Source organism: Oryzisolibacter propanilivorax, assembly GCF_900103645.1.
Lineage (GTDB): Bacteria > Pseudomonadota > Gammaproteobacteria > Burkholderiales > Burkholderiaceae_C > Melaminivora > Melaminivora propanilivorax.
Genome location: NZ_FNHP01000007.1, coordinates 1 through 56,027, shown reverse-complemented (window position 1 = coordinate 56,027; position 56,027 = coordinate 1). Strand labels below are relative to the sequence as shown.

56 protein-coding genes and 1 pseudogene (1 of these 57 running past the window's edge) are annotated in these 56,027 nt (G+C 63.6%); 39 read left to right on the top strand and 18 right to left on the bottom strand.

All coding sequences use genetic code 11. The features are described 5' to 3' along the window. The 4 genes and pseudogenes from BLQ61_RS12355 to BLQ61_RS12340 form a co-directional block, all read left to right on the top strand. Positions 1-547: the 3' portion of a PD-(D/E)XK nuclease domain-containing protein gene (locus tag BLQ61_RS12355; protein WP_091570719.1), read on the top strand. 446 nt of this gene lie to the left of the window's left edge; the window shows 547 of its 993 coding nt (coding positions 447-993); the start codon falls outside the window, past its left edge; it ends in the stop codon at positions 545-547. After that, positions 535-1,644, top strand: coding sequence for a hypothetical protein (locus tag BLQ61_RS12350; RefSeq protein WP_091570716.1), 1,110 nt, complete (start codon positions 535-537; stop codon positions 1,642-1,644). Before BLQ61_RS12355 ends, BLQ61_RS12350 begins: the two co-directional genes overlap by 13 nt. Positions 1,645-1,646: 2 nt before the next feature. Next, entirely contained in the window at positions 1,647-2,321 is a 675-nt protein-coding gene (locus tag BLQ61_RS12345; protein WP_245704036.1) for a hypothetical protein, read from the top strand. A 317-nt stretch (positions 2,322-2,638) separates the two neighbouring features. Then, a pseudogene (locus BLQ61_RS12340) lies at positions 2,639-3,594 on the top strand (IS110 family RNA-guided transposase). A gap of 41 nt (positions 3,595-3,635) precedes the next feature. Here the strand turns inward: BLQ61_RS12340 and arsC are convergent. Genes arsC through BLQ61_RS12315 form a run of 5 tightly spaced genes read right to left on the bottom strand, consistent with a single transcriptional unit; the run spans position 3,636 to position 6,491 of the window. Then, on the bottom strand, positions 3,636-4,058 hold the full coding sequence (gene arsC / locus BLQ61_RS12335; protein WP_091570711.1) for an arsenate reductase (glutaredoxin): 423 nt from the start codon (positions 4,056-4,058) through the stop codon (positions 3,636-3,638). Positions 4,059-4,072: 14 nt separating this feature from the next. After that, positions 4,073-5,158, bottom strand: coding sequence for an ACR3 family arsenite efflux transporter (gene arsB, locus BLQ61_RS12330; protein WP_091570709.1), 1,086 nt, complete (start codon positions 5,156-5,158; stop codon positions 4,073-4,075). Positions 5,159-5,168: 10 nt separating this feature from the next. Continuing rightward, a complete protein-coding gene (locus BLQ61_RS12325) occupies positions 5,169-5,666 on the bottom strand; it encodes an arsenate reductase ArsC (RefSeq protein ID WP_091570963.1) in 498 nt (165 codons plus the stop codon). A 12-nt stretch (positions 5,667-5,678) separates the two neighbouring features. Next, the gene (locus BLQ61_RS12320) at positions 5,679-6,149 is read right to left on the bottom strand and encodes an ArsI/CadI family heavy metal resistance metalloenzyme (RefSeq protein WP_091570707.1); all 471 of its coding nucleotides are present in this window, start codon (positions 6,147-6,149) and stop codon (positions 5,679-5,681) included. A gap of 12 nt (positions 6,150-6,161) precedes the next feature. Next, positions 6,162-6,491, bottom strand: a complete 330-nt coding sequence (locus BLQ61_RS12315) for an ArsR/SmtB family transcription factor (protein ID WP_091570704.1) — start codon at positions 6,489-6,491, stop codon at positions 6,162-6,164. 788 nt (positions 6,492-7,279) lie between these two features. Here BLQ61_RS12315 and BLQ61_RS12310 point away from each other — a divergent pair. Continuing rightward, entirely contained in the window at positions 7,280-7,594 is a 315-nt protein-coding gene (locus BLQ61_RS12310) for a DUF736 domain-containing protein (protein WP_091570701.1), read from the top strand. A 357-nt stretch (positions 7,595-7,951) separates the two neighbouring features. Here BLQ61_RS12310 and BLQ61_RS12300 read toward each other — a convergent pair whose 3' ends face one another. Then, the gene (locus tag BLQ61_RS12300; protein WP_091570697.1) at positions 7,952-8,245 is read right to left on the bottom strand and encodes a helix-turn-helix domain-containing protein; all 294 of its coding nucleotides are present in this window, start codon (positions 8,243-8,245) and stop codon (positions 7,952-7,954) included. Between the two features lie 223 nt (positions 8,246-8,468). Between BLQ61_RS12300 and BLQ61_RS12295 the strand changes: the two genes are divergently transcribed. The 4 genes from BLQ61_RS12295 (at position 8,469) to BLQ61_RS12280 (ending at position 11,176) form a co-directional block, all read left to right on the top strand. Beyond that, positions 8,469-8,816: a DUF2958 domain-containing protein gene (locus tag BLQ61_RS12295; protein ID WP_091570695.1), complete on the top strand. Its 348-nt coding sequence runs from the start codon at positions 8,469-8,471 to the stop codon at positions 8,814-8,816. Positions 8,817-9,159: 343 nt separating this feature from the next. After that, positions 9,160-9,951, top strand: coding sequence for a DUF2285 domain-containing protein (locus BLQ61_RS12290; RefSeq protein WP_091570961.1), 792 nt, complete (start codon positions 9,160-9,162; stop codon positions 9,949-9,951). A gap of 83 nt (positions 9,952-10,034) precedes the next feature. Beyond that, complete coding sequence (locus BLQ61_RS12285) at positions 10,035-10,316, top strand: helix-turn-helix transcriptional regulator (protein ID WP_091570692.1); 282 nt, start codon at positions 10,035-10,037, stop codon at positions 10,314-10,316. Positions 10,317-10,402: 86 nt separating this feature from the next. Then, complete coding sequence (locus tag BLQ61_RS12280; RefSeq protein WP_245704051.1) at positions 10,403-11,176, top strand: replication initiator protein A; 774 nt, start codon at positions 10,403-10,405, stop codon at positions 11,174-11,176. Positions 11,177-11,317: 141 nt separating this feature from the next. Here the strand turns inward: BLQ61_RS12280 and BLQ61_RS17385 are convergent, their stop codons facing one another. Continuing rightward, entirely contained in the window at positions 11,318-11,467 is a 150-nt protein-coding gene (locus BLQ61_RS17385; RefSeq protein ID WP_175488286.1) for a hypothetical protein, read from the bottom strand. Here BLQ61_RS17385 and parA point away from each other — a divergent pair. The 6 genes from parA to BLQ61_RS12240 all read left to right on the top strand — a co-directional run bounded on the left by parA (position 11,466) and on the right by BLQ61_RS12240 (position 17,129). After that, on the top strand, positions 11,466-12,104 hold the full coding sequence (gene parA / locus BLQ61_RS12270) for a ParA family partition ATPase (protein ID WP_091570955.1): 639 nt from the start codon (positions 11,466-11,468) through the stop codon (positions 12,102-12,104). The genes BLQ61_RS17385 and parA overlap by 2 nt on opposite strands. Beyond that, positions 12,101-12,373, top strand: a complete 273-nt coding sequence (locus BLQ61_RS12265; RefSeq protein WP_091570958.1) for a chromosome partitioning protein ParB — start codon at positions 12,101-12,103, stop codon at positions 12,371-12,373. Before parA ends, BLQ61_RS12265 begins: the two co-directional genes overlap by 4 nt. Then, complete coding sequence (locus BLQ61_RS12260; RefSeq protein WP_091570687.1) at positions 12,370-12,909, top strand: DUF2840 domain-containing protein; 540 nt, start codon at positions 12,370-12,372, stop codon at positions 12,907-12,909. Before BLQ61_RS12265 ends, BLQ61_RS12260 begins: the two co-directional genes overlap by 4 nt. Continuing rightward, the gene (locus BLQ61_RS12255; RefSeq protein ID WP_091570684.1) at positions 12,906-13,505 is read left to right on the top strand and encodes a S26 family signal peptidase; all 600 of its coding nucleotides are present in this window, start codon (positions 12,906-12,908) and stop codon (positions 13,503-13,505) included. Before BLQ61_RS12260 ends, BLQ61_RS12255 begins: the two co-directional genes overlap by 4 nt. Positions 13,506-13,929: 424 nt before the next feature. Continuing rightward, the gene (locus BLQ61_RS12245) at positions 13,930-15,915 is read left to right on the top strand and encodes a relaxase/mobilization nuclease domain-containing protein (RefSeq protein WP_091570680.1); all 1,986 of its coding nucleotides are present in this window, start codon (positions 13,930-13,932) and stop codon (positions 15,913-15,915) included. 167 nt (positions 15,916-16,082) lie between these two features. After that, positions 16,083-17,129, top strand: a complete 1,047-nt coding sequence (locus BLQ61_RS12240) for a DMT family transporter (RefSeq protein WP_091570678.1) — start codon at positions 16,083-16,085, stop codon at positions 17,127-17,129. 98 nt (positions 17,130-17,227) lie between these two features. Here BLQ61_RS12240 and BLQ61_RS12235 read toward each other — a convergent pair whose 3' ends face one another. Together BLQ61_RS12235 and BLQ61_RS12230 are read right to left on the bottom strand one after the other, a co-directional pair. Beyond that, a complete protein-coding gene (locus tag BLQ61_RS12235; RefSeq protein WP_091570675.1) occupies positions 17,228-18,604 on the bottom strand; it encodes a heavy metal sensor histidine kinase in 1,377 nt (458 codons plus the stop codon). Then, positions 18,601-19,287 (bottom strand): heavy metal response regulator transcription factor, encoded by a 687-nt coding sequence (locus BLQ61_RS12230; protein WP_091570673.1) that lies wholly within the window; start codon positions 19,285-19,287, stop codon positions 18,601-18,603. The genes BLQ61_RS12235 and BLQ61_RS12230 overlap by 4 nt, the downstream gene beginning before the upstream one ends. A gap of 159 nt (positions 19,288-19,446) precedes the next feature. Between BLQ61_RS12230 and BLQ61_RS12225 the strand changes: the two genes are divergently transcribed. Then, positions 19,447-19,773, top strand: coding sequence for a DUF4148 domain-containing protein (locus BLQ61_RS12225; RefSeq protein ID WP_091570670.1), 327 nt, complete (start codon positions 19,447-19,449; stop codon positions 19,771-19,773). 2 nt (positions 19,774-19,775) lie between these two features. Then, complete coding sequence (locus BLQ61_RS12220; RefSeq protein WP_091570668.1) at positions 19,776-20,036, top strand: double zinc ribbon domain-containing protein; 261 nt, start codon at positions 19,776-19,778, stop codon at positions 20,034-20,036. Positions 20,037-20,104: 68 nt separating this feature from the next. On the opposite strand, the gene BLQ61_RS12215 is transcribed toward BLQ61_RS12220, so the two are convergent. After that, positions 20,105-22,069 (bottom strand): heavy metal translocating P-type ATPase, encoded by a 1,965-nt coding sequence (locus tag BLQ61_RS12215; RefSeq protein WP_245704049.1) that lies wholly within the window; start codon positions 22,067-22,069, stop codon positions 20,105-20,107. Positions 22,070-22,489: 420 nt separating this feature from the next. On the opposite strand from BLQ61_RS12215, the gene BLQ61_RS17620 reads away from it, so the two are divergent. Next, complete coding sequence (locus BLQ61_RS17620) at positions 22,490-22,633, top strand: hypothetical protein (protein ID WP_245704034.1); 144 nt, start codon at positions 22,490-22,492, stop codon at positions 22,631-22,633. A 53-nt stretch (positions 22,634-22,686) separates the two neighbouring features. Here BLQ61_RS17620 and BLQ61_RS12210 read toward each other — a convergent pair whose 3' ends face one another. The 7 genes from BLQ61_RS12210 to BLQ61_RS12180 form a co-directional block, all read right to left on the bottom strand. Beyond that, entirely contained in the window at positions 22,687-25,869 is a 3,183-nt protein-coding gene (locus tag BLQ61_RS12210) for an efflux RND transporter permease subunit (RefSeq protein WP_091570662.1), read from the bottom strand. A 23-nt stretch (positions 25,870-25,892) separates the two neighbouring features. Next, entirely contained in the window at positions 25,893-26,234 is a 342-nt protein-coding gene (locus tag BLQ61_RS12205) for a P-II family nitrogen regulator (RefSeq protein WP_091570660.1), read from the bottom strand. Between the two features lie 10 nt (positions 26,235-26,244). Then, positions 26,245-27,846 (bottom strand): efflux RND transporter periplasmic adaptor subunit, encoded by a 1,602-nt coding sequence (locus BLQ61_RS12200; RefSeq protein ID WP_091570657.1) that lies wholly within the window; start codon positions 27,844-27,846, stop codon positions 26,245-26,247. A gap of 3 nt (positions 27,847-27,849) precedes the next feature. Next, entirely contained in the window at positions 27,850-29,154 is a 1,305-nt protein-coding gene (locus BLQ61_RS12195) for a TolC family protein (RefSeq protein ID WP_091570655.1), read from the bottom strand. A gap of 752 nt (positions 29,155-29,906) precedes the next feature. Further along, the gene (locus BLQ61_RS12190) at positions 29,907-30,260 is read right to left on the bottom strand and encodes a DUF4148 domain-containing protein (protein WP_091570652.1); all 354 of its coding nucleotides are present in this window, start codon (positions 30,258-30,260) and stop codon (positions 29,907-29,909) included. A 146-nt stretch (positions 30,261-30,406) separates the two neighbouring features. Continuing rightward, positions 30,407-31,810 carry a heavy metal sensor histidine kinase gene (locus BLQ61_RS12185; protein ID WP_091570650.1) on the bottom strand — a complete coding sequence of 468 codons (1,404 nt, stop codon included), beginning with the start codon at positions 31,808-31,810 and terminating at the stop codon, positions 30,407-30,409. After that, positions 31,811-32,494, bottom strand: a complete 684-nt coding sequence (locus BLQ61_RS12180) for a heavy metal response regulator transcription factor (RefSeq protein WP_091570647.1) — start codon at positions 32,492-32,494, stop codon at positions 31,811-31,813. A 157-nt stretch (positions 32,495-32,651) separates the two neighbouring features. On the opposite strand from BLQ61_RS12180, the gene BLQ61_RS12175 reads away from it, so the two are divergent. The 14 genes from BLQ61_RS12175 to BLQ61_RS12110 all read left to right on the top strand — a co-directional run bounded on the left by BLQ61_RS12175 (position 32,652) and on the right by BLQ61_RS12110 (position 47,694). Further along, on the top strand, positions 32,652-32,987 hold the full coding sequence (locus tag BLQ61_RS12175; protein WP_245704032.1) for a hypothetical protein: 336 nt from the start codon (positions 32,652-32,654) through the stop codon (positions 32,985-32,987). Next, the gene (locus BLQ61_RS12170; RefSeq protein ID WP_091570644.1) at positions 32,984-34,414 is read left to right on the top strand and encodes a TolC family protein; all 1,431 of its coding nucleotides are present in this window, start codon (positions 32,984-32,986) and stop codon (positions 34,412-34,414) included. Before BLQ61_RS12175 ends, BLQ61_RS12170 begins: the two co-directional genes overlap by 4 nt. A gap of 16 nt (positions 34,415-34,430) precedes the next feature. Next, on the top strand, positions 34,431-35,843 hold the full coding sequence (locus tag BLQ61_RS12165) for a multicopper oxidase family protein (RefSeq protein WP_091570643.1): 1,413 nt from the start codon (positions 34,431-34,433) through the stop codon (positions 35,841-35,843). A gap of 33 nt (positions 35,844-35,876) precedes the next feature. Further along, a complete protein-coding gene (locus BLQ61_RS12160) occupies positions 35,877-36,374 on the top strand; it encodes a cupredoxin domain-containing protein (RefSeq protein ID WP_091570640.1) in 498 nt (165 codons plus the stop codon). 55 nt (positions 36,375-36,429) lie between these two features. Then, a complete protein-coding gene (locus BLQ61_RS12155) occupies positions 36,430-36,774 on the top strand; it encodes a copper-binding protein (protein WP_091570638.1) in 345 nt (114 codons plus the stop codon). A gap of 73 nt (positions 36,775-36,847) precedes the next feature. Further along, a complete protein-coding gene (locus BLQ61_RS12150; protein ID WP_091570635.1) occupies positions 36,848-37,333 on the top strand; it encodes a hypothetical protein in 486 nt (161 codons plus the stop codon). Positions 37,334-37,343: 10 nt separating this feature from the next. Next, entirely contained in the window at positions 37,344-37,622 is a 279-nt protein-coding gene (locus tag BLQ61_RS12145; RefSeq protein WP_091570632.1) for a DUF2933 domain-containing protein, read from the top strand. Positions 37,623-37,851: 229 nt separating this feature from the next. Beyond that, positions 37,852-38,352, top strand: coding sequence for a c-type cytochrome (locus BLQ61_RS12140; protein ID WP_091570629.1), 501 nt, complete (start codon positions 37,852-37,854; stop codon positions 38,350-38,352). Between the two features lie 99 nt (positions 38,353-38,451). Next, positions 38,452-40,785, top strand: coding sequence for a copper-transporting P-type ATPase (locus tag BLQ61_RS12135; protein WP_091570949.1), 2,334 nt, complete (start codon positions 38,452-38,454; stop codon positions 40,783-40,785). A gap of 43 nt (positions 40,786-40,828) precedes the next feature. Further along, positions 40,829-41,089 (top strand): hypothetical protein, encoded by a 261-nt coding sequence (locus tag BLQ61_RS12130; protein WP_091570627.1) that lies wholly within the window; start codon positions 40,829-40,831, stop codon positions 41,087-41,089. Between the two features lie 117 nt (positions 41,090-41,206). Then, positions 41,207-41,662, top strand: coding sequence for a hypothetical protein (locus tag BLQ61_RS12125; RefSeq protein ID WP_091570624.1), 456 nt, complete (start codon positions 41,207-41,209; stop codon positions 41,660-41,662). Positions 41,663-41,839: 177 nt separating this feature from the next. After that, positions 41,840-43,042: a TolC family protein gene (locus BLQ61_RS12120; RefSeq protein WP_175488285.1), complete on the top strand. Its 1,203-nt coding sequence runs from the start codon at positions 41,840-41,842 to the stop codon at positions 43,040-43,042. Between the two features lie 15 nt (positions 43,043-43,057). Next, positions 43,058-44,578, top strand: a complete 1,521-nt coding sequence (locus BLQ61_RS12115) for an efflux RND transporter periplasmic adaptor subunit (protein WP_091570620.1) — start codon at positions 43,058-43,060, stop codon at positions 44,576-44,578. Continuing rightward, complete coding sequence (locus BLQ61_RS12110) at positions 44,575-47,694, top strand: efflux RND transporter permease subunit (protein WP_091570618.1); 3,120 nt, start codon at positions 44,575-44,577, stop codon at positions 47,692-47,694. Before BLQ61_RS12115 ends, BLQ61_RS12110 begins: the two co-directional genes overlap by 4 nt. Positions 47,695-48,176: 482 nt before the next feature. Here BLQ61_RS12110 and BLQ61_RS12105 read toward each other — a convergent pair whose 3' ends face one another. Continuing rightward, on the bottom strand, positions 48,177-48,665 hold the full coding sequence (locus BLQ61_RS12105) for a DUF305 domain-containing protein (RefSeq protein ID WP_175488284.1): 489 nt from the start codon (positions 48,663-48,665) through the stop codon (positions 48,177-48,179). A gap of 573 nt (positions 48,666-49,238) precedes the next feature. Between BLQ61_RS12105 and BLQ61_RS12100 the strand changes: the two genes are divergently transcribed. The 7 genes from BLQ61_RS12100 to BLQ61_RS12070 form a co-directional block, all read left to right on the top strand. Next, positions 49,239-50,153 (top strand): LysR family transcriptional regulator, encoded by a 915-nt coding sequence (locus BLQ61_RS12100; RefSeq protein WP_091570613.1) that lies wholly within the window; start codon positions 49,239-49,241, stop codon positions 50,151-50,153. 464 nt (positions 50,154-50,617) lie between these two features. Then, on the top strand, positions 50,618-52,633 hold the full coding sequence (locus BLQ61_RS12095) for a conjugal transfer protein TraG (protein WP_091570610.1): 2,016 nt from the start codon (positions 50,618-50,620) through the stop codon (positions 52,631-52,633). Continuing rightward, on the top strand, positions 52,630-53,094 hold the full coding sequence (locus BLQ61_RS12090) for a CopG family transcriptional regulator (protein ID WP_091570607.1): 465 nt from the start codon (positions 52,630-52,632) through the stop codon (positions 53,092-53,094). Before BLQ61_RS12095 ends, BLQ61_RS12090 begins: the two co-directional genes overlap by 4 nt. After that, complete coding sequence (gene trbB, locus BLQ61_RS12085; RefSeq protein ID WP_091570605.1) at positions 53,091-54,152, top strand: P-type conjugative transfer ATPase TrbB; 1,062 nt, start codon at positions 53,091-53,093, stop codon at positions 54,150-54,152. The genes BLQ61_RS12090 and trbB overlap by 4 nt, the downstream gene beginning before the upstream one ends. Beyond that, the gene (locus BLQ61_RS12080) at positions 54,149-54,541 is read left to right on the top strand and encodes a TrbC/VirB2 family type IV secretion system protein (protein WP_091570602.1); all 393 of its coding nucleotides are present in this window, start codon (positions 54,149-54,151) and stop codon (positions 54,539-54,541) included. The genes trbB and BLQ61_RS12080 overlap by 4 nt, the downstream gene beginning before the upstream one ends. Further along, positions 54,538-54,810, top strand: a complete 273-nt coding sequence (locus BLQ61_RS12075) for a VirB3 family type IV secretion system protein (RefSeq protein WP_016452334.1) — start codon at positions 54,538-54,540, stop codon at positions 54,808-54,810. The genes BLQ61_RS12080 and BLQ61_RS12075 overlap by 4 nt, the downstream gene beginning before the upstream one ends. A 12-nt stretch (positions 54,811-54,822) precedes the next feature. Continuing rightward, positions 54,823-56,027: VirB4 family type IV secretion/conjugal transfer ATPase (locus BLQ61_RS12070; protein ID WP_483823609.1), on the top strand; the 1,205-nt coding region annotated here is incomplete at its 3' end.

Genomic DNA, 56,027 nt, shown 5'->3' with positions numbered 1-56,027 from the left:
AGCACTTCCTGTGGCACCTGGAACTCAGCTTCATTACCTTGGACCAAAAGATATTCAACGGCTGTACAGCATAGCGAACGACGTTCTCCGCCTGAAAGGCGAAGGTGAACTACCGCAAACGTACACGTTTTATTACCCTGATTTGGTGATGTCTCGGCGACAGGGGGATGTTTGGGCGCAGCCGGCGACTGTAGAGACCTTGACTGCGCCGTACATCATCATCAAGCATACTGCGACGGATAATCAGAGTGCGGGCTACGTCATCTACTACAACGCGCCTGCATCCAGTCCAGAAGAGTTTGAGTATTTTCTCGACAGCTTGTCGAGGTTTCAGATGCTGGAGTCCGGTGAGCGAATTTTGCTGCGTGTCACTGACCCGGACGCACCCAATGATCTCAAATCTATCTTTCTCACTGCGCAAAAAAAATACGTAAAGGCTTGGGGGTTCGATCCTGCACGCGAGGAAATTCTAGCGAAGATCCAGATTGAAAGAATCACCAGCGTTACCAGTACGTACAATCCGGGAGATATGGGATGGCGGGAATAAAAAAGAGAGCTTATGGCCCATCGCTTTACTATGCGAGTGATAAAAATGTCTTCGATGCGCTGAATCAACATAAAGTTGATACACCGACTGTCATTCGGCTTTTTCAACGCCGCAATATCGTGGTCAGCAAGAAGACACCGCGAGAAGACCTTGCCAAATACTTCTCCACGTTGACGCACGACTATTATGACCACAAGGAGATTGCGGCTAGACTCGGGGTCGTCGCGAGACGTGAGCGCACGACGTCAATGGATGTATCAGGGGTCAGTGATACCGATGAACTGCAAGGCGTCGTTGAGCAGTTGAAGAAAGAAATGGAGGCGAGCGGCGACACAGTGCAAGTGACGCGAGAGGGTGATAATCTCGGCATTCGAGTTCAATATTCCCAGATCGATTACAAGCGCAGCGAATTTTCGCAAGTTCAAGTTCGCGACGGAACCATTGAGTTCGTCAAATCCCCGACAGGGTATGTTGTGCGAAATACGCAGAACGACTACCTTAACGGAGTCAGAGAAACGTTGTTGGCAAAGGTTGAGAAATCGACATCTGAGCCATTGACTAAAGTTGTTGTTGCGTTGTTTGACATCCCATCGGCAAAGCTTCGATCCAAGTTTTTTCACGAGTTGGCGAGTTCATTGCCTGGCTTTGTCCGGCGTGACGTGACTGACGTGTACGTGTTCAAGGCGAAGCCAGAGCAGGATGACGAGAGCGGAGAGGATGAGGATGTCGAGGGTTCTGAGACCCATGTGGAGCGAGTTTTTCTTCGTGGCAACGGCGTAAGTCGCTCGGAAATATTGAATGATCTCCTTGATGTAGATAATTACTACATCATCAAGATGGGGTGGACCGCAACCGAGACCATGGGTGCAGGTAATGTCTACGACATTGAGGCAGGTTTCTCCGACTTCAAGGATTGCACGGGCTTCTCATTCATTTTGAGTGGTATATTTCCCGTCGAAGAAGGGAAAATATCGACCCGACGACGACAGCCATACAGGCATGAAATTGATGCCTTCTCGCGTGTCATCGAGTCGAAAGCTCGTGACCTTGTTGCGGCGTTCCGGGTTGAATTCCTGGGCGCTGACACCGGGAGCTAATGATGCAGATCAGGTATCGGTGGTTTCGTATTCAATTGCCAGCCCGCTCTCGGGATTTTGCAGCGATTGTTGCCAATTGTCCTTTCGAGCCTGGATCCACTTATGGGTTTGCGCGAGCACCGAGTGGCGGTGCCTTCTATCGGTATCTTTGGCGATCACGAGTCGTCGTAACCAAACTGAATTCCGAAGGGGCGCCGACCTACGAGCAGATAGACAGTGTAAGTTTTATCGATTTTGCGGTTGTAGAGTTAGGCAATCTAATTTTCCTGAGGATTGAAAATGCAGGGAGAAATATACGCGATCTCCTCAATGCGCTCGAAACATTGGTCGGTATTGGGTTCACTGCGAAACCGGTGACATTCGACAAAGAGCGCCCCTCTTCCGTTTTCAATTCTGTCGATTCTTCTAGGCTTATAGGCCTGAAAGTCGTCGGTGCAGTTCTTGCTGATGACCTTGTAGCTCGAATGGAGTTCGTGTCCAAAGAGGGGATGGTGGTTGAGAAAATGGATGTTCTCTCTGGTCTAAAGTACAAGGTTGATCTTGCTGTTTTTGAACTCGTATTGAGTGGGCTGCGAGGGCAAATTGCGTTTGCCGCAAATGGTAGCGTCAAGATCAGTGGCCAGATCGCCCCAAAATTGATAAGTCTCGTAGAGCAAGATCTTCCACTGTTAATTTAAATCCAGCTGTCGTTGGTATGGAAATTTGGGCGTGCCGGCACATTGCGCCGTCGGGCTTTACAGGCTGGCGCCCCGTGCCGACTTCGCCGTCACGGCCATTCGGCTTCAATCCCTTGTATCTTTGAAGTGCGTGTCCGGCAGTGCCGCCACGCCCGGACCTGTCAGGGTTCGGGGTTGGCCGCAGCATGTAGCCCGTCATCCCTCGGTGCCTCTTGAGCCCGTGCGTGAGTCCTGGGCGCATGCTTGCGCCCGATCTCTGAAAGCCCGAACAGCTGCGTGAACGCCATTCGCATTTGCAAGGAAGGGACGCGGGGATCATGGCCAATCAAATTGCAGTCGGTATCGACATATCAAAGAAGACCATGGATGTAGCCATCGGGCACGAGCAGTCCACGGCCATATTCAGCAACGATGGTGCCGGGCATCAAGCGTTGATCGAAGTGTTGAAGAGCCATCAGGTCTCGCTGATCGTGATGGAAGCGACCGGGCAGTATCAACTGGCCTGTGCCTACGCTCTCCAGGCTGCGGGATTCGCTGTCGTCGTCATCCACCCTCGGCAGGCTCGGGACTTCGCCAAGGCAATGGGGCGATTGGTCAAGACCGACAGCGTGGATGCCAGGATGCTGGCGGAACTGGCACAGGTGCTGAATCAGCGCCCTGATCGGGATCGCTTCATCAAACCGATGCCAGACCAGGCACAACAACACCTGCATGCGTTGGTTCTTCGGCGTCGGCAGTTGGTGCGCTTGCTGGTCAGCGAGCGCCAACGCAAACACATGGCGCATGCGGAGGTCGTGCAGGATATTGCGGAACTGACGGATGTGCTGGTGAAGCAACTGGAGATGCTGGATCGAAGGATTGCGCAGCATCTGATTCAATACCAGTCCGACCTGGCCGCATTGCTCAAGAGCGTCAAGGGCGTTGGCCCGACTACGGCTGCGACGCCGATCTCCGAGCTGCCGGAACTTGGCCAGCTCAAGGCCAAGCAGATCTGCGCGCTGGTGGGTGTTGCGCCGATGAACCGGGGCTCGGGCCAGGCTCGCAGCAAACGCATCATTTGCGGCGACAGGCCACGGTCAGGAGTGCGTTGTACATGGCCGCCATCGTCGCCATGCGCTTTAACGCCGTGATACGGCAGTGCTATAAGCGCCTGCTGGCGGCTGGCAAGCCGAAGAAAGTAGCCATCGTGGCTTGCATGCGCAAGCTGCTGGTCAGCATGGATGCCATGGTCAGAACCGGGCGGCCATGGAATGACCAACTGGCGCCGGCCTGAAATGGGGATTGCAGACGGCCTCGACTGCTGCGCGGAAGGTATTAGACCCTGTGGCCCTGCGCGTCCACCACGGCTTCGCCGTCTTCCTTGCTGAAGGCGCCGCGCTGCGGTTGCGGCAGGATGTCCAGCACGGCCTCCGACGGGCGGCACAGGCGTGTGCCCAGCGGCGTGACCACGATGGGCCGGTTGATGAGGATGGGGTGTTGAAGCATGAAGTCGATCAACTGGTCATCGCTCCACTTGGGGTCATCCAGGCCCAGCTCCGCGTAGGGCGTGCCCTTCTCGCGCAGCACGGCCCGCGCCGGCTCGCCCATGGCGGCGATCAGCGCTGTGAGCGTGGCACGGTCGGGCGGGGTCTTCAGGTACTCGATGACCGTGGGATCCTCACCACTGTTGCGGATCAGGGCCAGCACGTTGCGCGAGGTGCCGCAGGCCGGGTTGTGATAGATCGTGATATCGCTCATGGGAAATGTCCTGGTTATCTGCGGGCTGGGTTCTGGCCACACTCGTACCAGCCCTTGCTTTGGTTGACGATCCGAACCACCAGCAGCATCACCGGCACCTCGATCAGCACGCCGACCACCGTGGCCAACGCCGCTCCGGACTGAAAACCGAACAGGCTGATGGCGGCGGCCACGGCCAGCTCGAAGAAGTTGCTGGCGCCGATCAGCGCCGAAGGACAGGCGATGCTGTGCTGCTCGCCCGCCTTGCGGTTGAGCCAGTAGGCCAGGCCGGAATTGAAGAACACCTGGATCAGGATCGGCACCGCCAGCATGGCGATCACCAACGGCTGGCGGATGATGGCCTCGCCCTGGAAGGCGAACAGCAGCACTAGCGTCAGCAGCAGCGCCGCGATCGACAGCGGCCCGATGTGCTCCAGCGTTGCATCGAAGGCGGCTTGGCCTCGGCGCAGCAACGCGCGTCGCCAGAGCTGCGCGAGGATCACCGGAATGACGATGTACAGGGCCACCGACACCAGTAGCGTGTCCCATGGCACGGTGATGGACGACAGGCCCAGCAGCAGGCCGACGATGGGCGCGAAAGCGAAGACCATGATGGTGTCGTTCAGCGCCACCTGCGACAGCGTGAACACCGGATCGCCGCCGGTCAGCCGGCTCCAGACGAACACCATGGCCGTGCAGGGGGCGGCGGCCAGCAGAATCAGGCCGGCGACGTAGCTGTCGAGTTGGTCGGCGGGCAACCACTGCGCGAAGACTTGGCGGATGAATATCCACGCCAGCAGCGCCATCGAGAACGGCTTGACGGCCCAGTTGATGAACAGCGTCACACCGATACCGCGCCAATGCTGCTTGACCTGGCCGAGCGCGCCGAAGTCCACCTTGAGCAGCATGGGGATGATCATCACCCAAATCAGCAGACCCACGGGCAAGTTGACCTGGGCGACCTCCATGCGGCCGATGGCCTGGAACACGCCCGGCGCGAGCTGGCCCAGCGCGATACCGGCGACGATGCACAGCAGCACCCAGACACTCAGGTAACGCTCGAAGACGCTCATGGTGGAGGTGGCCGGCGTGTGGCCGGCCGCTTGGGTTCCAACACTCATCGCGCAGGCCTCACTTCGTACCGATGCTGCGCAGCTCGTGCTGCAGCGACATGGCATCCAGACGCTGCAATGGCAGCGACAGGAACAGCTCGATGCGCCGACGTAGCGTCAGCGCCGCATCCGTGAACGCCTTGCGCTTCTGTTCGTCGGTGCCTTCGACGGCTGCGGGATCGGACACCCCCCAATGCGCAGACATCGGGCGTCCCGGCCACACGGGGCAGACCTCGCCGGCGGCGTTGTCGCAGACCGTGAAGATGAAATCCAGTTCCGGTGCACCGGGCGCCGCGAATTCATCCCAGTTCTTGCTACGGTAGCCAGCGGTCGGCATGTGCAGCCGCTCCAGCGTGGCGAGCGCCAGCGGATGCACCTCGCCCTTGGGGTGGCTGCCCGCCGAGTAGGCGCGGAATCGCCCCTGGCCCAGTTCGTTGAGGATGCCTTCGGCCAGGATGGAGCGGGCCGAATTACCCGTGCAGATGAACAGAGCGTTGTAGGTTTTTTCTGTGGACATGGGCATCTCACATCAGCAGCAGGAGGAAGCCGGCTTTACCGCGACGCCCACCGGCTTGCCGCGCGCCGGGGTGCAGCAGGCAGAGGCGGAATCCGCTGCAGGCACCGCTTCGTTGAAGACCGGGATGTTGCCCAGCGTGTGGAAATGCTCCCAGGCCACGCCCTGCGGATCGGTGATCCAGTGCTTCTCGCTGCGCGCGTAGCAGCAGGTGGTGGAGCCCTCGTCCAGCAATGCCATGTCGGCTGCCTCGGCACGAGCCTTCAGCGCCGCCAACTCCTCGGCATCGTCGGTCTGGATGCCCAGGTGGTCGATGCCCGGCTTGGCGCCGCGCGTGGAGATGGCGAAGTTCACCGGCGGGTGTTCGAGCATCCACTTCGCGTAGTCGCCTTCGACGCGCGCGGGCTGCGCGGCGAACAATTGGGAATAGAAGTCGATGCTGCGGTTCAGGTCATCGACGTGCAGGTGGACGTGGAAGCGCTTCATGGGGTGATCCTTTCAGCAGGAGATACAGGCGGAGGAGGAATCGGTGACTTCGCACGCGTTGCCCTGGCAGCAGTGCTCGGTCAGGTAGCCGAGCAGCCCGTTCATTTGGGTGAAGTCGGCGCGGTAGATCAGGTTGCGGCCCTGCTGTTCGATGGTGACGAGGCCGGCGTGGGCCAGCTCCTTCAGGTGGAAGGAGAGCGCGTTGCGGGCCACGTCAAGTTGCTCGGCCAGCACGCTGGGCGTGAGCCCTTCGGGGCCGGCGATGACCAGGGCGCGGAACACGCGTAGGCGCTGGGTGTGGGCCAGTGCACCGAGGGCGGAAACAGCTTGGGCCTCGTTCATTATTCAATGATACAACAATCATTGAATAAAAGAAAGAATGGCCTACGTTGGATCAAGCCAGCACGCTTGAGAGGCTTGACTTCCAAGACAGTTGCTCACGCCTTCGCGTCTGCGGCGCTGCGCGCTTAGCTTGCCTCCAGGGGAAAGCCCTGCGGGCTATCCCCGCCGCGCACAGCTTGGCGCCCCTCGACACCGCCGAACCGGCATGCGCCGGATCGACCCGGCCAGCGCCCCGCTGCGGTGAGCGGGACGCTGGCGAACACGCCAGAGCTTGCTGCGGCAGGTTGTGCAAATGCGTGCCGTCCTCAACGCTGGCGGTTCCTGCCCATCACGTCCACGAAGGACGGTTCACGGACAACCCGCCCGGCATCGCTATGGAGCTTCCACGCTACGCCTCAAGACCAGCGCCGCAAGATGCGGCGGGGGCGTTCTCGTTTGTCGTCGGGTGGTTGACCTGGCCCGCGTCAGCGGACGAGCCGGAGCCGCCTTCATGCGGGGATGCCGAGTTGGCCCTATCTCCTTGCGGTGCGGTTCGGCCCAAGGCGTCCTTGTGTTGTTGTGAATCCTGGCGGTGGCGCGGCTGCGCCTCGGGCTTCATGGCTGCAACCGTCCGGCGAAAACAATTTCCCCTGCGCTGCGCGCATTCCTCGCGGGACAAATTCTTTTCGCCTCCCGGCTCTCCACTGCGTTGCGACCGCAAGCGGTGCAGCCAGCCCGTCCCCCGCCGGCCGGATCACAACAAGGACGCGATGGGCGCGAACCTTGTTCCACCGAAAGGAGAAATCATCATGGCCACCATCGGCACCTTCACCGCAGACAAAGACGGCTTCACCGGCACGCTTCGCACCCTGACGCTCAACGTCAAGGTCAAGCTGGTTCCCAACGACAAGGGCGACAACGAGAAGGCCCCCGATTTCCGCCTGCAGGCGGCGAGCCACGACATCGGCGCGGCGTGGAAGAAGACCAGCGAGGCCGGGCGGGAGTACATCTCCGTGACCCTCGACGATCCTTCGTTCCCGGCCACGGTCTACGCTCGCCTGATCGAAGGCGAGGACGGCACGCACGACCTGATCTGGTCGCGCAGCAAGCCCCAGGCGGCGTGACCGCCGCCCGCAGCGCCCCGCCACACGGCGGGGCGCTGCGCTGTTCGTTCGTCCCGAACGCGGCAGCAGCAGGCAGTGCCCTATAGCGGGCTGCGTTTCCCTGTCTCAGATTTGTGTCTGTGGCTGCTGTCAGGGCATGGCGTGTCGGCGCGGTGCGCCGCCGGGCTTTACGGGCTGCGCCCCGTGCCATCTTTGCCGTCACGGCCATCCGGCTCCAATTCCTCACGCCTTCGCGCCTGCGGCGCTGCGCGCTTCGCTTGCCTCCAGGGGAAAGCCCTGTGGGCTATCCCCGCCGCGCACAGCTTGGCGCCCCTCGATACCGCCGAACCGGCTGCGCCGGATCGGCACGGCCAGCGCCTACGGGTGGGCCGCTGCCGCGAGCTGGCTTTCGGCCTCGCTCATCAGCACGGCGGTGCTGCATTCGAGCGCGCCGGCGATCTTGAAGATGATCGCCAGCGTGGGCATGTGCTCGCCGCGCTCGACCTTGCCCATGTGCGAGCGCTCGATGCCGGCCAGGTGCGCCAGCGATTCCTGCGCTATGCCGCGTTCCGTCCGCAACGCGCGCACCGCCGCGCCGAAGGCTTGCGCCAACTCGGCATCGTAGGTGGTGGCGCCGGCCGGTCGGCCGCGCTGAATGGGTCGCTTCTGCATAGACAGAAGCGTCAAGTCGCAGCACAATTAAAACCACTTTATCTTTAACTCTTTCACCGACATCTCACTGTTTTGCGTTTTTACGGAAATCCGCATCCGTGCTTCCGCGGATTTGCACAAAGGCGCAAAGCCACGGAATCACAATCGTGCTTTTTCCGAAATCCTTCGATGCGGCTTTGCGTTTTCACGCTTGGGCGGATTTGTGAATTGGGGATAGGACACCATGAAGCCACTTATCACCGAGGACGAGCGCCAGCGTCTGCTGGCCCACGGCCAAGCCCGTGCCGACGGTCAGGCCGGCGACCCGCTGCCGGTGGTGCGCCTGTTTACCCCGGACGCACACCTCACTTGGCTGCTCGCTTCGCTCGATCCGGCCGACGGCGATACGGCCTACGGCCTGATCGACCTGGGCCTGGGGATGCCCGAGCTGGGCACCGTGAAGCTGTCCGACCTGGCATCCATCGTCGGGCCGCGCCAACAGCCCGTGATGCGGGATCGGTATTTCCAGGCGGCGCGGCCCCTGTCGGAATATGTCCGGCTGGCCCAGGAGAACGGCGGCATTGTCGATTAAGCCAATCGCGTTCCGGCGCAGCCGGGCGTATTGAGACTATTTCCGTCGGAATTCGGATTTGCCCGGTCTCAATTCGCACTCTTGCACCGAAACAGGGCATTTGAGACAAAAATGGCCACGATCTTTGGCGCGGGTTGCGGCACCTTGATTTGTGCCGCGTGACGTTTTTGGACTGCGCGGCCGTCGTATTCGGACGCATTGCGCAATACCCCGGAGCCAATCAGTCTTGACACTTGATGTTACAGTTTAAACAGATTCGGATGATGTTTTGATGTGGACGCGGTAGCTCCGTTCTTGAACGCCCGTGACGACGTTCCTGCTGTTCGACGGGAGCTTGGCAGTCATGGGCAATCCGCACCATCTTGCGCATTGGTATCCAACCGCCGCGTACCTCTACATCTTGTGCCTGGACACGCTCGCACTGGCCTGGGAGTATCTGCGCCGCCATCCCGACTACCGGCTCGACTGGCTGCGCCGCCAGCGCCGGCCGCAAGCGGCGCAACAGGCGGCGCTTCGCTGGGGCTTGCGTCTGCTGGAAGACCCGGCCCTGGATGCGCGCGACGCGCATCCGGCCTGGCTACCCGGCCACGATGCCGTGGTGCAGCTCCACCCCGACGCCGATCCGCCGCCCGATGCGGCGGCCTTCGCGTTCTGGCACATCCCTGGTTACAAACAACTGCTGCATGACGGCAAAGGGCTGGCGCTGATCGCGCGCAGCCCTGGCCATTGCGTGCGCTTCGCGCTGGCGCCCGGCCTGGAGGACGGCATGGCGGTCGCCTATGCCAATCGCGGAAATGGTGGTAGCGGCGCTGCCACGCCCGCACATGGACATGGGCTACCCAGTTCAGAGCTGGCCGCAGCCAAGCCCCGCCCGCCGCCCGCTGCGCTGCTGGAACTACACACCTTGCAGGCGCTCGACGCGACCCAGGCGGGCGCGTCCTTGCGCGAAGTCGCCGAGGGACTGTTTGGCACCGATGCCGTGGCGGCCGACTGGCATGCCGACGGCGACCTGCGCGCCCGCGTGCGTCGCCTGGTGCGGCGCGGCGATGCGCTGATGCGCGGCGGCTATCGCCGCCTAGCACAGCTCGCACCGCTTGAGAAGGGACGTTCTGCATCCACTGCAAAACGTCCCTGAGCAGGAGAGCTTTGTTTTCTGAGACTGCCTCCATCCGGTTGCGCTGTGCAGCCGGAGCTTCAAAACCGATGGAGGTTCACCCCATGCGCCCCGCTCCCTTGCAGCCTGCCGCCACTGCTTCGCCCGCTGCCGCACAGCCACAGCGTTATCTCACCAACGACGAAGCCGCCGAGTACCTGCGCCTGTCGCCGCGCACGCTGGAAAAGCAGCGCGTGATCGGCGGCGGCCCGCGCTTTCGCAAGTTCGGCCGGCGCGTCATGTACGCCGTGGCCGACCTCGATGCCTGGGCTGCGGATCGCAGCTTCGAGAGCACTTCTGATCCTGAATACGCCGAGCAACACGCGGCGGACAGTCGTGCGCGCTGATCGGCGGTGCGCGGGTGGCCTTCGCCCTGTCCAAACCTTCGCAAGAGCGCGAACAGCTCGATCTGTTCCGCGCCTTGCCGGGCGACATGGCGCCGCGCGACAGCCAGGACCTGATGGCCTTTCCGTTCTTCTCGCTGGCGAAGTCGCGGCGCACGGCACCGATCGACTTCCAGGCATCGAACGTCACGATCCGCGTGGAGGGCACGGCCGAGCACGGCATCGCAACGATCTGGGATGCGGACGTGCTGATCTGGGCGGCCTCGCAGATCGTGGAAGCACGCGACGCGGGCCTGCGCCCGTCGCGGCTGATGCAGGCCACGCCTTACGAAATCCTGCGCTTCATTGGGCGCGGTACGTCGCTGCGCGACTACCGGCGCCTCAAGGCGGCCCTGGATCGCCTGCAATCGACCACGGTGGCGACGTCGATCCGCGAGATGACTGGGCGGCGTCTGCATCGCTTCTCGTGGATCAACGAGTGGAAGGAGCTGGCCGATACCAAGGGCACGCCCTTGGGGTTGGAGATGATCTTGCCGGACTGGTTCTATGCCGGCGTAGTGGATGCCGCCCTGGTGTTGACCATCGACCCGGCGTATTTCCGCCTGACGGGCGGCATCGAGCGGTGGCTGTACCGGCTGGTGCGCAAGCACGGCGGCCGGCAGGAAGGCGGCTGGCAGTTCGATTTTCAACACCTGTACCGCAAATCGGGCAGTGTGGCGCGTTACTACGACTTTGCCGCCGACCTGCGGGCACTGGTGGCGCGGCAAGCTTTGCCGGGCTATCTGCTGGGCATCGACTCCGTGTCCGGTCTTTCCTCGCCGCTGCTCACGTTCAGGCCCGTGCCGTCGACGGCACGGGGATAACCGCGCCAAATCCTGTGGACGGGCTCGTGCTATCAGGCAACAGAGGTATCGTGCTATCAGGCAACGAATCCTCGTGCTATCAGGCAACAAAATCGGCCGCTAAGCCAATAACGGCGCGGGTTTCGGCCTCCCTTAACTTACCTAACTTAGATTCTCTAACTTGTAGTAGAGAAACGCCGTCGCGGTGGGCAACCGCCACGCGGCCACAAACGGCGGGCAAAACCCGCCACCAGAAAACCGTTTTTGCCAGTGCATCAAGGCAAGGCTTTCCAGCATGGAGAGCAAGGCCATGATCGTCGCGCTGCTCAACCAGAAAGGCGGCGTGGGCAAGACCACGCTCGCCACCCACATCGCCGGCGAGCTGGCGATGCGCGGCCAGCACGTCGTGCTGCTGGACGCCGATCCACAGGGTTCATCGCTGGACTGGACACAGCGCCGAAGCCAGCAAGGCTTGCCACGGCTATTCAGCGCCGTGGGCCTCGCACGCGAAACGCTGCATCAGGAAGCGCCAGAGCTCGCCAGGCGGGCCGATCACGTCGTGATCGATGGGCCGCCGCGCATCGCTGCCCTCGCGCGCTCCGCGCTGCTGGCGGCCGATCGCGTGCTGATCCCGGTGCAGCCCAGCCCCTACGACTTGTGGGCCAGTGCCGAGATGGTGGCGCTGATCCGCGAGGCGCAAGTCTTTCGGCCTGCGCTGCGCGCGGCCTTCGTCATCAACCGGCGCGTCAGTACCACCGTGATCGGGCGCGAAGCACGCCAGGCGCTCGCCGACCAGCCGCTTCCTGCGCTGCGCGCGGAAGTGCATCAGCGCATCGTGTTCGCCGACAGCGTGGCCGCTGGACGGCTCGCACGCGAGACGGCACCGGACAGCGCCGCCGCACGGGAAATCACCGCGCTCGTGGACGAACTGCTGCGGTGGACGACATGACCGCGAAGCTGCCACTTCGCGCAAAGCGCGTCGGCATCGGTGCGCGTCCGCCCGCGAATCCGCACGCCGAGGCGTGGATTCGCCAGGGCGATGCCGATGCGCTGGGCAAGGGCGACCTCTACACGGCCCGCCTCACCCTCGACATCACGCCCGCGCTGCGGGCGCGCATCAAGATCGCCGCCTTCGGCCAGGGCGTGACCGTGGCCGACCTGCTGCGCGGCCTGCTCGAACGGGAGTTTCCCGAGAACCACAGGGAGAACACACCATGACCGCATCCGCTTCGCCTGCCGCTGCCGCTGTCGCGGCCACGGCTGCACTGGCTGCGCCTATCGGCCAGCCTGCCAGCGCGCCGATGACGCGCGTGGCGCTGGCCTACATAGACCAGCGTTTCGACCTCTATCTGCGCTTCGGCGAGCCGGCGCGCATCGTGCGGCTCGACCGCTGGCGGCGCTGCGCCGTGTTCCTGCCGAACGCGGTCTTGTGCCGCATCCGCTGGCAGGCCAATGACTACGGCACGATCCGCTGGCAGCTCATGGTGATGCAAGCCTGCACACCGCTGGACGCGGCGCAGCGCATCCCCGGCGTGCAGCCGGGCGCACGCCTGCTGCTGCACGCCGAGGGCGACGGGCAAGTGCGCGCCGTGCTGGAACGCATCGACGCCATCGAGGCGCGCGGCATCGCACCGACCGATGCCTCGCCCGCGTACTGGCGCACGCTCGCCAACCGGCTCGCTGCACGCCTGCCGCTGCCCGACTACACCACCGAACGGCACGCCGCCTGGCTGGCCGGGAGGGTGCTGCCATGACCGCCGTTTCCACTGGCGGCACCGCGCCGCGTCCTCGCTCGCGCCTGCGCGCTCGCATCGTGCTTGCGGGCCTCGCCGCCTGCGGCCTCGCTGCGCTGGCCTGGGCGTCCTTCGTGCATCCATTCCCGCGCCTGATCTACAACCCGTCCGACAGCGTTCCCGTGGGCTGGTATCGCGTCGATCCGCTGCGCCATCGGCCCGGCTCGCCGCCACGTTCGCTGCCACCGTCATTGCGCGTGGGCAGCATCGTCCTGGCCTCGCTGCCGCCAGATGCCGCCGCGTTGGCCGCGCGACGCGGCTACCTGCCGACGGGCGTTCCGCTGCTCAAGCGCGTGGGGGCCGTCGCGCCGCAGGAGGTGTGCATCGCTGGTGGCATCGTCCGCATCGACGGCGTGCCTTCGGCCGCCGTGCTGCGCGCCGACCGCTGGGGCCGGCCGCTGCCATCCTGGCAGCAGTGCCGCCGCCTCGAACCGGGTGAGCTGTTCCTGTTGAGCGTGACCAACCCGGCATCGTTCGATGGCCGGTACTTCGGGCCGGTGCGCGCGTCCGCCGTGATTGGCATCGCGCACCCGGTCTGGCTGGAGAAGCGCCCATGAGCGTCGCCGATTCGCTGCGCATCATCGTGCTATCGGGCGTGCCGATCCGGTGGCTTTCCGCATGTCGTTGCGCGTGCAGTGCGAGCGCATCCGCGCTGCACTTCGCGCTGCCTTTCCATGTGCAGGCGTCTTGCCTCGAACGCTGCCGGCCTATGGCCGTCGCCGCGTTCGCCGGCGCGCTGGCTGCTCACGCAGCAGCGCCGCCGGGCCGCCGCTGCCCGGAGCGACAGCGAGGGGCAAAGGCGGAAGGCAAGACAAAAGGACGCGGCACCGGGCCGCGTCGAAAGCCAGTCTGCACGTGGGGTTGGCGCAGCACGGAGCGGCTTCGCCGCTGTGCCGCGTGTGGCGCGAGGCCCGCGCTAGTACGGGCATATCCGCGTGCTTCGCACGACAGGACACGCCAGAGCTTGCAGGGAGCGCGGCCATGACCGACCGCCGCGACGACGATTTCCGCGTGCGCCCCAGCGCCCCGAAGAACCGGGGCAAGGGCCAGGGGCAGAGCTTCGTTTCCAAGGTGCTCAAGCAGGCGGGCAAGGCCAGCAGCGGTAAGTCCGCGGTACGCCGTCCGGCATCGGCGCGCGGCACCGGCCAGCGGCCCGGCTCGCGCCTCGGGCGCGGCCACACGGCAGCGCGCTTCGCGGGTGCGAAGCTGGCGCCCATGTCGCGGCGCGCGACCATCAAGACCTTGCTGGTGAATCACCAGCGGGCCAGCCCGCAGTCGCTCACCAAGCACCTGCGCTACATCGAGCGCGATGGCGTGGGCCGTGACGGCGAGCCGGGCCAAGCCTACGGGCCGCAGACCGACACCGCCGACCTCAATGCCTTCAAGGAACGCTGCGCCGACGACCGGCACCATTTCCGCTTCATCCTCTCGCCCGAGGATGGCGCGGAGCTGGAAGACCTGCGCACCTACACGCGGCACCTCATGGGCCGCATGGAGGCCGACCTGGGCACGGGCCTCGATTGGGTGGCGGTCAACCACTGGAACACCGACAACCCGCACACGCACATCGTCGTGCGCGGGTGCGACGACACCGGCAAAGACCTCATCATCGCGGGCGACTACATCGCCGATGGCTTCCGCCACCGTGCCGCCGAGCTGGCGACCGAGTGGCTGGGGCCGCGCACCGAGCTAGAGATCCAGCAGACGTTGCAGCGCGAGGTGGAGCAAGAGCGGTGGACGAGCCTGGATCGCACCTTGAAGCGCGAGGCCGGCGACGATGGCCTGGTGCATGTCGAACGGCTCAACGAACCCCGGCTGCAACGCCAGCGCCTGCTGCTGATCGGCCGCCTGCAACGCTTGCAGCGCCTGGGCCTGGCCGATGAGACGCAGCCCGGCACCTGGGCCGTCCATGCCGATGCGGAAAAGACCCTGCGCGCCTTGGGTGAGCGTGGCGACATCATCCGCACCATGCAGCGGGCCATGCGCGGCGAGCCGCGCGAGCTGGCGGTGTTCGAGCCGGGCGACGATGGCCGAACCATTCTCGGCCGCGTGGCCGCGAAGGGGCTGGCCGACGAGCTGCGCGACCGGGGCTATCTGGTCATCGACGGCGTGGACGGCAAGGCGCACTACATCGCGCTCAACGCCCGCGACGAGCTGGCGAACTATCCCACCGGCGCCGTGGTGGAGGTGACGGGGTCGGCCGACGTGCGCGCCGCCGACAGGAACATCGCTGCGCTGGCGAGCGGTGGCCTGTACCGCACCGACCATCACCTGGCCGTCGCGCAGGGTCAGGCCGTACCGGGCCGTGATCCGCAGGAAGTCGTTGCAGCCCACGTCCGCCGGCTGGAAGCCCTGCGCCGGGCCGGCATCGTGGAGCGCGTGGCGGAGGGGCTATGGAAGGTGCCGGGCGACCTGCCCGAGCAGGGCCGCCGCTACGAAGCGCAGCGCCTGGGCGGCGTGGCCGTGGAGCTGAAATCGCACCTGCCCCTCGAGCGACAGGCCCGCGTGATCGGGGCCACCTGGCTCGACCAGCAGTTGATTGGCGGCGGTTCCGGTTTGGGCGACCTGGGCTTTGGCGCAGAGGCCAAGCAGGCGATGCAGCAGCGTGCCGACTTCCTGGCCGAACAGGGGCTGGCCGAGCGGCGCGGGCAGCGCGTGATCCTGGCGCGCAACCTGCTCGGCACGCTGCGCAATCGGGAACTGGTGCAGGCCGCCAAGGACATCGCTGCGGAAACGGGGCTGGAGCATCGTCCGGGAACCGACGGCCAACGCGTGGCCGGCATCTACCGGCGCAGCGTCATGCTCGCCAGCGGGCGCTACGCCATGCTCGATGACGGCATGGGGTTTACTCTGGTGCCGTGGAAGCCGGTGATTGAGCAGAGGCTAGGGCAGCCACTTGCAGCCACGATCCGCAGCGGTGGAGTGTCCTGGGAGATTGGGCGCAGTCCAAAGCTATCCTTGAGCTAGCAGCGCAATCGTCCGCAATACAGTACCTATGGCAGGGTTCCGAAATGGGTACTGGAGCGATCGAGTAGATGGACGGACACCCTTCAACTTATCGGCGCCATCCAGAAAATCACTTTGCAATCAGTGGCCGTGGCATATCGCCATGAGGCACACAATATGGTTCATCCATGAACATCAGTGTTTTCCATGCCCTGCTGGCAGCGGCCCTGTTTGGCGCCAGCACGCCGCTGGCCAAGCTGCTGGTGGGCTCGGTTTCACCTGTGCTGCTCGGCGGCCTGCTTTATCTGGGCAGTGGCATCGGTCTGACTGCCATCCGGCTTGTGCGGGATCGGGGTTGGGTGGGTTCGGGCCTTGGGCGCGGCGAGTGGCCGTGGCTGCTGGGGGCAATTTTCTTCGGAGGCATCCTGGGTCCGGTCGCGCTGATGTTCGGACTGGTGCACACCAAAGCGTCCGACGCTTCGCTTCTGCTCAACCTTGAGTCCGTCCTGACCGCCGTGCTGGCCTGGACGGTGTTCAAGGAGAACGCCGATCGCCGCATCATTGTCGGCATGGCCGTCATCGTGCTCGGCGGGGTTCTCCTGTCCTGGCCAGATCAACGCGTGGCAGCAAGCGGGAATTGGCTTGGGCCTGGGACCATCGCGCTGGCATGCCTGTGCTGGGCCATCGACAACAACCTGACACGCAAGGTTTCGACCACGGACGCCTTGTTCGTTGCTGGGGCCAAGGGCTTGATCGCAGGGCTTATGAATTGCGCTGTGGCGCTGTGGATGGGGACGGCGCTTCCTGCCTGGGGCACCGTGGCTTCGGCCATGGTCGTCGGCTGGCTCGGCTACGGCATCAGCCTGGTGCTGTTCGTGATGGCGCTGCGCGGCCTTGGGACAGCGCGCACGGGGGCCTATTTTTCCACAGCTCCGTTCGTCGGAGCAGCGGTAGCTCTGGTCTTTTTGCGTGAAGCCCCATCGCTACTGTTCTGGCCCGCGTGCGCACTGATGGGCGCGGGTGTCTGGCTGCATCTGACCGAGCGCCACGTGCACCTGCACACGCACGAGCCGCTGGAGCACAGCCATCGCCACGTGCACGACGAGCACCATTTACACGAGCATGACCCAGATTGCGATGAGCGCGAGCCGCACACGCACTGGCACCGTCATCAGTCGATCACCCATAGCCACCCGCACTTTCCGGACATCCACCATCGGCATCCGCATGGGTAACGAGGTGGCTGCGTCGAGGGGTATCGGGGGTTTTTGTCAGCAAATTGTTTGCCAGGGTTCGCAGTTCATGCCACTCCAGATCGACCATCGCACCCACTTCATTGCCGAACTGTTTTCCGATTGATCGGGGCGTCTCGCCTGCCATCGCTCAGCATGCTGAAGCCAATCGTCGTCATACCGTCTTTCGAGTCGGCCCGTGGCTCACCGCCATGCATGCGCGCAATAGCTGCGACGATCGCCAGGCCGAGCCCATGGTTGCGCACGGCGTCGCTGCGAGAGGGGTCGGCCCGGTAGAAACGGTCAAACAGGCGTGGCAGGTGCTCTGGAGCAATGTTGTCGCCCCGATTGGTGACCAGCAGGTGCACCTGGCCATCGAGTTCCTGTATTTCCACCCGGACAGTGGTTCGTGGCTGCGCATACCGTGTTGTGTTGGACAGCAGGTTGGAGAGTGCACGCTGCAGCAATGCATCGTCAAACTCCCCTTGCGCGTCGCCAGCAATTTCCAAGCGCAGCTCTGCATCGGCCAGACCTGCCTCGTGATAGTCGGCGATTTTTTGTGCCAATGCGGCAAGGCTACCCAATGGTTTGCGGCGCGCAAGCGCACCCCGATCGGCCCGGGACAAGAACAACATGTCTTGCACGATATCGGAAATGCGGTGCAAGTCCTCCAGGTTCGAACCCAGAACATCGCGTAGCTCTTCGGTACCTCGGGCCTTGCGCAACGCCAGCTCTGTGCCACTGATCAAGGTAGCCAAAGGCGTACAAAGTTCGTGCGCGACATCTGCATTGAATCCTTCCATCTGGTCGTAGGCACGTTCAAGGCGCGCAAGCAGCGCGTTGAACTGCTCCACCAGCGGCTTCAACTCCTCGGGTTGCGCCGATCCATCGAGTCTCTTGTGCAAGGTGCCTGCAGCCAGTTGCCGTGTTTGTGCAACCAAGTCGCGCACTGGCCGCAGTCCACGCTTTACGAGGGCATATCCGCCGGCCGATATCACCGCTACTCCAACCAGGGCTGCTGCCAACAACGTCACGCTAATACGAGACAGAAGGAGGCGATCGTCACGCGTATCCAGTCTCAGTTCGGCATACAGGGGCGCACTGTCGATGGTGGGCACGGCTACGGCAAACTTCAGGGTGCGTAGATACGTGACCTCATGGTTCGGCGCTGTCGCTGCTGCGCCATAAAACGCAGTGCCGTCGGCGCGCCGCAGCGCCAGCGTCATGTCCTGGTGACCAATCAAGAAATCATCGAGCCTGTGTCTCAATGCCTTTGCATCCGACATGTCCGCTTCGTCGGCCAATAGATGGCGTACCTGCATCTCCTTGTCTGCAAGCGCCTTGCCCTGGCGCGCATCAAACGCCAGAAGAGTGGTGACATAGACAGCCACGCACACCGCAGCCAGGCCTGCCAGGCTTTGCACTGCAAGCCACAGCGACAGGCGACGGCCCAGTGAGCGTATGGGAGGGCGGGTCACTCTGCTCGCGCCTCCAGCACATAACCCATGCCGCGTACCGTATGGAGCAATGGCCGACCGAACGGCGTGTCCATTTTTGTGCGCAGGCGCCGTATTGCCACGTCAATCACGTTCGTGCCATGGTCAAAATTGACGTCCCATACCTGCTCCGCGATTTCGGCGCGTGACAGCACCTCGCCTTGCCTGCGCAGCAGCAGGGACAGCAGCTGAAATTCCTTAGCTGTTAGGTCAAGCCGTTTGCCAGCCCGCTCCACACGCCGGCGTACCAGATCCATGTGCAGATTGTCTATCGTCAGTGTCAGGGCTTCATGACTTGCCGGGAATGGGTGGGAGCGCTTGAGCAGTACCTCGATCCGCGCCACCAGTTCGGTGAATGCAAAGGGTTTGACCAGATAGTCATCCGCCCCGGCCTTCAGGCCGCGCACCCGGTCTTCGACGCGCACGCGCGCCGTCAGCATCAATACGGGTGTTTGTTTGGATTGCCGCAGTGCGGCCAGCACGCCCATGCCGTCAATGCCCGGCAGCATGCCATCCAGGACGATCAGGTCATACGCGCCTTCCATCGCCATGTGCAAACCATCCACACCGTTGTGCGCCACCTCCACAACATAACCCTCCTCGGCCAGGCCTTTGCGCAGGTATTCGGCCAGCTTGACCTCGTCTTCAACGATCAACAACTTCATGCGTCGGTTTCCACATTGAAGCGCAGTGCATGTGACAGAACTGTCATGCAAAGGACCTCGTTCTATTGGGGAGTGTTTTCTACAGTTGCCTCATGCCGATGGGCATGCATCGCGGCTTTGCAGCAAGTCCACACATTGAAGTTGATAGGAGTGTGTTCCATGACCCGTAAATTCTGTACTCTGCTCATCCTCGCCGGGCTTACGGCAGTTCCCGCCTTGTCGCAAGCCAACTCCATCTGGCATGACGGACCTGGGGAGTCGGTTCGATATGTTCCTGAGCATTGGAGCTCTACAAAAACGCGCGCCGACGTCCTTGCGGAACTGGATGCCGCCAAGGCGGACGGCACGCTGTCGCTGATCCAGCGCGGGTTGCCGGTGCCCGTGAAGAGTACGGAAGCTCCCAAGACACGCCAGCAGGTCATCGATGAGCTGCACAATGAGTCGCCGCAGGCGCGAAGCGCTCGTGCGGAACTGCTCCGCAACTGACCATGGGCATCCTCGACAGGCTCTTGGGTGGCCATCACGGTGGTGGCCACCATGGGCGCACTGAGCACCATGGCGGCAGGGTGTCCGCCACGCCGGATGCGCAGGGCGTCCCATGCGCACACTGCAAGGCCTGGAATGCCATTGAGGCGCGGTTCTGCCAGCAATGCGGTAAACCTATGGCGCCCTCGGCGTGTGCCCGGTGCGGATCTGCGTTGCAAGGCGATGCAAAATTTTGCCCCCAATGCGGGACGGGGGTTGCCTGAACCATGGCCCATGCGCGCCGCGCCTGGCGGCGGGTAAGGCCTGGCAAGGCGCGGCTGCCCTACGACCTTCATGCTGCTTCCCGGCCCTGCGGCATGCTCGCCGTGGTGTCGCGGTAGGCCAGCAGCCGTAGCGCGTTGAAGACGACCAGCAGCGTCGAGCCTTCATGCACGGCCACTGCGGCCCCGATGCCCAGGCCCATGATCGTCGCGGGCACCAATACCGCCACGATGCCCAGGCTGACAAACACGTTCTGGCGGATGACTCTCCGGGTATGCCGACTCAGGCCCACGGCGAATGGCAGGTGCCGCAGGTCGTCGGCCATCAGGGCCACGTCCGCCGTTTCCAGCGCCACGTCCGATCCGGCGGCACCCATGGCGATGCCGACCGTCGCGTTGGCCATCGCGGGGGCGTCGTTAACGCCATCACCGACCATCGCCACCTTGGTTTCCTGGCGCAATCTGCGGATCGCCTCCACCTTGTCCTCGGGCATCAGGTCGCCCCAGGCCTCGTTGAGGCCCACCTCGGCGGCCACCGCTTCTGCCACCTTTTGGTGATCACCCGAAATCATGATCATGCGTTGGATGCCCAGCTCGCGCAGTGCCTGCAGCGCCTCGCGCGCGCCGGCGCGCGGCGTGTCCAGCAGACCGATTGCGCCCAGGTCACGCGCACCCAGGCGCACCACCATGGTGGTGCGGCCGCGCTCGCGCAGGCCCTCGACGGCGGCCTGGGCGGCGGCGCCCAGTGCCGGCACATCGGCGACGTCGAACATCTCGGCCTTGCCTATCCACACCGTTTCGCCCGCCAGCCTAGCCGTGACGCCGCGGCCTATCAGGTTCTGTAAGCCATCGGCGACCGGCTCCGCCCGGCCCGCCAGGCGCTTGCGCCCGTCGCGCGCAATCGCGGCTGCCAACGGGTGATCGCTGAGCGACTCAACGGCCACCGCCACGGCCAGCAGTTCCTCATCGCTCGCACCATCAACCGCCACCACATCGGTGATGCGCGGACGCCCCTCGGTCAGGGTGCCGGTCTTGTCGAACGCCATCGCGTCGAGCGAGCCCAGTTCCTCCAGCGGCGCACCGCCCTTGATCAACACGCCGCCGCGCGCTGCCCGTGCAATGCCCGACAGCACCGCGCTGGGCGTGGCGATGGCCAGCGCGCAAGGGCTGGCCGCCACCAGCACGGCCATCGCGCGGTAGAAGCTGTCGCGAAACGGCTCGTCAATCACCACCCAGGCGAACAGCAGCACAAACGTCAGGCCCAGCACCGCGGGCACAAAGATGCGCTCGAACTTTTCGGTAAAGCGCTGGGTGGGCGACTGCCGCGTCTCGGCCTCGCTGACCATCTTGACCACCCGCGCCAGCGCGGAGTCGGTAGAGCGGCGCGTCACCTCGACTTCCAGGCCGCCCGCGCCGTTGATGGTGCCAGCGAACACGCGCGCGGCGGACTCCACACCATCGGGCCGGGCGCGCGCCAATGCCGCATCCTCCACCGGGCGCTTGTCCACCGGAATGCTCTCGCCAGTCACCGGCGCCTGGTTGATCGCCGAGCTGCCCTGCACGATGAAGCCGTCGGCCGGCAGGCGCTCGTTCGGCCGCACCAGCACGATATCGCCGACGCGCAGTTCCTCCACCGGAATTTCGTGCGTCTGGCCGTCGCGCCGCACCGTTGCGGTGTCCGGCGCCAGTTCCGCGAGGGCCTCAATGGCGCGCTTGGCGCGGCCCATTGCATAGTGCTCCAGCGCATGGCCGAGGCTGAACAGGAACAGTAGCAGCGCACCCTCGGCCCAGGAGCCCAGGGCCGCAGCGCCGGCCGCCGCCACCAGCATCAGGGCGTCAATCTCAAAACGCCTGAGCCTCAGGTTGTCTAGCGCCTCGCGCAGCGTGAAAAAACCACCGAAGCCATAGGCCAGGGCGAAGCAGGCCCATGGCAGCCAGCCGGGGGCCCCAGCCACCAGCTTCTCTATCAGCACTCCCAGGCCCAATAGCGCGCCGCAGCTCAGCGCAAAGATCATTTCGGTATTGGGGCCGAGCATGCCGCCATGTGCGTGCCCATGGCCGTCCGGCTCGCCCGGCGCATGCCAATGCCCCGGCTTGCCATGGCCTGGCGTTGCTACTTCATGCGCCGCCTCTGTCTGCGGCCACACGCTCCAATCGGCCAGGGAGGCGAGGATGGATTGCTCCGAAGTCAGTTGGCGGTCGAAGTCCACATGCACCTGCCCCGCCGCGCTGGCCTCGGCCTCCAGTACACCGGGCAGGCCGCGCAGCTGCTCTGCCACCGTGCGGGCCCGGCGTGCATGACCGATGCCGTCAACCTGCCACAGCGCGTGCCCAAAGCGCTCGGCAATACGCGCGCCGGCCGCCTCGACGATTTCGCGGATGCGTGCCAGTGGCAGCGCCTGTGGGTCGTAATGGACGCACAGTTGAGCCGAAGCCCCGACCTCGGCGGCGCACACATGCACCGCATCGATGCCCTCGCGGCCCTGCAAATCCTCGACCAGGCGCTTGACGCAGATGTCCTCGGCGGCGTCTATCTGTGGCAACACAAGGGGAATATCCAGGCGGAATTTGGTGGTCATGGTGGTGATGGCAGGTCATGAATGGAGATGGGCGGTAGGCTGCACCTGGCATGACCAAGCGCAGCCCAGTTCGCTTACTCCCCCGAGAGGGTTGGCACACCGGTGGCGGGTGATGCTCCAGTGGCGGACGAGTTCTGCGCCCGATGCCAAGCATGCGCCCACCGGTAGAGCACAGGCAGCACCAGCAGCGTCAGCGCCGTCGACGAAATGATGCCGCCGATGACGACGGTGGCCAGCGGGCGCTGCACCTCGGCGCCGGTGCCGGTCGCCAGGGCCATGGGCACAAAGCCCAGAGAAGCCACCAGGGCCGTCATCAACACCGGCCGCAGGCGCGTCAGTGCGCCTTCCCGCACTGCCTCGTCCAAGCCCAGGCCCTCCTCACGGAGCGAGCGGATGAAGGAAATCATCACTAGGCCATTCAGTACCGCCACGCCGGACAATGCAATGAAGCCCACTCCTGCCGAGATCGACAGCGGTATGTCGCGCAGCCACAGCGCCACGATGCCTCCGGTCAATGCGAAGGGCACGCCAGTGAACACCAGCAGCCCGTCCTTGACGTTGTTGAACATCGCGAATAGCAGCATGAATACTAGCAATAAGGCGATGGGCACAACGATCTGCAGGCGCTGGCTGGCGGACTGCAACTGCTCAAAGGTGCCGCCCCAGGCCGTCCAGTAGCCGGTGGGAATCTTGACCTTTTGCTGCAGTTGCTCCTGCGCCTCGGCCACAAAGGAGCCGATGTCGCGACCGCGCACATTGGCGGTGACGACGACGCGGCGCTTGCCGTTCTCGCGGCTGATCTGGTTGGGGCCGGGAGCGATCTCGAAGCTCGCCACTTCGCCCAGCCTCACATAGGTGGGCGAACCGCCAGCGCCTGGCAGGCGGATCGGCAGGCGCTTGAGTACCTCGATATCGTTGCGCTGCCCATCCGGCAGACGCACCAGAATGTCGAAGCGGCGGTCACCCTGGAACAGCGCACCCGCTTCCCGGCCGCCAATCGCGGTCGCTGCCGTAGATTGCACGTCGTCTAGACTCAGCCCCAGCCGTGCCAGCTTGGTGCGGTCGATCTGCATCGTCAGCATGGGCAAACCCGTGGTCTGCTCGACCTTCACGTCCGCAGCCCCGGGAATACCTTCGAGCACCTGCGATATCTGTTCGGCAGTGTCCTCCATCACGGCCATGTCGTCGCCAAAGACCTTGACGGCCACGTCGCTGCGCACCCCCGATATCAGCTCGTTAAAGCGCATCTGTATGGGCTGCGTGAACTCATAGTTGTTGCCCGGCACTTTGTTCACGGCCTGTTGCAGGGCGGCTACCAGCGATTCGGCGCTGCGCTTGGGGTCAGGCCACTCGGTGCGCGGCTTGAGCATCAGGAACGTGTCGGCCACGTTCGGCGGCATCGGATCGGTGGCAATCTCGGCGGTGCCCAGCTTGGCGAACACCTTGTCCACCTCCGGGAACTGCTTGATCACCCGTTCCAGCTCGAACTGCATCTCGATCGCCTGGCTCAGGCTGGTGCCGGGGATGCGCAAAGCGTGCAGTGCGACATCACCCTCGCTGAGGCTGGGGATGAACTCACTGCCCATGCGTGTGGCCAGCAGTCCACTCAACACGACGGATACTGTTGCAATCGTCACCACCAGCGGCCGATTTACGAGCGCCCAGTCCAGCATCGGCGTATAGCCTTTCTTGGCCGCCAGCATCAGACGGTTTTCCTTTTCGCCCACATGCTTGCCGATCAGCAACGCGACGGCCGCGGGGATGAAGGTGACGGAGAGGATCATCGCGCCGACCAGGGCAGCCACCACCGTGAAGGCCATCGGGTGGAACATCTTGCCCTCGACGCCGCTGAGGGCAAAGATCGGCAGGTAGACCACCATGATGATCAGTTGGCCGTAGACCAGGGGCCTGCGCGCCTCGCGGGCGGCGGCAAACACCTCGTGAAAGCGCTCCTCGCGCGTCAGGGGCCGGCCCGCCGCTGCCTGCGCATGTGCCAGGCGCCGCACGCAGTTCTCGACGATCACCACCGCGCCGTCGATAATGATGCCGAAGTCCAAAGCACCCAGGCTCATCAGATTGGCGCTGACCTTGTTGGTCACCATGCCAGTGAAGGTAAACAGCATAGCCAACGGGATTACGGCCGCCGTGATCACGGCCGCGCGGATGTTGCCCAGGAACAGGAAAAGGATCGCAATGACCAGTAGCGCGCCCTCGGTCAGGTTCTTCTTGACCGTGGCTATGGCCTTGTCGATCAAGATCGTGCGGTCATAGACGGTCTGGGCGATCACACCCGGGGGAAGGGTCTTGTTGACCTCCTGCAGGCGTTTATCCACCGCCTGCGACACGGTGCGGCTGTTCTCGCCCATCAGCATGAAAACTGTGCCCAGCACGACTTCACGGCCGTTTTCCGTGGCGGCTCCGGTGCGCAGCTCCTTGCCAATACCCACCTCCGCAATGTCACGCACGCGAATCGGTGCGCCTTGCACCTGACTCACGACGATGTTGGCGATGTCTTCGATGCCGGCCACCTGACCGGGCGCGCGAATCAGGTACTGCTCGCCACGGCGTTCGATGTAGCCTGCGCCCACATTGGCGTTGTTGCGCTCCAGCGCCTGCACCAGATCGGCCATGCTCAGGCCATAGGCCACCAGTTTGTCGGGGAAGGGTGCGACCTGGTATTCCTTGGCATAGCCGCCAATCGTGTTGATCTCGGTCACCCCGGGAACGTTGCGCAGTTGGGGCTTGATGATCCAGTCCTGAATCTCGCGCAGGTCGGTCGGCGTGTAGGGAGTGCCATCGGGCTTGAGTGCGCCCTCCTTGGTCTCCACCGTCCACATATAGATTTCGCCCAGGCCCGTGGCGACCGGACCGAGCGTGGGGGACAGGCCTGCGGGCAACTTCTCCTTGGCCTCCTGGATGCGTTCGTTGACGAGCTGGCGGGCAAAGTAGATGTCGGTGCCGTCCTTGAAGACCACGGTGACCTGCGACAGGCCGTAGCGCGACAGCGAGCGTGTCTGCTCCAGCCGGGGCAGGCCTGCCATCGCCGTCTCGATCGGGAAGGTCACACGCTGCTCGGACTCCAGGGGCGAGTAACCCGGTGCCGGTGTATTGATTTGGACCTGGACGTTGGTGATGTCGGGCACGGCATCGATGGGCAGGCGCTGGTAACTGAAAACCCCCAGCGCGGCCATGCCCAGCACAGCGAGCAGCACCAGCCAGCGCTGCTCGATGGCGAAGCGGATAATTTTTTCAAACATGGATTGTCCTGTGCTGTGCTGCCTCAGACGGCTTTGCGGCCACGCTCGCCGCTGCGGATGCGCACGACGTCGATGACCTCGCTCACTGCGATCAGGCCGTCTCCCGGCTGCCCGGTATGGGCCGCCTGCTCAATGGTTTGCACGATCGCGTCGACCTGTGCGTCGTCGCAATAGATCCACAAGATCAGACGCAGATGGTGGCTAGGCTCCCATTCATCGGCTAAGTAGGCGTGGCTGTGCCCACGACCGCGTGGGTGGCCACGTCCCTGAAAAATTGTGAAGCCCGGGAAATGGGGCAGGCGGTGTAAGGCGTCTTCGACTTTTTCCAGCCGGTGTGGCTGCAGGATGGCAGTAATTTGCTTCATTGCGGGTTCCCTAGTGGTCGTGGCTCGCGCCGGCCTTGCCAAGCTCGGCCTTGATCAGAAAGCTGTTCTTGGCGGCATAGCGCTCGCCTGACGACAGCCCTTTGACAACCTCAGTGAAACGCCCGTCGCTGCGCCCGAGCTCCAGCGGTCGCGCCTCGAACTGCTGGCCGTAGCGGCCGAACACCACGGGTCCCTTGCCCAGTGTCTGCACCGCATCCGCCGCCACCGCCACCGGCACGGCAACTTCGTCTGATGTCAGGTCCACGGACACCGGCAGTCCTGGGCGCCACTGTCCCTTGGCATTGCCTAGCACCAGTCGGGCGGTGGCATTGCGGCTCTGCTCGCCGATTAGCGCGCTCACATAGGACACCTTTGCACTCGCCTCGCCCTCCAGTGCCGCAGATTGGACCCGCGCCTGGTCGCCCACCTTGAGCCTCCCCACATCCTTGGCCGGGACGATCAGCTCAACCCACACCGTCGATAGATCGGCCAACTGGAATACGGTGCTGTCCTCCTTGAGCACCTCGCCGACGCTGATCTTCTTGTCGGTGATGACCCCGTCAATGGGCGCGCGCACTTCGTAGCGCGTAAGGCCCTGAGTGGACTCGGTGGTGCCCGCCCCAAGGCTGGCCATCTTCTGGCGCGCGCTTTCGGTGGCGATCTCGGCCTCTTGATAGAGCTGGCGTGCAGTCAAATAATCTTGTTCTGCGGAGATCTTGTCTTCCCAGAGTTTCTTTTCGCGCTCATAGGTCGTTCGAGCCAGATTCAAGCGCTTCTGTGCGGCCAGCAGTTCACCGCGCTGGTCGGCCAGCGCCTGGCTCGAAATCACCGCCAGCACCTGCCCGCGGCGCACCCTGTCGCCCGCATTGGCGCGTACGGACTCGACGATGCCAGCCAGGCGCGGGGTGACGAAAACGCTGCGATCCTGGTTTAGCTTCACCTCGCCCAGCAATTGCAGGCTGCTGCGGATGCGCGCCGGGCCCGCGTCGCCCAGTTCCACGCCGTTGCGTTGGAGTTGCTCGTCCGTCATCTGAACACGGCCTTCTACCTGCTCGAACTTGAATTCATAGGTCTGAATGCCGGCCTGCGCCTTGATTGCGGCCTTGAACGAGTGAGGCTCCTCGACGGTGGCTGAGCCCTTGAGATAGTCCTGCTGCTGGGCAAAACTGAACAGCTCCGCGGGGCGGCCAAGGCGCTTCAAGGTGACAGCAACCTGGGCCTGACTTGGGGCCACGGGCTTGCCGTCGTTGAACAGGTAGACACGGAATTCCGGCTCCGCACCCGTCTCGAAAATGGTCAGCTCAAGTCCAAAACCGTCCTGTACGAACAGCTTGCCGCCATGCGGCCCCTTGGCGGGGGCAGTGTCTTGGCCTGGGTCCTCGTGGTGTTCCTCGTCATCATGCCCGGCCTCATGCGCATGCTTGTCCTCGGCCTTCTGGTCATGGTGTTCCGCATCGGCATGCGCCGCGCTCTCGGCATGGCCATGGCCATGCTCGTTACCCTCGGGGGCGGGCTTGCCACTGCGCAGGATGGTGATGCCCAAGGCCACACTCACCACCAGCACTGCGGCAATGGCGATGGCTGATTTCTTGCTCTTCGTTGAATTGGTCATTGTTTACTTCTGGATGGGATCGGCCGCGCCGGTGCCTTGGCCAAGCAGGCGATCGATGTCGGCCGCGGCGCGATAAGCGTCGGCCGTGCTGCGCAGCACCTGCTGGCGCAGCTGGAACAGGGTGCGCTGGGCATCCAGCACGTCGAGGAAGGCGAATTTGCCCAATGCGTAACCCTTGACGGCTGCGTCATAGGCCGCCTGCGCGGTGTTCAGTACCTCGCCGCGCAGCAGCTGCACCTGCTGGCGCGTCAAGCGCAGCTTTTCTATGGCCGCGGACACCTCGGTTTGCAGCTGGAGACGGACTGCCGTTACCGTCTCCCGCGCCTGTTCTTCCCGGCGCAGGGCTTCCAACAAATTGCCTTGGTTGCTGTCCAGTATGGGAAGCGGGACGGATATGCCGATGATGACTTGTGTACGCCCCAGTTCCGCGGCCCGCTTTGCCCCCATGGTGATGGTCGGATCGGGAATGCGCTTGGCCCGCTCGATGTCGGTCAGCGCCTGGCGTCGTGCCACATCGAGTTGGGCAACTCTCAGTACCGCAGCCTGGGCCATGCGCTCGCCCACCTCGCTATCCGTGGGGATGGTGGGTAGTGCATCGGCATTGCCCTGGGCCCGTTCGAAGTTGAGGGTTGTTTGCCCCCAGAAGGCGGACAGGCGTTGCCTTGCCAATTGCAGCTCGCTCTGTGATTGGATCAGTTCGGCGCGCATGCCGGCCTCCGCTACCTGCGCCTTCGCCAGTTCCAGCGGTGGCACCTTGCCGGCCTGCAGCCGTTTGCTGGCAATGGCGCTGGCGTTGTGCGCCAAGTCCAGCGAGGCTTGCATTAGGACCACCTGCTCCTGGGCGCCCAGCAATTCGAAAAAGGCACTGGTCACGATCGCCTGCAACCCGGCCTGCTTGGCCTGCAGCGCTATTAGCGCCTGTTCGCGGGCACGTGCTGCGGCGGTAAGGCGGGCGCTGCGTTTACCTCCCAACTCGATCGGCTGGGCCCATTGCACCGTCGTCGCGCGGGTGGCGCTGCGAGTGTCTTCGACGAGCACGCCGATCTCGGGGTTGGGCCGGGCGCCGGCCTGTATCTCGGCGGCCTCCATGGCCTGCACTTCGAGGCGCGCGCTCGCGAGTTCGGCGTTGTGCGCCAGGGTCAGCCGTACGGCATCGCCCAGTGTCAGGGCGGGTATGGCGACGGCAATGGACGGTGCCGCCACCTCGGCGGGTGCGGTGGCGTTGCCTTGAGCACAGGCCCATGAATAGGGGGAACAAATTACCGCCAGCAATAGCGGTACACAGTAGCCTCGAAGGGGGCTTTGCATCGAACTCTCCAGGGTTGTGGAAACAACAAGGGGTGGTTCGGCGCGGCGTCTTCCCGCTCGACAGAGCGGGCTACCAGATGGGGCAGCGGATGGCAGACAGCGCGCCGTTCAGGCGCGGTGCCAGTTGGGGCGTTCGATGCGAGGGGGAATATGCGATTCATCCATACCGGCAGGCGCTTCGCATGGAGCACTAGGCGGCGCTGCCCCCAAGACACAAGGCATAGGCGAACCCGTCGCGCCGTAGCCGTGGTGGCAATGACAGTGGCTGACGTCGCAGACATGCGCAGTGCATTTGTCCTGCGCGTGTACGGTCCAGGGGCCGGCTGCCGCAGCCGATGGCGCTCTCGCAAGTTCCACGCTTGCGATCGCGCCATTCAGGTCGTCAAGGCCGGTCGTGGAGACTGTGATGGCCCAGGAGAACTGGGCTGCCATCATCAACGCAAGAAGGACAATGAGCCAGCGGCACATTTAAATTTCAGTCTAACGGCGAATGGCAGATGGTTTGTGGCTTGGATCAAACGAAGTTATTCGCGAGTGGCCGGGATCATGAATCGGGACGAATTCTAGCTTCGCCGAATGAACGATTTGGCATCCGAAAGATGACAAAGCTGTCACCTAGCGTTGTAGCTGGCGCCATCGGAATCGTTAAACGAACAGCGATTCGGAAAGCAAATCGCCGCGTCTGTACGCGGCGATTGGGGTGTCGTGCAAGACTGAGGATGCCCAACGAAATCGTCGTGCTGGCTTTTTGGTTAGCCGGCCGAGTACAGCAACTGCCGTGCCTCGCGTTGCGCGGCGGTCTCACTGCGCATCTCGTTGATCACTTGCTGCCGGGTCTTGCTCGACGCTGCCGGTGCTGCTTCTGCACCGCGCGGGTAATTGCTTTCGCCATAAGACAAGCGGCCTTGACGCATCGCGGCTTCGGTTTCCGCCCTGACTTGCTCGCGGGTCTTTTCACTCTTGAAGTGTTCGGAGTGAACGATCACGCCAGCTTCGTTGTTGGCAGGGTGCCAGTATTCCGCCGATGCCATTCCCGGCAGACCGAGGGCCGCCACAGTGGCCACGCTTGCGATCACGGCGGAGAGGGAGAGTCGACGCTGAGTCATGATAAATATCCTTTGTGGAGTCTCTGAGGTTTGCATCTCCGGCGCTTTGATGCAGCGGTGAGGAGATGTGCTCATGGTAGAAACCCCTAGCCAACAAAACCTAGACAGCCGGATGACATCTCCGACAGCTTTCGTCGTGGCAACCGTCATGCATGGGTCGCGCGATGCGGAAACACCAGGGCAAAGCTTGTATTCCCATGGGATGACGTCACAGTGACATGGCCGTCATGGGCTTGGGCGATGGCACGGGTGATGGCCAGGCCCAGTCCGCTGCCTTCGGCATCGGGATGCGCCCTGGTGGGGTCGGCCCGGTAGAAGCGGTCGAACAGCCTGGGCAGCATCTTGGGATCAATGTCGGGGCCTGTGTTTTCCACAGTCACCACCGTGGATTGCGCGGTGCCCGTTATGCAGACCGTGATGGTGCCGGCTTCGGGCGTGTGGCGCAGCGCGTTGGACAGCAGATTGCTGAGGGCGCGGCGAAACATCAGTCGATCGCCTTCTATGTCGCCGTCCCCTTCCAGCCGAAAGCGGATGCGCTTTTCCTCCGCGACGGCCTCATAGAACTCCAGCAAGGCTAGGGACTCCTGGCGCGCCGCAAATCGTTCCTTGTGCGGAAGGTCTACGCCGCGCTCGGTTTTCGCCAGGAAGAGCATGTCGGAGACCATGCGCGCCAGCCGCTCGAACTCTTCGGCGTTGGACGCCAGGATGTCGCGGTAGGTGGCGGCGTCGCGCTTGGCGGTCAGGGCCACCTGGGTTTGCGTCAGCAAGTTGCTGATGGGAGTACGCAGTTCATGCGCCAGGTCCGATGAGAAATCGGTCAGGCGCTGAAAACCCTCTTGCAGCCGGTCTAGCATGCGGTTGAGCTCTCGTGCCAGATCGGCCATTTCCACTGGCACGGCCTGCACGGGCATACGCTCGGTCAACTTCTGGCTGGTAACCGCGGCTGCGCGGGATCGCATCTCGCGCAGCGGGGCCAGTCCCTGGCGCGCAGCGAGCCAGGACAAAAGGCCGCACACCACGATGGCGGCGGCTACGTAAAGAGCCAGATCGCGGCGCAGGTCCCGCAGAAACTGTGCGTGGTGATCCGTATCGGTCGCAATCAGCACGCGCAATGCCGTCTGCGAATAGGCAGGTGCTGCCTCGAAACGCAAGGTGTGATAGATGCTGCCGCCGTGCTCCCAGGTACCGAACAGCTTCGTTCCCATCGCAGGCCCTGCCGGCGCGCTTTGAGTATCCGGGGCGAAGCCTTGTGATTGGAAGACAAGCTCTCCCTGTGCATCCGTGACCCGGGCATAGAGGCCATGGTGATAACTCAAGGCCTCGCCCAGGCGCCAACGTGCATCCTCCGCCGAATGGGTGTTGCGCAAGATCTCTTCGATCAGGTGCTGCTTGTCCTGCAGCGCGATGCGATCGAGTGCCACGAAATGCTGCCCGGTTGCGACCAGGAACATGACGCCCAGGCCGAGCACGACCGCTGCGGCCACCACGGTGAAGAAAAGAGTCAGGCGCTGTGTCAGCGGGAGCCTGCCCCAGCGGGCGCGCGCCGGCACTCAGGCCTCCTCCGGCACGTCCAGCACATAGCCCATACCGCGCACGGTCTGGATGAGCTTGACCGGATGGCCTTCATCGATCTTCACGCGCAGGCGGCGCATGGCGACCTCGATGACGTTGGTGTCGCTGTCGAAGTTCATGTCCCACACCTGGGATGCGATGAGCGAGCGCGGCAGAACCTCGCCATGACGGCGCATCAGCAGCTCCAGCAGTCCGAACTCCTTGGCCGTCAGATCCACGCGCCTGCCATTGCGGGACACCCGGCGGCGCAGCAAATCGAGTTCCAGATCGGCCACGCGCAGTGTGCTGTCTTCGCTGCCGGCATGGCCGCGCCGCAGGATGATCCGCACCCTGGCCAGCAGTTCGGCAAACGAGAATGGCTTGACGAGATAGTCGTCGGCCCCCAGCTCCAGGCCCTTGACCCGATCCTCCACCTGATCGCGGGCGGTCAGGAACAGCACGGGCATTTGCAGGCCCCGATCGCGCAGGGACTGCAGCACCTGCCAGCCGTTCAGGCCCGGCAGCATGACGTCCAGGATCACCAGATCGTACTGGCCGTGGATGGCCATGTGCAGTCCATCGGCACCATCGGGCACCAGGTCACAGCTGTAGCCCGCCTCGCTCAACCCCTGGCGCAGGTAGGCCCCGGTCTTGGGTTCGTCCTCAACGATCAATATCTTCACGTGCGCGCTCCTTCGGTGTGCTGCTACGAGAGTGTGCCGAGCTTGAGGCCGCCTGGCATGGAGATGACAAAAAAGTAATCTTCAGAACACCTGGATGAAAGCATGGGCCTTCCAGAATCTCCTCATCGTGGAATTTGAGACTTATCAAGAGGAGACCATGGCCATTTCCTTCCAACTGCCATCGCCCAGGGCGCTCATGCCGTGGACATTGGCGTTGCTTGCCACAGCCGCCTTCGCCCAAACCCCGGCGGATGCAGAGGCGCCAAAAACAGCACTGCCGACGAAGCTGCAGTACTCGTCTGCCATCGGCGACTACCGGGCCTATACGGATCAGCCGGTTCAGTCCTGGCAGCAAGCCAATGATCGCGTGGGCCAGATCGGCGGCTGGCGCGCGTATGCCAAGGAGATCAAGACGGGTGTGCCCGCGTCCGCCCAGGATGCGGCTCCTGCGAACGACTCGCAAACCAGTCATCACGGCGGAGGCAAGCCATGATGCGTTTGCGTGCCACGCATACCAAGCTGGCGCTTTCCGCACTCGGCCTTGTTGTGCTGACGGGCTGCGCCAGCGTCAGCCTGGATCAGAACACCAGCCGCGTGAATGACGAGGCGGGCAGCTTCGCTGGGGGCCAACTCGCGTTGGCCACTACCCAGGACGAGCGCAATCAGCGTGCGCAGGCGGCCCACACCCTGCTTGCGCAGCCATTGGGACAAACGCAAGCCGTCCAGTTGGCGCTGGTGAACAGCCCGTCCTTGCAGGTGTTGTTGGCGCAGGGCTGGGCAGAGTCCGCCGACGCTGCGCAAGTGGGCCGGATTGCCAACCCCATCTTCAGTTTTGAACGCATGACGTCAGGCCCGGAGCTGGCCTTGGCGCGTGCGCTTTCCCTTGGCTTGTTGGACCTGCTGACGCTGCCGTCGCGCCACGGCATCGCAAACCGGTTCATTGAGCAGTCGCAACTGCGTTTGAGCAGCGAAGTCGTGGATCAGGTCACCCTGGTGCGTCAGGCCTGGATCCGTGCCGTCGTCGCACAGCAATCGCTCCAATATGCCAAGCAGGTCTATGCCAGCGCGGAGGCTGGAGCGGAGCTGGCCAAACGTATGCAAGCCGTGGGGAACTTCAATCGCATCACCCGCGCACGCGAGCAGGCCTTCTACGCCGACGCCGCCACCCGGTTGAGCACGGCCCAGCACCAGGTCACCGCCAGCCGGGAGGAACTGATTCGTTTGCTGGGCCTGGATGAAGGCCAGGCGCAGGCGCTCAAGCTGCCCGAACGTTTGCCCGATCTGCCCAAGCAGCCACTGAACCCGCAGGCCATCGGATCGCAGGCCACCAGGGCACGCCTGGACATACGTCTGGCGCAGGCTACGCTGGACGTGGCAGCCAAGGCCCAAGGCTTGAACATGGTGACCAGCTTCACCGATATCGAGCTCACCGGGCGGCGCAACACGACTTTCGACAATGCCGGTGGTACCCGCTCCACCGCGCGCGGCTGGGAAATCGCGCTGCGCCTGCCCATCTTTGATTGGGGCGGGATGCAACGCGCGTCCATGAACGCGCGCACCCTCGCGGCGGCCAATCATCTCGAAGCCACGGTGCGCTCCGCAGGCTCCAACCTGCGCGAGAGCTATTCCGCCTACCGCACCGCCTACGACGTAGCGCGCCACTATCGCGATGAAGTCGTGCCGCTGCGCAAGGTGATCTCGGAAGAAAACCAGCTCCTCTACAACGGCATGCTGATCAGCACATTCGAGTTGCTGGCCGATGCGCGCGATCAGGTCAGCGCCGTTGCTGCAGCCATGGACGCACAGCAGCAGTTCTGGCTGGCCGATGCGGCCTTGCAGGCTTCGCTGATCGGGCGCCCAACCAGTACCCGTTTGTCAGCCGCATCCGGCGCGTCCACCGGCGGCGATGCCGGCCAGTGATACAGAAACGATTGCCATGACATCCAGAAGAGATTTTTTCAAGTTCGCCGGTATTGCCGGTGGCGCAGTGGCCGCCAGCTCGGTCAGCCGCGTGGCGATGGCGGCCCTGCCCGAACCGGTGATCCAGTCCAGCTCGAACACCATGGCGCCGGTCGTGCCCAATACGGGGCGACCGTACAACCCCGTGGTAACGCTCAACGGCTGGACCCTGCCGTGGCGCATGAACCAGGGTGTCAAGGAGTTCCACCTGGTGGCAGAGCCCGTGGTACGTGAGATGGCGCCGGGCATGAAGGCCCACCTGTGGGGCTACAACGGCCAGAGCCCCGGCCCCACGATCGAGGTGGTGGAAGGCGATCGCGTGCGCATCTTCGTCACCAACAAACTGCCTGAACACACCAGCATCCACTGGCATGGGCAGCGTCTGCCCAATGGCATGGATGGTGTTGCCGGTTTGACCCAGCCGACCATCCAGCCAGGTGACACCTTTGTCTATGAGTTCGTGGCGCGCCGGCCCGGCACCTTCATGTACCACCCGCATGCCGACGAGATGGTGCAGATGGCCATGGGCATGATGGGTTTCTGGGTCACGCACCCGAAGGCCAGGCATCCCCTGATCGACGAGGTGCAGCGGGACTTCTGTTTCCTGCTGAGCGCCTATGACATCGAGCCCGGAGCCGCGACGCCCAAGGTCGCGGAAATGACGGAATTCAATATGTGGACGTGGAACAGCCGCGTCTTTCCGGGCATCGACTCCTTGAATGTCCGCCTCAACGACAAGGTTCGCATCCGCATCGGCAATCTCTCCATGACCAATCACCCGATGCATGTGCATGGTCATGAGTTCGTTGTCACGGGGACCGATGGCGGGCCCACACCCAAGAGCGCGCGCTGGCCCGAGGTGACCACCGACGTGGCCGTGGGCCAGATGCGCCAGATCGAATTCGTGGCCGACGAGGAAGGCGACTGGGCCTTCCACTGCCACAAGAGCCACCACACCATGAACGCCATGGGCCACAGCGTGCCCACGCTCATCGGCGTGGACCACAGCGGCTTGGCCAAGAAGATCAACAACCTCATCCCGGACTACATGGCCATGGGCGAGCGTGGGATGGCGGACATGGCCGAGATGGAGATGCCCATCCCGGACAACACCCTCCCCATGATGACCGGCCAGGGGCCGTTCGGCTCGGTGGAGATGGGCGGCATGTTCAGCGTGCTCAAGGTGCGCCGTGATCAGAAGCCCGGCGACTACAAAGACCCCGGCTGGTTCAAACACCCCGAAGGAACGGTGGCGCGAAAGTACACCGGCCCCATCGCCGAGCCAGCGCGCTTCAGTGCCGAAGGCGGGCAGTCCATGCCGCGTGTGCGCAAGCCTGCGGCGCCCACCGAAGTCAATGTGCGCAAGCCGACATCGCACGGCGAGCATTGAATTTTGCTTTCAATCTTTAACTGGAGATCATCCATGAGGTTCACCCGGTTCACTGTTTCTCAACTCTTGGCCATGGCTGCGCTTGCTGCATCAGGGGCCGCGTTTGCCAGCGGAAACCACGCAGGTGGCCACGGCCATGACGATGGTGGTGAGACCGCCATAGGCAAACCCGGCGTGGCCGCCAAGGCCAGCCGCACGATCACCATCGAAATGAGCGACAACATGCGCTACACGCCGTCGAACATCCAGGTGAAACAGGGCGAGACCGTGCGGTTCATCGTCAAGAACGCCGGGCAGGTCAAGCACGAACTCAGCCTGGGCACCGAGAAGGAGTTGCTGGAGCATCTGGAACAGATGAAGAAATTTCCCGACATGGAACATGACGAACCCAGCAAGGTGACGTTGCAGCCTGGAAAGCAAGGCGAGATCGTCTGGCAGTTCACCAAGGCAGGTGCCGTGAACTTCGCCTGCTTGATGCCAGGCCACTACGAAGCGGGCATGAAGGGCGCCATCAAGGTGGGCCGCAAGTGATGGCCTGAAACCAGCACGTCAGCGCATAGCTCCATCCATTCACACAGAGGACACCATGAACACCATCAAAAACATTCTTGCCGTCTCCGCTCTTGCCATGGGCATAGCCATGCCCGTCAGCAGCTTTGCTCAAGCGACGATGGATCAAGGCAAGATGAATATGTCCCAGGCATCGGACTCCATGACCGATGGCGAGGTCAAGAAGATCGACGCGGACAACGGCAAGATCACCCTCAAACATGGGGATATCAAGAACCTGGACATGCCTGGCATGACCATGGTCTTCACTGTCCGCGACAAGGGCCAGCTTGCCAAGCTCAAGCCCGGCGACAAGGTGCAGTTCGTGGTCGTCCAGGAAGGCGGGAAGATGGTCGTCACCGACATCCAGTCCATGCGCTGAGTCAAGGCGCAACCGCACCGTGCCGCCGGCTGCGGCAACCTGCGCCCACTGCTCACAGCAGGAAGGAAACACCATGATTCACATTCGCCACTCTTTGATCGGCCTTTGCATCGCCGTCGCCTCCGTAGGCGTGTTGGCACAAGGCACGGACGAGCACAAGGATCACCACCCGGCGGACGCTACCGCCCCTGCGGCAAGCGCGGCGCCAGCCCCGGCGCCTGCAGCGGCACTGCCATCGCCGGGCCGGGCCATGAGCTCGGACGACATAGCCGTGATGAACCGGCAAATGCAGGCCATGCACGAGAAGATGGCCGCCGCCAAGACGCCGCAGGAACGCCAGGCATTGATGGCCGAACACATGAAAACCATGCAGGACGGCATGCGCATGATGGGGGCTATGCACGGGAAGATGGCATCGGGCATGCCATCGGCAGACACGGCGAATATGCAATGCGATCCGCAGATGATGGACAAGCGCATGGACATGATGGAGTCGATGATGCAGATGATGATGGATCGAATGTCCGTGCCACGAGCCTCGACACCCAGTACCAAGTAAGGGGGCCGTCATGACCCACGACCATGCATCCCATCCGCAGAGCGTGCAGAGCGGCGGATTCTGGCGCTCGCGCTATGCCCTCGGCCTACTCGTGTTCGGCGTCGTTGCCGGTTACCTTTTATGGACAGAGCACCGTGCCCATCTGGCGCAATGGTGGCCCTACGCCCTGCTGCTGGTCTGCCCGCTGATGCATGTCTTCATGCATAAGGGCCACGGTGGCCATAGCAGGCATGGAAGTGGCTCCGGCGCGCCCGACCGGCGCATCGGCCAAGACTCCAACGGGAGCTGAACCATGGAGCGCACGGGACCGTCATATGGCTTGTGGCCCCTTGATGGTGATATATGCCCGACTGACGCACAACGAGGAGTGGGAAAGCGCACGCTGTTTTGGACAGGCGTGGGAGAAGTACGCGCAGCAGGTGCCACGCTTTATTCCACGTGGAGCGCAAGAGGACAGCTTTGAGTCATACACATGACGACAAGAATATGGCGCGAGCATGAAATCAGGGGAGGCTGCGATGACGTTGAAACCGCTGGCCCTGTGGACTGCAGGAGCGTTGCTTGCGCTGTTGGTCGCGGGAGCGGGTTACTTCTCCCTGCGCGCCACCGACCGGCCAGCGGCTGCGCAGCACAGCCTGCGTCCTGATGATCCCCAGGTGCTGCGCATCGGCGAGCGTATCTACGCGCAGCAGTGTGCGGCTTGCCATGGAGCCAAGGGCGAGGGGCAGGCGGGCTGGCGGGATCGCGGAGCCGATGGCCTTCTGCCGGCGCCGCCTCACGACCCCAGCGGCCACACGTGGCACCACCCCGACGAGCAGCTCTTCGCCATCACCAAGCAGGGCTTGGCTCAACTGATCAATCAGCCCGACTACCGCACGGCCATGCCCATCTATGGTGGTGTACTGAGCGACGGCGAGATCGTGGCCGTACTGTCCTGGATCAAAGCGCAATGGCCGCCCGAGATTCGCCAGCGCCACGATGAGATCAATGCCCAGTACCGCAAGTCCTTGTCCCGATAGCCAACCGGTCGCGTGCCGGAGGCGTACACCGGGAAAGCCGCTTGACCTTCCCATGATGGCGAGGTCAAGAATCGTGCCCACTTCAAAAAAGGCATGGTCATGAACCATCACCCGCATCATCACGATCACGTCGGCGGCGAAGAGGCCTCGGCGGGCACTATCTACACCTGTCCCATGCATCCCGAGGTGCGCCAGGATCACCCGGGGCGTTGCCCAAAATGTCAGATGCACCTGATGCCCGAGGACGAAGTGCACGCCGGCCACCAGCATGCGCATGGGCATGGCGACGGTGCCGGCCAGCCATCGCCTGAGCCCGTTGCTACTCCGGCAGCGGTGCCCGCCGGCACTATTTACACCTGCCCCATGCATCCCGAAGTGCGGCAGGATCACCCAGGCAATTGCCCCAAGTGCGGCATGGCGCTGGAACCGCTCATTCCGCTGGATGCGGAAGACAACCACGAACTCAAGGACTTCCAGCGTCGCTTTTGGTGGACGCTGCCGCTCACGGTGATCGTCACAGTGCTAGCCATGTTCGGGCATCGCCTGGGCTGGTTCGACATGGCAGCGCAGAGTTGGATCGAGCTGGTGCTGTCGTTGCCGGTGGTGCTGTGGACAGGCTGGCCCTTCTTCGTGCGCGGCTGGCAGTCCGTTGTACAGCGCAGCCCCAACATGTGGACTTTGATCGCCCTGGGCACAGGGGCGGCCTTCGTCTACAGCGTCGTCGCTACGCTGGCGCCGCAGGTGTTCCCCGCCTCATTCGTGGCCATGGGCCGCGTGGCCGTGTATTTCGAGGCGGCGGTGGTCATCATCTCTTTGACCATGCTCGGGCAGATCCTGGAACTGAAGGCGCGCTCACAGACCTCGGCCGCGCTCAAGTCGCTGCTGGGACTGGCGCCCAAGACCGCGCGGCGTATCAACGCCGACGGCAGCGAGGAGGACGTGCCGCTCGCCCACGTGCATGTCGGCGACCTGCTGCGCGTGCGCCCTGGCGAGAAGGTGCCCGTCGATGGTGTGGTGACCGAGGGCCGCAGCGCGGTCGATGAATCCATGCTGACCGGCGAGCCCCTACCCGTGACCAAGCGCGTAGGCGACGCCCTAATCGGCGCCACGCTCAATACCAGCGGCGCGCTGGTCATGCGCTCCGAGAAGGTCGGCTCGGCCACCATGCTGGCGCAGATTGTGCAGATGGTGGCGTCGGCCCAGCGCTCCAAAGCGCCCATGCAGCGCATGGCCGACGTGGTGGCGGGCAAGTTCGTCTTAGTGGTGGTGGCGATCGCCGCCGCCACTTTCTTCGTCTGGGGCCTATTCGGTCCCGAGCCCAGTTGGGTGTTCGGCCTGATCAACGCAGTGGCGGTGCTGATCATCGCATGCCCATGTGCGCTCGGTTTGGCGACGCCTATGTCAGTGATGGTCGCCACGGGCCGCGCGGCCACGCAGGGTGTGCTGTTCCGCGATGCCGCCGCCATCGAGAAGATGCGCGAGGTCGATACGCTGATCGTGGACAAGACCGGCACGCTTACCGAAGGCAGGCCCGCTTTCGAGACGTCCATTGCCACGCCCGAGTTCACGCCTGCTGAGGTGCTGCGCCTGGCGGCCAGCCTGGACCAGGGCAGCGAGCACCCGCTGGCCGATGCCATCGTGAGTGCGGCGCGCGAGCAAGGCTTGCCGCTGGCCAAGCCGGTTGATTTCGAGTCGGGCAGCGGCATAGGCGTGCGTGGCATCGTGGAAGGCCGACGCCTGGCGCTGGGCAACACCGCGCTCATGGAGCAGGAAGGTGTCAACGTGGCGGCGTTGAAGGCCGATGGTGAGCGTCTGCGTGGCGAGGGCGCCAGCGTCATGCACTTGGCAGTCGACGGCCGCCTCGCTGGCCTGCTGGCCGTGACCGATCCCATCAAGTCGAGCACGCCCGAGGCCATCGACACCCTGCACGCCAGCGGCCTGCGCATCGTCATGGCCACGGGCGATGGTCTCACCACGGCTCGCGCCGTGGGTGCCAAGCTGGGCATCGACGAGGTACACGGCGAGGTCAAGCCCGCCGACAAGCTGGCCTTGGTCGAGAAGCTACAGCAAGAGGGCCATGTGGTCGCCATGGCTGGCGACGGCATCAACGACGCACCTGCGCTGGCCAAGGCCGACGTGGGCGTGGCCATGGGCACCGGCACTGACGTGGCGATGAACAGCGGCCAAGTCACCCTGGTCAAGGGCGACCTGCGCGGCATCGCGGCGGCGCGCCAGATTTCCATCGACACCGTGGGCAACATGCGCCAGAACCTGGCATTCGCCTTCGTCTACAACGGCATCGGCGTGCCGATCGCCGCCGGCCTGCTGTACCCGTTCACCGGCTGGCTGCTGTCACCGATGATCGCGGCGCTGGCGATGAGCCTGAGTTCGGCTTCCGTCATCTTCAACGCCTTGCGGCTGCGGAATGCATAGGCCTGGCCACGGGCTTTGAGGCTTTCAATGAAAGGCGCGTTTCATGGTGAACGGGATTGGTACCAGCGACATGGCATGGTGGCTCGGCATGCATTGGCTCATGATGCTGCTGGAGGCGGTCGTGATCGTGCTGCCGTTCTGGAAGATATTTGGTAAAGCGGGTTTTTCCGGCTGGCTCGGCCTGCTGATGATCGTCCCCATGGTCAACCTGATCGCGCTGTATGTGCTGGCATTCTCGGATTGGCCGATTGCGAGGCGCACGGGCATGCCAGATGCCGGCTCCACAGGGCCGGATTCTCGATGACTTCCATGCGCGCAGAGCAGGTCGTTGCGTTCGGTAGGCAATCGCGGCACCTCTTTCCCGCGATGTTTTTCTGATCCACGGCAATTTGCCCCTGGTCCAGCACAGCGAACATCCACCATGGCTTTCATCCGACGCATCGTCACGCAATGGGGCCGTCGTATTGCCGGAGGCCTCGTCTTGGCCTTGCTGTTCTCACAGATGGCACTGGCGATGTATGCATGCCCCAAGCAAGACTCCGCGGGGCACGTTGCCTTGATGCAGGCTGCCGGCATGGTGACGGAAGACACGGCGGGCATGCCCTCCATGCCGGACTGCCACGCCATGCCCGGAACGATGGACGACGAGGCGCCGCATCTGTGCCGGGCCCATTGCAGCGGCGATGGCCAGCCTGCACCTTCGTCATATGGTGTGGATCTACAGCTGCTCGTGGCGCACACGGCCTGGATAGGCTATGTGCTCCCGGAGGCGATCAACGCGCCGCTGGTGGTGGATTCCCGGCCCCGCCAAGTGCAGCCCGACTCCCGCGCTGGCGCGCTGGCGCTCTATCTGACGCTCCAGGTTCTTCGGAATTGACTTGCTACCCCATGCGCGCTGCGGCTTGACGCAGTGCAGCAGGTGTCTGTGTAGCTGTCCATTTCGAGGATCCTCATGTTTATCCAATTTTTTGGTGCTCACAGCGAGCGCCACCCCGTGCGGGCCGCTGGCATCCCGCGCGCAAATACCCACGGTTTCAGGATACGGTTGGGCCTGATGCTGGCTGGCGCAGCGCTGGCTGCTAGCCAGGCCCATGCCTTGGGCCTTGCTGAGGCCCTGGCCATCGCCGAGCAGCAAAGCCCGCGCGCGGCGGCGCTGCGGCTGCAGATCGAGGCCGCCGAGTCCACGCAGAAGGCGGCCGGCACGTTGCCCGATCCCAAGCTGGCCGTGGGCGTGGAAAGCCTGCCCATCAGCGGCATGGACCGCTGGAGCCTGACGCGCGACTCCATGACGATGCAGCGCATTGCCTTGATGCAGGAGGTGCCCAACCGCGCTAAGCGCTATGCCAAGGTCGCCAGCGCGCAGGCTCGTGTGGAGCGCGAGCGTGCAACACAAATCTTGCAGCGCCTGCAGATCCGGCAGGAGGTTGGCTTGGCCTGGGTTGCCGCCCAAGCCGTGGAGCAGCGCGAGCAATTGCTCACCGAGCTGCTCGCCGAAAACCAGCGCCTGCAGGACAGCCTGCCCGCCCGGGTGGCTGGCGGCACGGCGCAGGCCAACGACCTGCTGGCAGCGCAGCAGGAGGCACTCGCGCTGTCCGACCGGCGCGACGACCTGCGGCGCGACCGGTCCAAGGCCCGCTCCCTGCTGCGCCGCTGGGTCGGTTCGCGCGCCGACGAATCGTTGAGCGGTGGCCCTGGCGCACTGACGCGATCTGTGGAGCAGCTGCGTGCCGACCTCGCGCACCACGCTGAGCTGGAACTGTACCCGGCGATGCAGCGTGCAGCACGAGCGGAATCCCACGAGGCTCAGGCAGAGTCACGTGGCGACTGGTCGTGGGAAGTTGCCTACAACCGGCGTGGGCGTCAATGGGGCGACATGGTGTCGTTCCAGGTCACGTTCGACCTGCCCTGGCAGAAGGACCGCCGCCAGGTACCAATGATCGAGGCCAAGCAGCGTGAACTTGAACGCCTGGAGGCCGAACAGGACGATGTGGCACGACGTCACTTGCAAGAGCTTGACGACAACGCCGCCGAACTACAGGCGCTGCAAAGCCAGCTGGAGCGCCTGAACAGCGCCGGCCTGCGCCTGGCCCGGGAGCGCGCCGACCTGGCGCTGGCCAACTACCGCGCCGCCAAGGGCGATCTGAGCGCCGTGCTTGTCACACGCGCTCAGGTGCTAGAGGCGCGCATGCGCCTGATCGACCTGCAGGCCCAGCACGACAGCCTGGTGGTGCGCCTGAACAGCCTCATTGCCGATTGATGGGAGCACATCCACATGAACAACTCGATAAAAAAAAGCCTGCTTGGCCTGACTCTGATTGTCATAGGTATCACCGCCGGCTGGGGCCTGGCCCAATGGCGCGCGGGCACCGCCCATGTGGCCGATGCAACCGCCGCGCGCGCGGGCGCCGGCGCAACCACCGAGCGCAAGGTGCTGTATTGGTACGACCCTATGTCGCCGACGCAGAAATTTGACAAGCCGGGCAAGTCGCCGTTCATGGACATGGACCTGGTGCCCAAGTACGCCGATGAAGACGGGGAGGACGGTTCCGGTCTCAGTGTTTCGCCACAGACCGTGCAGTCGCTGGGCTTGCGCACGACCGAGGTCGTGCAACGCAGCGTCAGCGCTGATGTGGATGTCGTGGGTACCGTGCTGCTCAACGACCGCGAGGTCAGCATCGTGCAAGCGCGTGCCGCAGGCTTCGTCGAGCGCGTCTATGCGCGCGCACCGGGCGACGTGATCGCCGCGGGCGCGCCTTTGGCGGACTTGCTGCTGCCCGAATGGGTGGCGGCGCAGCGCGAATTTCTGGCGGTGCGCGCGCTCAAGGACGAGTCCTTGACCGAGGCGGCCCGGCAGCGCCTGCTGCTGCTGGGCATGCCCAGCAGCCTGGTGGCCCAGGTGGAGCGCAGCGGCGAGCCGCGCGGGCTCTATACCGTGACCGTGCCCCAGGGCGGGCTGGTGGCCGAACTCATGGTGCGCCAGGGTATGACCGTGGCCGCCGGCGCGAGCTTGGCGCGCGTGAACGGACTGTCCACGGTCTGGGTCGAGGTGGCGGTGCCCGAGGCGCAGAGCGGCCCGCTGCAGGTAGGCCAGGCCGCCCAGGTGCGCCTGGCGGCCTTTCCCGGCGAGGAGCTGCGGGCGCGCGTCGTCGCCATCCTGCCGGAGGCCAACCGCGACACCCGTACGGTTCGCGTGCGCCTGGAGCTGCCCAACCCCGGCCAGCGCCTGAAGGCGGGCATGTCGGGCCAGGTCGCCCTCAAGGGCAACGAACAGAGCGCGCTGCTGGTACCCAGCGAGGCCGTGATCCGCACCGGCCGGCGCGCGCTGGCCTATGTGGTCGATGGCCCGGGCAAGTTCCACCCCGTTGAGGTGCAGTTGGGTGCAGAGATCGGCGACCAGTTGGTGGTCAAGAGCGGCCTGGCCGCAGGGCAACAGGTGGTGGCCTCGGCGCAGTTCTTGATCGACTCGGAGGCCAGCCTGCGTGGCTTGCTGCCCGCCCAGGCTGGTGCTTCCACCCCGGCGCAGCCGCACGGCGGACATGGCGTCTCTACGCCATCGGCTGCAGCGGCCAACGCCTTCACGGTGCGTGGTGTGATCGAGGAGGTTTCCCCGACTGAGTTGACGCTGGCCCACGACGCCGTGCCGGCCCTCAAGTGGCCCGCCATGACCATGGGCTTCAAGCTGGCTGATCCAAAGCTGGCTGCGGGATTTACGCCCAGACAAACCGTGCGGTTCACCTTCGCCAAGCAGGGCGAGGACTACGTGATCACCGCGATCGAAGGGGTCAAGCCATGATTGCGAAACTGATCCGCTGGTCGGTCATTAACCGCTTCCTAGTGCTGCTGGCCACGGCCATGCTGACGGCCTGGGGCGTGTGGGCCGTGCGCAGCACGCCCGTGGATGCGCTGCCGGACCTGTCGGACGTGCAGGTCATCATCCGCACGACCTACCCCGGCCAGGCGCCGCAGATCGTCGAGAACCAGGTGACGTATCCGCTGGCCACCACCATGCTGTCGGTGCCGGGCGCCAAGACGGTGCGTGGCTTCTCGTTTTTTGGCGATTCGTTCGTCTACGTGCTGTTCGAGGACGGAACCGATCTCTACTGGGCGCGCTCGCGGGTGCTAGAGTACCTGAACCAAGTCCAGGGCCGGCTGCCAGCCACGGCCAAGCCCGCACTCGGCCCCGATGCCACCGGGGTTGGCTGGATCTACCAGTACGCACTAGTAGACCGCACAGGCAAGAACGACTTGGCGCAGCTGCGCGCGCTGCAGGACTGGTTCCTCAAGTTCGAGCTCAAGAGCCTGCCTAATGTGGCCGAGGTGGCCTCCGTTGGCGGCATGGTCAAGCAGTACCAAGTGGTCCTCGATCCGGTCAAGCTGACATCCCTTGGCATCAGCCAAGGCCAGGTGCGCGATGCGCTGGTGAACGCCAACCAGGAAACGGGCGGATCGGTGCTGGAGCTGTCGGGGGCGGAGTACATGGTGCGCGCTAACGGCTACCTGCGAAGCTTGGACGACTTTCGCGCGGTTCCTCTGGTGGCGCGCGGCGGCGTTCCGGTGCGCCTGGGCGGCGTGGCGACGGTGCAGGTCGGCCCCGAAATGCGGCGCGGCATTGCCGAGCTCGATGGCGAGGGTGAGGTTGCCGGCGGTGTGGTCATTCTGCGCTCGGGCAAGAACGCGCAGGAGACGATTGCCGCCGTCAAGGCCAGGCTGGAACAATTGAAGGGGAGCCTGCCGCCGGGCGTCGAGATCGTCACCACCTATGACCGCAGCGCGCTGATCGAGCGCGCCATCCGCAACCTCACGCTCAAGCTGGGCGAGGAGTTCCTGGTGGTGGCGCTGGTCTGCGCGCTCTTCCTGTGGCATCTGCGCTCGGCGCTGGTGGCCATCATCTCCCTGCCCCTGGGCGTGATGACAGCCTTTCTGGTGATGCGCTACCAGGGAATCAACGCCAACATCATGTCGCTAGGGGGCATCGCGATCGCAGTAGGCGCCATGGTGGACGCCGCCGTGGTGATGATCGAGAACGCTCACAAGAAGCTGGAAGCTTGGCAACATGAGCATCCCGGAGAATCCCTGCAGGGCGAGGAGCGCTGGCGTGTGATCACCCTGGCCGCACAAGAAGTCGGCCCGGCGCTGTTCTTCTCGCTGCTGATCATTACCCTGTCTTTCATCCCCGTGTTCACGCTGGAGGCGCAAGAAGGCCGCCTTTTCGGACCGCTGGCGTTCACCAAGACCTACGCCATGGCTGCGGCGGCAGGGTTGTCGGTGACCCTGATCCCGGTGCTCATGGGGTACTGGATTCGCGGGCGTATCCCGGATGAGCAGAAGAATCCCATCACGCGCGTGTTGATCGCGGTGTATCGGCCCAGTCTGGAGTGGGTGCTACGCCGGCCCAAGACGACGCTGCTGATCGCGGTGCTGGCCCTGGCGACTACCGCATGGCCATTGGCCCGGCTGGGCGGAGAGTTCCTACCCCGGCTGGACGAAGGCGACCTGCTCTACATGCCCTCGGCTCTGCCGGGGTTGTCGGCCCAGCGCGCCGCCGAGCTGCTGCAAATCAGCAACCGCATGATCAGGACCGTGCCCGAGGTCGAACGCGTGTTCGGCAAGGCTGGGCGGGCGGAAACCGCAACCGACCCCGCGCCGCTGGAGATGTTCGAGACCACCGTGAAGCTCAAACCCAGGGAGCAGTGGCGCCCCGGGATGACGCCCGAGCGGCTGGTCGAGGAACTGGACAAAGCGGTCAAGATTCCCGGCTTGGCCAACATCTGGATTCCGCCCATCCGCAACCGCATCGACATGCTGGCCACCGGCATCAAAAGCCCGATCGGCGTCAAGGTTACCGGCAACGACCTGCGTGTGATCGACCAGATCGCGCTCCAGGTCGAGCATGTCGCCAAGGGTATCCCAGGCGTCAGTTCGGCGCTGGCGGAGCGCTTGACCGGCGGTCGCTATGTGGACGTGCGCATCGATCGCACGGCCGCTGGTCGCTACGGGCTCAATGTGGCGGACATCCAGTCCGTCGTGGCTGGGGCGGTAGGCGGGGAGAACGTTTCGGAAACCGTCGAGGGCCTGGCGCGGTTCCCGATCAGCGTGCGTTACCCGCGCGAGTGGCGGGACTCTCCCGAGAGACTGGTGCAACTGCCGATCTGGACCCCCAACGGCCAGCAGATCACGCTGGGCACGGTGGCCAGCGTGGCCATCACCGATGGTCCGCCCATGCTCAAAAGTGAGAACGCACGCCCGTCCGGCTGGGTGTATGTCGATGTCCGTGGGCGCGACCTGGCCTCGGTGGCCAACGAACTGCGTGCTGCGGTGGGCCGCGAGGTCAAGCTGGAGCCAGGCGTCAGCATCGCCTACTCGGGGCAGTTCGAGTACATGGAGCGTGCCGACGCACGCCTGAAGGTGGTGGTGCCAGCCACGCTGCTGATCATCTTCGTGCTGCTGTACCTGACCTTCTCGCGCCTAGACGAGGCCTTCCTGATCATGGCCACGCTGCCGTTTGCCCTGACCGGAGGAATATGGTTTCTGTACTTGCTGGGGTACAACCTGTCGATTGCCACTGGCGTGGGTTTCATTGCCTTGGCGGGGGTTGCCGCAGAATTCGGCGTCGTGATGCTTATTTACCTCAAGCACGCGCTAGAGGAGCGCTGTCCCAACGGACAGAGGCCAACGAAGGAAGAGCTTCTGGATGCCATTCGTATCGGAGCAGTGTTGCGCGTGCGGCCCAAAGCCATGACCGTGGCAGTTATCCTGGCCGGCTTGGTGCCTATTGTTTGGAGCAGCGGTACGGGGTCAGAGGTCATGAGCCGCATAGCGGCCCCTATGCTCGGCGGCATGATCACCGCCCCGCTGCTGTCGCTGTTCGTCATTCCTGCAGTCTATGTATTAATACGGAAGCCGCGCTAAGGAAGGCCTGCACGAGGCACCGTCGGGTGTGCTCAATGCAGGATTTCAGCGGTTGCGTGGCGCCAGTGGGCGTCACCTGCAACCGCTTTTCAGATTTGTGCATCCGTGCGCTCTTGATCCAGCGACTCTCGCGCTTTGCAGGCACATACACGTTTGCACTGCATCCAGATGGCGTCGCACCATCGACAGATTGCACAGTGCGCGCAGGTTATGCAACCGCGCTGTGCTCTTGGCCTAACCTGCGGTGGCGTGCTCCACATGGTCGAGCTGACGCTTAATCACTTGGATGAGTGTTCGACCTTAACGCGAGAATCAGCCTAGAGCCGCTCCAGCTCATCGAGGCAACGATAAAAATTCCGACGCTTATCCATTGCTCGGTGCTTGATGGTCGCATCGCAACGCTCCAGTGAATGGATACCTAGCATCAAGGTGCAAGTTTGTTTCTTGGTGGCCTGCATCGCCAGAGGCCTCCGTCGCCTATTTTAATGTTGCAAGCGTTGAGCGATTCGATTCATTTGCTCAATCTCGGATCGCTGTCCTTTGGAAATTTCACTACAGAGGGCAATGAGCTCAGGATCCGATAACTTTGCTTCGCGACACATAAGAATTGCGCCAGAGTGGTGCGGGATCATGGAGGCTACAAACTGACTGTCCCCCACAGCATTTTGCCATCTTGTGGCCAAGAAGGAGCTGACCGTGAGCAGCACAAAGATTGCGTACAACACGACGTTGAGCCCGCGGTTCGGGAACATACTAGGCATTGTTGCCAGCATGAAAATCCCCATGGGTGCCCACATCGTTAACGCCATATAAAACATGTTGATATTGTTTCGAAAATCTTTGCTTGTATCGATCATCGAAAACATGACTATATACATGACGATCAATCCCAGGGCCATGTTGATCCAGAATTTTAAGTAAGGATGCCCATGGGCATGGTTGCTCTTGTGCTGCTGATCAATTTTGTGCATGGGTGAGTCCTGCATTTGCTTTCCTTTTGCGGCATCTACGAGTCGGCGCAACTCTAAAATAAATGCCCTCAAGATTTTTGCCTATGATGTTTATTTTGTATGTCGGAAGAAATCCCGATATTTTGTAGGTTGCATTATTAAATACGCTGCAATTGAAAAAGCCTCTGCATAAATACTCGACAAATCTGCCGGCCCTGCTGCTGCGCAAGTAAAACAAGCGCATTATTAAAAGAAGGTTCTTGATCTGTGCTGGTTGGGCAATGGAACGCACCGGACGCGGTCTCTGTGAATAAATGAAGCAGATAGTACGCTGGATGAGGGGAAGCGCCCCAGTATCTTAAGGAGACTCTCCAATCTTTGGGATGTTCAGAGTGATAGGCGAGGTTTCATCGCCAAGCTCTGGGTTGATTCAAGGGTTGATCATTCTTGCCAAGGCTTGGAAGATCAATAGAGCGTGGTGGTTTGGAAAATTATAATTTCTGACACAAAAGTAATCTTGCTGTCACCGTTTCGTCATGAAGCGTTTGAATAATGTTTTTGTAATTTCGACGATCAATTTTCGGGGCGCTGCTCATGGAATTGCGACATCTACGCTGCTTCCTGGCCGTGGCTGAAGAGCTCCACTTTGCCCGAGCGGCCGAGCGCCTGCATATCGATCAGTCACCCCTGTCCCGCACCATTAAAGAATTAGAAGAGGAACTCGGTACACGCCTGTTTGTTCGAACGACGCGTAGCACGCAATTAACCCGTGCAGGCCGGCTGTTTTTGGAGTATGTCCCACGGGTCTTTGCAGCGTTGGAGCAAGCACGTGATAGCGTCAAGTCGGCTACCAAAGGCTATCATGGACAATTGCGCATAGCCTTGTCTGACGGCATCACGCCATTACGCTTGCCCTCGCTGCTCGCGCAGTGCCGCGAAGAAGACCCCGAGGTCGAGGTGCGGCTGTTCGAGGTGCCGCTGGCTCAGCAGATAAAGGGCCTACATGATGACTTGTACGACGCTGGCTTTTCAATGGCCGATGACGTAGGTGATGGACTCGTGGTAACCCCTGCCTGGGAAGATGAATTAATGGTCGCCGTACCTGCACGTCATCCTATACTTTCTTACAAGCGGGTTCCACTGGAGGAGGTGCTGCACTATCCACTGGTGCTAGGTGATCCAGCGGTGTGCGAAGGCCATGCGCGCCAGATCGACCGCATCCTACGCAAGTACGAACGAGAACCGCTGATTGTTCAGCATGTTGCCACTTTTGATCTCATGATGACCTTGGTTTCCGCCGGCTTGGCCTTGGGTCTGGCGGGAGCGGCACATATCGCCTCCAGTAGGGAGCTAGGTGTGGTAGCTCGACCTTTGGCAGGCAAACCACCAATGCTGACGACATATTTGCTGCGTCGTAACACGGAGCTTCTAGAAGTGGTGGACCGCTTCATTGAAAGAGTGAACTTCATTGGCTCGGCGACTGAATTGAACAACACTAGATATTCTTGATCGTCTCGATGAAGGAAAATAGAAAAAATCGATGCTGCTGTTGATGGGGCGACGTTGACAGCCTATGGTACGCCTGCCTTCGGAAACCATGGTTGCGCTCGTTGCCCATCCCAAGCCCATCAAGGAAGCTTAGTCCCGACGCAAAAAGGTTCGCGCGAAAGTCGGTGGCAGAAATTTGTCTGCATGCAGCCTGAGCCGCTGAATGGCACTTTTTCGGTAGATAAGTCGGAACAGAAGTCCAAATAGCGTTTCTGCCTTCGCCTCGTGGCGATGGGGTTCTAATTGTTACGTCGTCACGCCACAACGCGCTCGTGTGTGCGGCGCTTTCTTTATGCTCTTCCCATTAGGAATTCTGACCTTTTTGGCCTAAATCGTCATCACAACGGTCTTTGACCAACTCGCGTGTGAGCCTTGATCCTCATTCCTGCGGCACCTCAGTGTGTCGTGATCGGAGGCAGAGGAGCATGCAAGGGACGAACGTGCTGTTCGGTCAGATTGCCGCAGTGTTCGGCATCGTGATCGCTGGTGTGTGGGGCGCCACACAATGGACAGCAGCCGCCCTTGGTTATCAACTACGCCTTGGCTCGCCTTGGTTCGATTTCTTCGGCACGCCGGTCTATCACCCGTGGCGGCTGTTCGAGTGGTGGTTCTTCTTCGACGCCTACGCGCCGCGCGTGTTCGATACCGGCGGTGCCATCGCGGGCGGCAGCGGTCTTGTCGCCGTGCTGGTGGCGATTGCCATGTCGGTCTGGCGTTCACGGCAGGCACGCTTGGTCACGACCTACGGATCGGCCCGTTGGGCGAACGCGGATGACATTCGCAAAGCCGGCCTCACACAGCCGGCCGGCGTGTTCCTCGGCCAGCACGACCGCCAATATCTGCGGCATGAAGGCCCAGAACACGTCCTGACCTTCGCGCCCACCCGCTCGGGCAAGGGCGTCGGCTTGGTCGTGCCGACGCTGCTGTCCTGGCCCGCGTCCGCCGTCGTCCACGACATCAAGGGCGAGAACTGGCAAATCACCGCAGGCTGGCGCTCGCGCTTCTCGCATTGCCTGCTGTTCAACCCCACGGATGCGAAGTCGGCAGCCTACAACCCGCTACTGGAAGTGCGGCGCGGCGCGCACGAGGTACGCGACGTGCAGAACATCGCGGACATCCTGGTCGATCCCGAAGGCGCGCTGGAGAAGCGCAACCACTGGGAGAAGACTTCGCACGCTCTGCTGGTGGGCGCCATCCTGCATGTGCTGTATGCGGGCGAAGACAAGACGCTGCGCGGCGTGGCGAACTTCCTGTCAGATCCAGCCTGTCCGTTTGAGCTGACCTTGCACCGGATGATGACCACGCCCCACCTGGTGAACGGGGATGGTGGAGGCCCGCATCCGGTGGTGGCCTCTGCGGCGCGCGAAGTGCTCAACAAGTCGGACAACGAGCGTTCCGGTGTGTTGAGCACTGCCATGTCGTTCTTGGGCCTGTACCGCGATCCCACGGTGGCCGAAGTCACCTCGCGCTGCGACTGGCGCATCGCCGACCTCATTTCCGCCGAGCACCCTGTATCGCTGTACCTGGTGGTGCCGCCTTCGGACATTAGCCGCACGAAGCCCTTGATCCGGTTGATCCTCAACCAGATCGGACGACGGCTCACCGAATCGCTCGACGGCAGCGACGGCATCAAGCGCGGCCACAAGCTGCTGCTGATGCTCGATGAGTTTCCGGCCCTGGGCCGGCTCGACTTCTTCGAGACAGCCTTAGCCTTCATGGCGGGCTATGGCATCCGCAGCTTTCTCATTGCGCAGTCGCTCAACCAGATCGACAAGGCGTATGGGCAGAACCACTCCATTCTCGACAACTGCCATGTGCGCGTGACGTTCGCCACCAATGACGAACGCACCGCTAAACGCATTTCCGAGACGCTCGGCACCGCTACCGAGTTGCGCGCGCAGCGCAACTACGCGGGCCATCGGCTCGCGCCGTGGCTGGGCCACCTGATGGTGTCGCGCCAGGAGACGGCCCGCCCGCTGCTGACGCCAGGCGAAGTCATGCAGCTTCCGCCTGACGAAGCCGTTGTGATGGTGTCCAGCATGGCGCCGATCAAGGCCCGGAAGCTGCGCTACTACGCCGACGCCAATTTCAAGCGGCGCGTGCTGCCGCCGCCGGCGCTGGCGGACGGCCGGTACGCCGACGCGCCGCCACTGCGCCCCGACGACTGGAGTGGCCTGGCGATTCCTGCCGTGCCTGCCGCGCCTGCGGCCGATGCCGCCGAAGGTTTCCGGGCGTCGGCCGACGACGGCGGCCCGCGCCGTCAGCCCGAGCTAACTGAGGCCGTCGCCTACGACCCCGAGCTGGCCGCGCCCGCGGCCGACCTCGGCCTGCTCGATGACGACGACGACCTGCCGCTTCCCCTTCCTCGCCAGCTTGATCCGGCCATGCAGCGCACGGCCCGGCTGGCGTCCCTCGACCCCAACGACGGAATCGAGCTATGAGCCACTATCGCCTGAACCTCTTTATCCAGCCCGAGCACGCCCAGCGGCTCGATGAACTAGCTGCCAAGAAAGGCGTGTCCAAGTCGTCCATCGTCGCAGCGGCGCTCGCATCGTGGCTGTCGCCCGACGCCGCCGACCAGCGCGAGGCGGCCATCGCCAAGCGCCTTGATCGCCTATCGCGCCAGACCGAGCGCATGGAGCGCGACCAGAACATCGCCATCGAGACGCTGGCGCTTTTCATCCGCTACTACCTGACCGTCAGCACGCCGGTTCCCGAAGCGCACCAAGACGCGGCCCGTGCGCAGGGCAAGGCGCGCTTCGAGCAGTTCACCGAGCAGCTTGGCCGCCACCTGATGCGCGGACGCAGCCTGGTGCGCGACGTGGTGGAGGAGCTGCACCCCGACCCGATGCGGATGGAGGACGCCGCGGCAGCGGCTCAGGCGCGAGAGCGTGCGTCATGAGCGCCGTTCCCCAATCCATGAGTGCCACGTCGCTCGACCGGCGCATCCAGATGCTGCGCACGGCAATGGGGCCGCTGATCGCCACCGCGCTCGAAGACCCCGACGTGGTGGAAATCATGCTCAACCCGGATCGCACCCTTTGGGTGGATCGCCTGTCGTCGGGCCGCGCGCCTATGGGCGTGGAAATGCCCGAAGCCGATGGCGAGCGGATCATCCGCCTGGTCGCGGCCCACGTCGGCGCGGAGGTGCATCGCGGCCAGCCGCTGCTGTCGGCAGAGTTGCCCGAGACGGGAGAACGCTTTGAGGGCATCATGCCGCCGGCTGCACCGGGGCCGGCCTTCGCGCTGCGCAAGCGGGCCATCGGCGTGATCCCGCTGGAGCGGTACGTCATCGACGGGATGATGACCAGCGCGCAGGCGGGCTTTCTCGTTCGCGCCGTGCGCGAGCGGCAGAACGTCTTGATCGCTGGCGCTACCAGCAGCGGCAAGACCACACTCGCCAATGCCTTGCTCGCGGAAATCGCCGCCACAGGCGACCGCGTGCTGGTGCTCGAAGACACGGTGGAGCTGCAATGCGCGGCCCGCGACCATGTGCCACTACGCACGCGCGCTGGCGTGGTGTCCATGACCGAACTGGTGCGTTCGTCCATGCGCCTGCGCCCGGATCGCGTGGTGGTCGGCGAGGTGCGCGGCGCCGAGGCGCTGGATCTCATCAAGGTATGGGGCACCGGCCACCCCGGCGGTATCGCCACGATCCACGCGGGTTCCGCCATCGGCGCATTGCTGCGCCTGGAGCAACTGATTCTCGAAGTGGCGGTGAACCCGCCGCGTGCGTTGATCGCCGAGGCGGTCAACGTGGTGATCCACATCGCCGGACGCGGACGCAAGCGCCGCATCGAGAGCATCGCCCACGTCGTCGGCTTCGACGGCGTGGGTTACCAACTGGTGGATGCACTGGAGGCGCTGGAAACGCCGTTTCCCGAGCTGCCGCCGATCCCCGATGCCGCACCCGCTGCGGCGACTTCCCCGTCCCCTGACCACCCTGGAGAACTGCCATGACGCAGATGTACGTTCCTGCTTTCCGTTTTTCTGCAAATCCGGCTTTGCGCCTGCCCACGCTGTCGCGGCTGCACAGCCTGGCCCGCCCTTCGGGACAAGGGCTGCTGCTGGCCGCGCTGTTGCTGTTCCTGGCCGGCACCGCGCAGGCCGCTGGTTCCTCGATGCCCTGGGAAGGCCCGTTGCAGTCGATCTTGGAGTCGATTCAGGGGCCGGTGGCGCGCATCGTCGCGGTCATCATCATCATTGCCACGGGCCTCGCACTAGCCTTCGGCGACACGTCAGGCGGCTTTCGCAAGCTGATCCAGATCGTGTTCGGCCTGTCCATCGCCTTCGCGGCTTCGAGCTTCTTCCTGTCGTTCTTTTCGTTCTCGGGCGGGGCTGTCGTATGAGCGGCCCGGATAGCTTCGCGGCCGGGTTCGAGGTGCCTTTGCATCGCTCGCTCACCGAGCCGATCTTGCTGGGCGGCGCACCGCGCACCGTGGCGATTGCCAACGGCACGCTGGCCGCCGCCGTCGGGCTGGGCCTGCAACTGTGGATTCCCGGCGTCGTGCTCTGGATCGTCGGCCACTCGCTGGCCGTGTGGGGCGCGCGTGTCGATCCGCAGTTCATGCAGGTCTTCGCCCGACACATCAAGCACCGCCCGCTGCTGGACGTGTGAGGGGACGCCGCCATGCTGAACCTCGCCGAATACCGCCAGCGGCCTGCGCTGCTCGCCGACTGGCTACCCTGGGCCGGGCTGGTCGCACCGGGCGTCGTCTTGAACAAGGACGGCAGTTTCCAGCGCACGGCCCGGTTTCGCGGGCCTGACCTCGACAGCGCCACGCAAGGCGAGCTGATCGCCACGTCGGCACGCTTGAACAACGCGCTGCGCCGGCTGGGTTCGGGCTGGGCGCTGTTCATCGAGGCCGAGCGCCGCGCCGCTGCCGACTACCCGCACTCGGAGTTTCCCGAGCCGCTTTCGTGGCTGGTGGAGGAAGAACGCCGGGCCACCTTCGAGGAATCGGGCCATCACTTCGAGAGTGGCTATCACCTGACACTGGTGTACCTGCCGCCGGAAGAATCCCGCGCCCGCGCCGCCAAGATGCTCTACGAGAACACGCCGACGAATGGCGTGGACTGGCGCGAGCGGCTGCAAGCCTTCATTGCAGAAACGGATCGGGTCTTTGACCTGCTCGATGGCGTGATGCCGGAAATCGCCTGGCTCGATGACGCGCAAACCCTGACCTACCTGCACGCGACCATCTCGACGCGACGCTATCGCGTGGGCGTGCCCAAGGTGCCTTTTCACATCGACGCGCTGCTGACCGATTCGCCGCTGGTCGGTGGCCTCGCGCCCATGCTGGGCGAGCGGCACCTGCGCGTGGTGTCGGTGCGAGGCTTCCCGACCTCGACCTGGCCGGGGATTCTGGACGACCTCAACCGCCTGGGATTTGGATATCGCTGGAGTACGCGCTTTCTGTGCCTCGACAAATCCGAGGCGGAACGGGAATTGGGGCGTCTGCGCCGCCAGTGGTTCGCCAAGCGCAAGAACGTCATCGCGCTGCTGCGCGAAACGATCTTCCAGCAGGAAAGCCCGCTGGTCGATACCGACGCCAGCAACAAGGCCGCCGACGCGGACGCGGCCTTGCAGGAGCTGGGCAGCGATCAAGTCGCCTTCGGCTACCTGACGGCGACCGTCACCGTCATGGACGAGGACGCTGCCGTAGCCGACGAGAAGCTGCGCATGGTGGAGCGCGTCATTCAGGGGCGCGGGTTCGTGACGATCCCCGAAACGCTCAATGCCGTGGATGCCTGGCTGTCGTCCATTCCGGGCAATGCCTACGCCAACGTGCGCCAGCCCATCGTCTCGACGCTGAACCTGGCGCACATGATGCC

Bases quoted from the DNA above. Each gene is read 5' to 3' on its own strand.
- BLQ61_RS12215 (WP_245704049.1), bottom strand. From the start codon at position 22,069: ATGCTCGGCCCCAATACCGAAATGATCTTTGCGCTGAGCTGCGGCGCG.
- BLQ61_RS12135 (WP_091570949.1), top strand. From the start codon at position 38,452: ATGAACCATCACCCGCATCATCACGATCACGTCGGCGGCGAAGAGGCC.
- BLQ61_RS12325 (WP_091570963.1), bottom strand. From the start codon at position 5,666: ATGTCCACAGAAAAAACCTACAACGCTCTGTTCATCTGCACGGGTAAT.
- BLQ61_RS12245 (WP_091570680.1), top strand. From the start codon at position 13,930: ATGACCGACCGCCGCGACGACGATTTCCGCGTGCGCCCCAGCGCCCCG.
- BLQ61_RS12170 (WP_091570644.1), top strand. From the start codon at position 32,984: ATGATGCGTTTGCGTGCCACGCATACCAAGCTGGCGCTTTCCGCACTC.
- BLQ61_RS12125 (WP_091570624.1), top strand. From the start codon at position 41,207: ATGGCTTTCATCCGACGCATCGTCACGCAATGGGGCCGTCGTATTGCC.
- BLQ61_RS12115 (WP_091570620.1), top strand. From the start codon at position 43,058: ATGAACAACTCGATAAAAAAAAGCCTGCTTGGCCTGACTCTGATTGTC.
- BLQ61_RS12140 (WP_091570629.1), top strand. From the start codon at position 37,852: ATGACGTTGAAACCGCTGGCCCTGTGGACTGCAGGAGCGTTGCTTGCG.
- BLQ61_RS12345 (WP_245704036.1), top strand. From the start codon at position 1,647: ATGCAGATCAGGTATCGGTGGTTTCGTATTCAATTGCCAGCCCGCTCT.
- BLQ61_RS12110 (WP_091570618.1), top strand. From the start codon at position 44,575: ATGATTGCGAAACTGATCCGCTGGTCGGTCATTAACCGCTTCCTAGTG.
- BLQ61_RS12095 (WP_091570610.1), top strand. From the start codon at position 50,618: ATGCAAGGGACGAACGTGCTGTTCGGTCAGATTGCCGCAGTGTTCGGC.
- BLQ61_RS12130 (WP_091570627.1), top strand. From the start codon at position 40,829: ATGGTGAACGGGATTGGTACCAGCGACATGGCATGGTGGCTCGGCATG.
- BLQ61_RS12155 (WP_091570638.1), top strand. From the start codon at position 36,430: ATGAACACCATCAAAAACATTCTTGCCGTCTCCGCTCTTGCCATGGGC.
- BLQ61_RS12075 (WP_016452334.1), top strand. From the start codon at position 54,538: ATGAGCGGCCCGGATAGCTTCGCGGCCGGGTTCGAGGTGCCTTTGCAT.
- BLQ61_RS12120 (WP_175488285.1), top strand. From the start codon at position 41,840: ATGCTGGCTGGCGCAGCGCTGGCTGCTAGCCAGGCCCATGCCTTGGGC.
- trbB (WP_091570605.1), top strand. From the start codon at position 53,091: ATGAGCGCCGTTCCCCAATCCATGAGTGCCACGTCGCTCGACCGGCGC.
- BLQ61_RS12100 (WP_091570613.1), top strand. From the start codon at position 49,239: ATGGAATTGCGACATCTACGCTGCTTCCTGGCCGTGGCTGAAGAGCTC.
- BLQ61_RS12175 (WP_245704032.1), top strand. From the start codon at position 32,652: ATGGCCATTTCCTTCCAACTGCCATCGCCCAGGGCGCTCATGCCGTGG.
- BLQ61_RS12200 (WP_091570657.1), bottom strand. From the start codon at position 27,846: ATGACCAATTCAACGAAGAGCAAGAAATCAGCCATCGCCATTGCCGCA.
- BLQ61_RS12260 (WP_091570687.1), top strand. From the start codon at position 12,370: ATGACCGCATCCGCTTCGCCTGCCGCTGCCGCTGTCGCGGCCACGGCT.
- BLQ61_RS12220 (WP_091570668.1), top strand. From the start codon at position 19,776: ATGGGCATCCTCGACAGGCTCTTGGGTGGCCATCACGGTGGTGGCCAC.
- BLQ61_RS12150 (WP_091570635.1), top strand. From the start codon at position 36,848: ATGATTCACATTCGCCACTCTTTGATCGGCCTTTGCATCGCCGTCGCC.
- parA (WP_091570955.1), top strand. From the start codon at position 11,466: ATGATCGTCGCGCTGCTCAACCAGAAAGGCGGCGTGGGCAAGACCACG.
- BLQ61_RS12255 (WP_091570684.1), top strand. From the start codon at position 12,906: ATGACCGCCGTTTCCACTGGCGGCACCGCGCCGCGTCCTCGCTCGCGC.
- BLQ61_RS12210 (WP_091570662.1), bottom strand. From the start codon at position 25,869: ATGTTTGAAAAAATTATCCGCTTCGCCATCGAGCAGCGCTGGCTGGTG.
- BLQ61_RS12105 (WP_175488284.1), bottom strand. From the start codon at position 48,665: ATGCACAAAATTGATCAGCAGCACAAGAGCAACCATGCCCATGGGCAT.
- BLQ61_RS17620 (WP_245704034.1), top strand. From the start codon at position 22,490: ATGCACCGCATCGATGCCCTCGCGGCCCTGCAAATCCTCGACCAGGCG.
- BLQ61_RS12205 (WP_091570660.1), bottom strand. From the start codon at position 26,234: ATGAAGCAAATTACTGCCATCCTGCAGCCACACCGGCTGGAAAAAGTC.
- BLQ61_RS12265 (WP_091570958.1), top strand. From the start codon at position 12,101: ATGACCGCGAAGCTGCCACTTCGCGCAAAGCGCGTCGGCATCGGTGCG.
- BLQ61_RS12310 (WP_091570701.1), top strand. From the start codon at position 7,280: ATGGCCACCATCGGCACCTTCACCGCAGACAAAGACGGCTTCACCGGC.
- BLQ61_RS12300 (WP_091570697.1), bottom strand. From the start codon at position 8,245: ATGCAGAAGCGACCCATTCAGCGCGGCCGACCGGCCGGCGCCACCACC.
- BLQ61_RS12225 (WP_091570670.1), top strand. From the start codon at position 19,447: ATGACCCGTAAATTCTGTACTCTGCTCATCCTCGCCGGGCTTACGGCA.
- BLQ61_RS12145 (WP_091570632.1), top strand. From the start codon at position 37,344: ATGACCCACGACCATGCATCCCATCCGCAGAGCGTGCAGAGCGGCGGA.
- arsB (WP_091570709.1), bottom strand. From the start codon at position 5,158: ATGAGTGTTGGAACCCAAGCGGCCGGCCACACGCCGGCCACCTCCACC.
- BLQ61_RS12290 (WP_091570961.1), top strand. From the start codon at position 9,160: ATGGGCAATCCGCACCATCTTGCGCATTGGTATCCAACCGCCGCGTAC.
- BLQ61_RS12160 (WP_091570640.1), top strand. From the start codon at position 35,877: ATGAGGTTCACCCGGTTCACTGTTTCTCAACTCTTGGCCATGGCTGCG.
- arsC (WP_091570711.1), bottom strand. From the start codon at position 4,058: ATGAGCGATATCACGATCTATCACAACCCGGCCTGCGGCACCTCGCGC.
- BLQ61_RS12195 (WP_091570655.1), bottom strand. From the start codon at position 29,154: ATGCAAAGCCCCCTTCGAGGCTACTGTGTACCGCTATTGCTGGCGGTA.
- BLQ61_RS12190 (WP_091570652.1), bottom strand. From the start codon at position 30,260: ATGACTCAGCGTCGACTCTCCCTCTCCGCCGTGATCGCAAGCGTGGCC.
- BLQ61_RS12165 (WP_091570643.1), top strand. From the start codon at position 34,431: ATGACATCCAGAAGAGATTTTTTCAAGTTCGCCGGTATTGCCGGTGGC.
- BLQ61_RS12285 (WP_091570692.1), top strand. From the start codon at position 10,035: ATGCGCCCCGCTCCCTTGCAGCCTGCCGCCACTGCTTCGCCCGCTGCC.
- BLQ61_RS12090 (WP_091570607.1), top strand. From the start codon at position 52,630: ATGAGCCACTATCGCCTGAACCTCTTTATCCAGCCCGAGCACGCCCAG.
- BLQ61_RS17385 (WP_175488286.1), bottom strand. From the start codon at position 11,467: ATGGCCTTGCTCTCCATGCTGGAAAGCCTTGCCTTGATGCACTGGCAA.
- BLQ61_RS12315 (WP_091570704.1), bottom strand. From the start codon at position 6,491: ATGAACGAGGCCCAAGCTGTTTCCGCCCTCGGTGCACTGGCCCACACC.
- BLQ61_RS12350 (WP_091570716.1), top strand. From the start codon at position 535: ATGGCGGGAATAAAAAAGAGAGCTTATGGCCCATCGCTTTACTATGCG.
- BLQ61_RS12080 (WP_091570602.1), top strand. From the start codon at position 54,149: ATGACGCAGATGTACGTTCCTGCTTTCCGTTTTTCTGCAAATCCGGCT.
- BLQ61_RS12280 (WP_245704051.1), top strand. From the start codon at position 10,403: ATGGCGCCGCGCGACAGCCAGGACCTGATGGCCTTTCCGTTCTTCTCG.
- BLQ61_RS12230 (WP_091570673.1), bottom strand. From the start codon at position 19,287: ATGAAGTTGTTGATCGTTGAAGACGAGGTCAAGCTGGCCGAATACCTG.
- BLQ61_RS12320 (WP_091570707.1), bottom strand. From the start codon at position 6,149: ATGAAGCGCTTCCACGTCCACCTGCACGTCGATGACCTGAACCGCAGC.
- BLQ61_RS12240 (WP_091570678.1), top strand. From the start codon at position 16,083: ATGAACATCAGTGTTTTCCATGCCCTGCTGGCAGCGGCCCTGTTTGGC.
- BLQ61_RS12295 (WP_091570695.1), top strand. From the start codon at position 8,469: ATGAAGCCACTTATCACCGAGGACGAGCGCCAGCGTCTGCTGGCCCAC.